General features: G+C 59.6%; 54 protein-coding genes and 1 pseudogene (2 of these 55 only partly in view). 34 read left to right on the top strand and 21 right to left on the bottom strand.

What is annotated here, in order from left to right; translation table 11 throughout:
* Together xdhA and L904_RS19270 are read right to left on the bottom strand one after the other, a co-directional pair.
* Window positions 1-1069, bottom strand: the 5' portion of a protein-coding gene (xdhA, locus tag L904_RS19275) for a xanthine dehydrogenase small subunit (protein WP_031234020.1). Its footprint begins 401 nt before the window's first position; the window shows 1069 of its 1470 coding nt (coding positions 1-1069); it begins with the start codon at window positions 1067-1069; the stop codon falls past the left edge of the window.
* 138 nt (window positions 1070-1207) lie between these two features.
* Window positions 1208-1984, bottom strand: a complete 777-nt coding sequence (locus L904_RS19270; protein ID WP_003524233.1) for a 3-hydroxybutyrate dehydrogenase — start codon at window positions 1982-1984, stop codon at window positions 1208-1210.
* Window positions 1985-2228: 244 nt separating this feature from the next.
* Between L904_RS19270 and L904_RS19260 the strand changes: the two genes are divergently transcribed.
* The 4 genes from L904_RS19260 to sbmA all read left to right on the top strand — a co-directional run bounded on the left by L904_RS19260 (window position 2229) and on the right by sbmA (window position 7060).
* The gene (locus L904_RS19260; protein ID WP_003524232.1) at window positions 2229-3290 is read left to right on the top strand and encodes an LLM class flavin-dependent oxidoreductase; all 1062 of its coding nucleotides are present in this window, start codon (window positions 2229-2231) and stop codon (window positions 3288-3290) included.
* Between the two features lie 54 nt (window positions 3291-3344).
* Window positions 3345-4097 (top strand): type I methionyl aminopeptidase, encoded by a 753-nt coding sequence (map, locus tag L904_RS19255; protein ID WP_003510360.1) that lies wholly within the window; start codon window positions 3345-3347, stop codon window positions 4095-4097.
* 318 nt (window positions 4098-4415) lie between these two features.
* Window positions 4416-5606 (top strand): MFS transporter, encoded by a 1191-nt coding sequence (locus L904_RS19250; RefSeq protein ID WP_031234164.1) that lies wholly within the window; start codon window positions 4416-4418, stop codon window positions 5604-5606.
* A gap of 185 nt (window positions 5607-5791) precedes the next feature.
* Window positions 5792-7060, top strand: a complete 1269-nt coding sequence (gene sbmA, locus L904_RS19245; protein WP_035261556.1) for a peptide antibiotic transporter SbmA — start codon at window positions 5792-5794, stop codon at window positions 7058-7060.
* Window positions 7061-7107: 47 nt separating this feature from the next.
* On the opposite strand, the gene L904_RS19240 is transcribed toward sbmA, so the two are convergent.
* Window positions 7108-8091 (bottom strand): polysaccharide deacetylase family protein, encoded by a 984-nt coding sequence (locus tag L904_RS19240; protein ID WP_035261554.1) that lies wholly within the window; start codon window positions 8089-8091, stop codon window positions 7108-7110.
* 149 nt (window positions 8092-8240) lie between these two features.
* Between L904_RS19240 and L904_RS19235 the strand changes: the two genes are divergently transcribed.
* The 5 genes and pseudogenes from L904_RS19235 to L904_RS19215 all read left to right on the top strand — a co-directional run bounded on the left by L904_RS19235 (window position 8241) and on the right by L904_RS19215 (window position 12759).
* The gene (locus L904_RS19235) at window positions 8241-8825 is read left to right on the top strand and encodes an NnrU family protein (protein WP_035261552.1); all 585 of its coding nucleotides are present in this window, start codon (window positions 8241-8243) and stop codon (window positions 8823-8825) included.
* Window positions 8826-8980: 155 nt separating this feature from the next.
* A complete protein-coding gene (locus L904_RS19230; RefSeq protein ID WP_035261549.1) occupies window positions 8981-9652 on the top strand; it encodes a tetratricopeptide repeat protein in 672 nt (223 codons plus the stop codon).
* 132 nt (window positions 9653-9784) lie between these two features.
* Window positions 9785-11214, top strand: a pseudogene (gene der / locus L904_RS19225) (ribosome biogenesis GTPase Der).
* A 203-nt stretch (window positions 11215-11417) separates the two neighbouring features.
* On the top strand, window positions 11418-12026 hold the full coding sequence (locus tag L904_RS19220; RefSeq protein ID WP_035259631.1) for a DUF2026 family protein: 609 nt from the start codon (window positions 11418-11420) through the stop codon (window positions 12024-12026).
* A 121-nt stretch (window positions 12027-12147) separates the two neighbouring features.
* Complete coding sequence (locus tag L904_RS19215) at window positions 12148-12759, top strand: hypothetical protein (protein ID WP_035259630.1); 612 nt, start codon at window positions 12148-12150, stop codon at window positions 12757-12759.
* Between the two features lie 187 nt (window positions 12760-12946).
* On the opposite strand, the gene L904_RS19210 is transcribed toward L904_RS19215, so the two are convergent.
* Both L904_RS19210 and L904_RS19205 read right to left on the bottom strand, forming a co-directional pair.
* The gene (locus L904_RS19210) at window positions 12947-13996 is read right to left on the bottom strand and encodes a bifunctional monoglucosyl/glucuronosyl diacylglycerol synthase (RefSeq protein ID WP_059762629.1); all 1050 of its coding nucleotides are present in this window, start codon (window positions 13994-13996) and stop codon (window positions 12947-12949) included.
* Between the two features lie 386 nt (window positions 13997-14382).
* Window positions 14383-15303 (bottom strand): sugar kinase, encoded by a 921-nt coding sequence (locus L904_RS19205; RefSeq protein WP_035259392.1) that lies wholly within the window; start codon window positions 15301-15303, stop codon window positions 14383-14385.
* 153 nt (window positions 15304-15456) lie between these two features.
* On the opposite strand from L904_RS19205, the gene L904_RS19200 reads away from it, so the two are divergent.
* The 3 genes from L904_RS19200 to L904_RS19190 all read left to right on the top strand — a co-directional run bounded on the left by L904_RS19200 (window position 15457) and on the right by L904_RS19190 (window position 18434).
* Window positions 15457-17121 (top strand): alpha-glucosidase family protein, encoded by a 1665-nt coding sequence (locus L904_RS19200; RefSeq protein ID WP_059762622.1) that lies wholly within the window; start codon window positions 15457-15459, stop codon window positions 17119-17121.
* A complete protein-coding gene (gene aac(6'), locus L904_RS19195; RefSeq protein WP_035262476.1) occupies window positions 17118-17576 on the top strand; it encodes an aminoglycoside 6'-N-acetyltransferase in 459 nt (152 codons plus the stop codon). The genes L904_RS19200 and aac(6') overlap by 4 nt, the downstream gene beginning before the upstream one ends.
* A 306-nt stretch (window positions 17577-17882) precedes the next feature.
* Window positions 17883-18434, top strand: coding sequence for a hypothetical protein (locus tag L904_RS19190; protein ID WP_035262479.1), 552 nt, complete (start codon window positions 17883-17885; stop codon window positions 18432-18434).
* Window positions 18435-18500: 66 nt separating this feature from the next.
* On the opposite strand, the gene ade is transcribed toward L904_RS19190, so the two are convergent.
* Window positions 18501-20195 carry an adenine deaminase gene (gene ade / locus L904_RS19185; RefSeq protein ID WP_035262480.1) on the bottom strand — a complete coding sequence of 565 codons (1695 nt, stop codon included), beginning with the start codon at window positions 20193-20195 and terminating at the stop codon, window positions 18501-18503.
* Window positions 20196-20473: 278 nt separating this feature from the next.
* Between ade and L904_RS19180 the strand changes: the two genes are divergently transcribed.
* Complete coding sequence (locus tag L904_RS19180; RefSeq protein WP_035262482.1) at window positions 20474-21418, top strand: HD-GYP domain-containing protein; 945 nt, start codon at window positions 20474-20476, stop codon at window positions 21416-21418.
* Here the strand turns inward: L904_RS19180 and L904_RS19175 are convergent.
* Both L904_RS19175 and L904_RS19170 read right to left on the bottom strand, forming a co-directional pair.
* Window positions 21415-21927 (bottom strand): GNAT family N-acetyltransferase, encoded by a 513-nt coding sequence (locus tag L904_RS19175; protein ID WP_035262484.1) that lies wholly within the window; start codon window positions 21925-21927, stop codon window positions 21415-21417. The two genes, L904_RS19180 and L904_RS19175, sit on opposite strands and share 4 nt — an antisense overlap.
* Window positions 21924-24113, bottom strand: coding sequence for an anthranilate synthase (locus L904_RS19170; protein WP_035262485.1), 2190 nt, complete (start codon window positions 24111-24113; stop codon window positions 21924-21926). Before L904_RS19170 ends, L904_RS19175 begins: the two co-directional genes overlap by 4 nt.
* A 336-nt stretch (window positions 24114-24449) precedes the next feature.
* On the opposite strand from L904_RS19170, the gene L904_RS19165 reads away from it, so the two are divergent.
* The gene (locus tag L904_RS19165; protein WP_035262487.1) at window positions 24450-25373 is read left to right on the top strand and encodes an extensin family protein; all 924 of its coding nucleotides are present in this window, start codon (window positions 24450-24452) and stop codon (window positions 25371-25373) included.
* 56 nt (window positions 25374-25429) lie between these two features.
* Here L904_RS19165 and L904_RS19160 read toward each other — a convergent pair whose 3' ends face one another.
* Window positions 25430-27697, bottom strand: coding sequence for a TonB-dependent hemoglobin/transferrin/lactoferrin family receptor (locus L904_RS19160; RefSeq protein WP_035262489.1), 2268 nt, complete (start codon window positions 27695-27697; stop codon window positions 25430-25432).
* A gap of 358 nt (window positions 27698-28055) precedes the next feature.
* Here L904_RS19160 and L904_RS19155 point away from each other — a divergent pair, with 358 nt between their 5' ends.
* The gene (locus L904_RS19155; RefSeq protein WP_051671881.1) at window positions 28056-28577 is read left to right on the top strand and encodes a TIGR00645 family protein; all 522 of its coding nucleotides are present in this window, start codon (window positions 28056-28058) and stop codon (window positions 28575-28577) included.
* A 100-nt stretch (window positions 28578-28677) separates the two neighbouring features.
* The gene (locus tag L904_RS19150; protein ID WP_035262491.1) at window positions 28678-29394 is read left to right on the top strand and encodes a LuxR C-terminal-related transcriptional regulator; all 717 of its coding nucleotides are present in this window, start codon (window positions 28678-28680) and stop codon (window positions 29392-29394) included.
* Between the two features lie 31 nt (window positions 29395-29425).
* Here L904_RS19150 and L904_RS19145 read toward each other — a convergent pair whose 3' ends face one another.
* The 4 genes from L904_RS19145 to L904_RS28200 form a co-directional block, all read right to left on the bottom strand.
* A complete protein-coding gene (locus L904_RS19145; protein ID WP_035262494.1) occupies window positions 29426-30577 on the bottom strand; it encodes a DUF2333 family protein in 1152 nt (383 codons plus the stop codon).
* Between the two features lie 238 nt (window positions 30578-30815).
* The gene (locus L904_RS19140) at window positions 30816-31268 is read right to left on the bottom strand and encodes a pseudoazurin (RefSeq protein WP_020812128.1); all 453 of its coding nucleotides are present in this window, start codon (window positions 31266-31268) and stop codon (window positions 30816-30818) included.
* A gap of 113 nt (window positions 31269-31381) precedes the next feature.
* Window positions 31382-31963, bottom strand: a complete 582-nt coding sequence (locus L904_RS19135; RefSeq protein WP_020812127.1) for a thymidine kinase — start codon at window positions 31961-31963, stop codon at window positions 31382-31384.
* A 98-nt stretch (window positions 31964-32061) separates the two neighbouring features.
* Window positions 32062-32352: a hypothetical protein gene (locus L904_RS28200; RefSeq protein ID WP_174056934.1), complete on the bottom strand. Its 291-nt coding sequence runs from the start codon at window positions 32350-32352 to the stop codon at window positions 32062-32064.
* Between L904_RS28200 and L904_RS19130 the strand changes: the two genes are divergently transcribed.
* The 4 genes from L904_RS19130 (at window position 32351) to L904_RS19115 (ending at window position 36294) form a co-directional block, all read left to right on the top strand.
* Complete coding sequence (locus L904_RS19130; RefSeq protein ID WP_371259437.1) at window positions 32351-33253, top strand: choline ABC transporter substrate-binding protein; 903 nt, start codon at window positions 32351-32353, stop codon at window positions 33251-33253. The two genes, L904_RS28200 and L904_RS19130, sit on opposite strands and share 2 nt — an antisense overlap.
* A gap of 285 nt (window positions 33254-33538) precedes the next feature.
* Window positions 33539-34390 (top strand): choline ABC transporter permease subunit, encoded by an 852-nt coding sequence (gene choW / locus L904_RS19125; protein WP_059754593.1) that lies wholly within the window; start codon window positions 33539-33541, stop codon window positions 34388-34390.
* On the top strand, window positions 34387-35433 hold the full coding sequence (gene choV, locus L904_RS19120) for a choline ABC transporter ATP-binding protein (RefSeq protein ID WP_035260963.1): 1047 nt from the start codon (window positions 34387-34389) through the stop codon (window positions 35431-35433). Before choW ends, choV begins: the two co-directional genes overlap by 4 nt.
* A 540-nt stretch (window positions 35434-35973) precedes the next feature.
* Window positions 35974-36294 (top strand): helix-turn-helix transcriptional regulator, encoded by a 321-nt coding sequence (locus tag L904_RS19115; RefSeq protein ID WP_003524068.1) that lies wholly within the window; start codon window positions 35974-35976, stop codon window positions 36292-36294.
* A gap of 131 nt (window positions 36295-36425) precedes the next feature.
* Here L904_RS19115 and L904_RS19110 read toward each other — a convergent pair whose 3' ends face one another.
* The gene (locus L904_RS19110) at window positions 36426-37601 is read right to left on the bottom strand and encodes a DUF3095 domain-containing protein (RefSeq protein WP_020812250.1); all 1176 of its coding nucleotides are present in this window, start codon (window positions 37599-37601) and stop codon (window positions 36426-36428) included.
* A 284-nt stretch (window positions 37602-37885) separates the two neighbouring features.
* Between L904_RS19110 and L904_RS19105 the strand changes: the two genes are divergently transcribed.
* The 4 genes from L904_RS19105 (at window position 37886) to queF (ending at window position 41001) form a co-directional block, all read left to right on the top strand.
* A complete protein-coding gene (locus L904_RS19105) occupies window positions 37886-38992 on the top strand; it encodes a branched-chain amino acid ABC transporter substrate-binding protein (protein ID WP_035260961.1) in 1107 nt (368 codons plus the stop codon).
* Window positions 38993-39060: 68 nt separating this feature from the next.
* Window positions 39061-39462 carry a glyoxalase superfamily protein gene (locus L904_RS19100; protein ID WP_020808492.1) on the top strand — a complete coding sequence of 134 codons (402 nt, stop codon included), beginning with the start codon at window positions 39061-39063 and terminating at the stop codon, window positions 39460-39462.
* Between the two features lie 155 nt (window positions 39463-39617).
* Window positions 39618-40520 carry a cation diffusion facilitator family transporter gene (locus L904_RS19095; protein WP_031233337.1) on the top strand — a complete coding sequence of 301 codons (903 nt, stop codon included), beginning with the start codon at window positions 39618-39620 and terminating at the stop codon, window positions 40518-40520.
* Window positions 40521-40536: 16 nt separating this feature from the next.
* Window positions 40537-41001 (top strand): preQ(1) synthase, encoded by a 465-nt coding sequence (gene queF, locus L904_RS19090; protein WP_020808490.1) that lies wholly within the window; start codon window positions 40537-40539, stop codon window positions 40999-41001.
* Between the two features lie 24 nt (window positions 41002-41025).
* Here queF and L904_RS19085 read toward each other — a convergent pair whose 3' ends face one another.
* On the bottom strand, window positions 41026-41769 hold the full coding sequence (locus L904_RS19085) for a DUF2076 domain-containing protein (RefSeq protein ID WP_020808489.1): 744 nt from the start codon (window positions 41767-41769) through the stop codon (window positions 41026-41028).
* 100 nt (window positions 41770-41869) lie between these two features.
* Window positions 41870-42460, bottom strand: a complete 591-nt coding sequence (locus tag L904_RS19080) for a HupE/UreJ family protein (RefSeq protein ID WP_020808488.1) — start codon at window positions 42458-42460, stop codon at window positions 41870-41872.
* Window positions 42461-42695: 235 nt separating this feature from the next.
* Here L904_RS19080 and L904_RS19075 point away from each other — a divergent pair, with 235 nt between their 5' ends.
* A complete protein-coding gene (locus L904_RS19075) occupies window positions 42696-43277 on the top strand; it encodes an ATP-dependent Clp protease proteolytic subunit (RefSeq protein WP_003523060.1) in 582 nt (193 codons plus the stop codon).
* 72 nt (window positions 43278-43349) lie between these two features.
* On the opposite strand, the gene L904_RS19070 is transcribed toward L904_RS19075, so the two are convergent.
* Entirely contained in the window at window positions 43350-43619 is a 270-nt protein-coding gene (locus tag L904_RS19070) for a pentapeptide MXKDX repeat protein (protein WP_020808486.1), read from the bottom strand.
* 217 nt (window positions 43620-43836) lie between these two features.
* Between L904_RS19070 and L904_RS19065 the strand changes: the two genes are divergently transcribed.
* Window positions 43837-44352 (top strand): sigma-70 family RNA polymerase sigma factor, encoded by a 516-nt coding sequence (locus L904_RS19065; RefSeq protein ID WP_003523063.1) that lies wholly within the window; start codon window positions 43837-43839, stop codon window positions 44350-44352.
* Window positions 44349-44993, top strand: coding sequence for an NrsF family protein (locus L904_RS19060; RefSeq protein ID WP_020808484.1), 645 nt, complete (start codon window positions 44349-44351; stop codon window positions 44991-44993). Before L904_RS19065 ends, L904_RS19060 begins: the two co-directional genes overlap by 4 nt.
* 63 nt (window positions 44994-45056) lie before the next feature.
* Here L904_RS19060 and L904_RS19055 read toward each other — a convergent pair whose 3' ends face one another.
* Window positions 45057-46139 carry an esterase-like activity of phytase family protein gene (locus L904_RS19055; protein WP_020808483.1) on the bottom strand — a complete coding sequence of 361 codons (1083 nt, stop codon included), beginning with the start codon at window positions 46137-46139 and terminating at the stop codon, window positions 45057-45059.
* Between the two features lie 277 nt (window positions 46140-46416).
* Between L904_RS19055 and L904_RS19050 the strand changes: the two genes are divergently transcribed.
* From L904_RS19050 to leuA, 4 genes are all read left to right on the top strand, one after another.
* Window positions 46417-47595, top strand: a complete 1179-nt coding sequence (locus L904_RS19050) for a benzoate/H(+) symporter BenE family transporter (RefSeq protein ID WP_020808482.1) — start codon at window positions 46417-46419, stop codon at window positions 47593-47595.
* Window positions 47596-47631: 36 nt separating this feature from the next.
* Window positions 47632-47925 carry a BrnT family toxin gene (locus L904_RS19045; protein WP_031233333.1) on the top strand — a complete coding sequence of 98 codons (294 nt, stop codon included), beginning with the start codon at window positions 47632-47634 and terminating at the stop codon, window positions 47923-47925.
* Window positions 47882-48124 carry a type II toxin-antitoxin system BrnA family antitoxin gene (gene brnA, locus L904_RS19040; RefSeq protein WP_020808480.1) on the top strand — a complete coding sequence of 81 codons (243 nt, stop codon included), beginning with the start codon at window positions 47882-47884 and terminating at the stop codon, window positions 48122-48124. Before L904_RS19045 ends, brnA begins: the two co-directional genes overlap by 44 nt.
* Before the next feature lie 317 nt (window positions 48125-48441).
* Window positions 48442-50151 (top strand): 2-isopropylmalate synthase, encoded by a 1710-nt coding sequence (gene leuA / locus L904_RS19035; protein WP_020808479.1) that lies wholly within the window; start codon window positions 48442-48444, stop codon window positions 50149-50151.
* 212 nt (window positions 50152-50363) lie between these two features.
* On the opposite strand, the gene L904_RS19030 is transcribed toward leuA, so the two are convergent.
* Window positions 50364-51314 carry a metallophosphoesterase gene (locus L904_RS19030; protein ID WP_020808478.1) on the bottom strand — a complete coding sequence of 317 codons (951 nt, stop codon included), beginning with the start codon at window positions 51312-51314 and terminating at the stop codon, window positions 50364-50366.
* Window positions 51315-51422: 108 nt separating this feature from the next.
* Here L904_RS19030 and L904_RS19025 point away from each other — a divergent pair, with 108 nt between their 5' ends.
* The gene (locus tag L904_RS19025; RefSeq protein WP_371259438.1) at window positions 51423-51872 is read left to right on the top strand and encodes an NUDIX domain-containing protein; all 450 of its coding nucleotides are present in this window, start codon (window positions 51423-51425) and stop codon (window positions 51870-51872) included.
* Between the two features lie 13 nt (window positions 51873-51885).
* Here the strand turns inward: L904_RS19025 and L904_RS19020 are convergent, their stop codons facing one another.
* The gene (locus L904_RS19020; protein WP_020808476.1) at window positions 51886-52878 is read right to left on the bottom strand and encodes a glutathione S-transferase family protein; all 993 of its coding nucleotides are present in this window, start codon (window positions 52876-52878) and stop codon (window positions 51886-51888) included.
* A 296-nt stretch (window positions 52879-53174) separates the two neighbouring features.
* On the opposite strand from L904_RS19020, the gene L904_RS19015 reads away from it, so the two are divergent.
* Together L904_RS19015 and L904_RS19010 are read left to right on the top strand one after the other, a co-directional pair.
* Entirely contained in the window at window positions 53175-53744 is a 570-nt protein-coding gene (locus L904_RS19015; RefSeq protein ID WP_020808475.1) for a GNAT family N-acetyltransferase, read from the top strand.
* A 336-nt stretch (window positions 53745-54080) separates the two neighbouring features.
* On the top strand, window positions 54081-55394 hold the full coding sequence (locus L904_RS19010) for an MFS transporter (protein WP_020808474.1): 1314 nt from the start codon (window positions 54081-54083) through the stop codon (window positions 55392-55394).
* A 59-nt stretch (window positions 55395-55453) separates the two neighbouring features.
* Here the strand turns inward: L904_RS19010 and L904_RS19005 are convergent, their stop codons facing one another.
* A protein-coding gene (locus L904_RS19005; RefSeq protein ID WP_020808473.1) for an MBL fold metallo-hydrolase crosses the window boundary here: on the bottom strand, window positions 55454-55765 show its final stretch. 654 nt of this gene lie beyond the right edge of the window; only the last 312 of its 966 coding nucleotides appear in the window; its start codon lies off the right edge, out of view — the gene reads right to left on this strand; it ends in the stop codon at window positions 55454-55456.

Below are 55765 nucleotides of genomic sequence, written 5' to 3'. Positions count from 1 at the left end.
CGAATTCGCCGCTCAGCCGGTCCTGTTTGCCGTAATCGATGAAATAGCTTTCCAGCGGCAGGCTGCGGTTACCGGAGGAAGATCGCAAGGTCAGCGTCGCGCCAAGCGCGATCAGCGCCGGCGGCGTATCGCCGATGGGCGAGCCGTTGGCGATATTGCCGCCAATGGTGCCCATATTGCGCACCTGCTCGCCGCCGAGGCGGTCGAACAGCCGGGCAAGAGGCGGGAAGTGTTCCGCAATGGTCTTGAAGGCCTGGCTGTAGGTGACGCCGGCGCCGAGTGTCACGCCCTCTTCATCCACGCTGATGGTTTGCAAATCCCCGAGATTGTTGATGAAGATGACCGGGTTCAGCGCCCGCATCTGCTTTGTCACCCACAGGCCGACATCGGTGGAGCCGGCCACGATGGTCGCTTTCGGTTCAGCAGCGTAAATCTCGGTCAGTTCGGCCAGTGTCGCTGGAATGATGGTGCGGTCCTCGCCGTGGGTGACGATGATCGTTTCATTGGCGCGGATCGCCCAGAGCCTGGCCATGATATCGGTGCGGTCCCGTTGCAGCGGATCGAAGAGGGCGCTCGGGCGCGCAGCGGCGATCTTTTCGGCGGCGCGGACTATCGGCTCATACCCCGTGCATCGACAGAGATTGCCTTGCAGCGCCTTTTCAATGTCGGCGCGGCCGGGGTTTTCACTGGAAAGCCAGAGGCCGTAAAGCGACATGATGAAGCCCGGCGTGCAGAAACCGCATTGCGAGCCGTGGAAATCCACCATCGCCTGCTGCACGGGGTGAAGCGTGCCATCGCGGGCGGCCAGATGCTCGACCGTCACGATATGGGTGCCGTGCAGCGAGCCTAAAAAGCGGATGCAGGCATTGACGCTCTCATAACGCAGCGAACCGTCCAGCAGCCGCCCGACCAGCACCGTGCAGGCGCCGCAATCGCCTTCGGCGCAGCCTTCCTTGGTCCCGGTCAACCGCTTGCTGATGCGGAGATAATCGAGAAGCGTGTCTGTCGGTCCGAAATCCTTCAGCGAGATGGTTTCGCTGTTGAGGATGAAGCTGATCGCGTCGTTCATACAATGCCCTGCTTTTTTGACCGGCTGCCGAGCCGGTTTCTTGTCATTGTCCCTGCGCATCATATGCACGCCCGCAGGCGTATATCGATTTCCGTTTTGGCAATTCATTGTTTCCAAAACGGAAAGAAAGTTCGGCAATTATTGCGCCGTCCAGCCGCCATCCACGGAAATATGGGTGCCGGTGATGTTGCTTGCGGCGTCGCTTGCCAGAAACAGCGCAGCGGCGGCCACATCGTCGACGGTGACGAACTGCTTGGTCGCCTGCAACTCCAGCATCACGTCGTTCTTCACCGCCTCTTCGCTGATGCCGCGCACCTTCGCCATTTCCGGTATCTGCTTTTCGACAAGCGGTGTGAGCACATAACCGGGACAGATGGCGTTGACGGTAACCCCGGTCTGCGCAAGCTCGAGCGCCGCCGTCTTTGTCAGGCCCATGATGCCGTGCTTGGCCGCCACATAGGCCGATTTGAACGGCGAGGCGACGAGACCGTGGGCGGATGCGATGTTGATGATACGGCCTTTACCGGCCTTCTTCATCAGCGGTATCGCAGCGCGCATGGTATGGAAGGAACTGGTCAGATTGATGGCGATGATCCAGTCCCATTTCTCCGGCGGAAATTCCTCGATGGGCGCGATATGCTGGATGCCGGCATTGTTGACGAGCACATCCACAGAGCCGAGTTTTTCGTGCGAGGATTGAATGAGATCGGCGATCTCATCCGGTTTCGTCATATCCGCCGGGTGGTAAAGCACACGCCCGCCGCTTTCCGCTTCCAGCAAAAGGCGCAATTTTTCGATCTCGTCCTCATCGCCGAAACCGTTCAGCACAATATTGGCGCCCTCCCGCGCAAATCGCTGCGCAATCGCAAGGCCGATACCGCTTGTAGAGCCCGTCACGATAACTGTCCGATGCATGCTTTCCCCTTTTTGCATTACTTCGCACATGTTTAAGCAAGGTATGCCCAAAGGGGGCGGGCTGGCAATCGCCATTTCGGGCGCCATTTCGGGCGCCATTTCGGGGGAGCTCGGTTGCGCAGTGAAACAGGCCGCGCCCATCCATTTTTTCGAAGCTAAGCATCCAGATTTTGCGCCAGATTCTGCATTTGCCTGCCGGGGCTTCCGTCCCTATCTCTGAGGCAAGCAAACAGAGGTATCATCTATGGAACTCGGTCTTTACACATTCGCGGATGTCAATCCCAACCCCGCCGATGGCCGTGGGCCGGAAGGCGCGCGCCGGCTGCGGGAGCTCATCGAAGAGATCGAACTTGCCGATCAGGTCGGGCTCGATGTCTTTGGCCTCGGGGAGCATCACCGTCCGGATTATGTCGTCTCCTCGCCCTCCACCGTTCTCGCGGCGGCGGCGGTGAAGACGAAGAATATCCGCCTGACGAGCGCCGTTTCGGTTTTGAGTTCGGACGATCCGGTGCGGGTGTTCCAGCAGTTTTCGACCGTCGATCTCCTGTCGAACGGCCGCGCCGAAATCATGGCCGGGCGCGGCTCCTTCATCGAATCCTACCCGCTGTTCGGTTACGATCTCGAGGATTACGACGTGCTCTTTGCCGAAAAGCTCGATCTGCTTTTGGCGCTGCGGGAGCAGGAAATCGTCACCTGGTCCGGCACCAAGCATCCCGCCATTAACGGGCGTGGCGTTTATCCGCGGCCGCTGCAGGAGCGTCTGCCGGTGTGGATCGCGGTTGGCGGCACGCCGCAATCGGTGGCGCGGGCAGGTGCCATGGGTCTGCCGGTGGCGCTTGCCATCATCGGCGGCGAATATCGCCGCTTTGCGCCGCTGTTCGATCTTTACCATGAGGCCGCGCGCCGCGCCGGGCAGGAAAAGACCAAGCTGCGCACCAGCATCAATGTGCATGGCTTCATTGCCGACACCACCGACAAGGCGGCGGACCAGTTTTACGGACCGCAGGCGGAGGTGATGAACCGCATCGGCCGCGAGCGTGGCTGGGGGCCGACGAACCGCGCGCATTTCGACGCCGCACGCGGGCCGGAGGGCAATCTCTTCCTCGGCGAGCCGGAGCTGGTGGCGGAAAAGATCATCAAGGCGCATGGCGTGTTCAGGAATGACCGCTTCCTGCTGCAGATGGCCATCGGCCTGATGCCGCACGATCAGATCATGCGCGGCATCGAGCTTTATGGTACGAAAGTCGCCCCGATCGTCAGAAAAGAATTGACGGGGAGCGCCGATCCGGTGAAAGCCACGGCCTGATGATTGCCAAGGCGGGCGCTTTCAGACCCGCCATACAGAACGACGGACAGAGACATGGTCATTTCCACCGAAGAAGAACTGGTTCTGCTGAAGGACATCGGCCGTTTGTGCGCCGTCGCGATGCAGACCATGGCGGACGCGCTGGAACCCGGCATCACCACGGCCGAACTCGACGCAATTGGCCGTAAGGTGCTGGAGGATAACGGTGCGCAATCGGCGCCGGAATTCTGCTACAAGTTTCCCGGCGCGACCTGCATCAGCGTCAATGAGGAAGTGGCTCACGGCATTCCGGGTCCCCGCATCATCAAGGCGGGCGATCTCGTCAATATCGATGTCTCGGCGGTGAAGAACGGCTTTTTCGGCGATACCGGTTCGTCTTTCGCCGTGCCGCCGGTGAAGAAGGAAATCGAGCGCCTTTGCCGCGATGGCAAGCGCGCCATGTGGACGGGCCTGCAGCAGGTGAAGACCGGCAGGCCTTTCGCCGATATCGGCAATGCCATCGGCGCCTTTGCCAAGAAGAACCGCTATACGCTGATCACCAATCTCGCCAGTCACGGTATCGGCCGCTCGCTGCATGAGGAGCCGAAGGAACTGGCGACCTGGCCGGACAAGGACGAGCGGCGCATCATGCAGGAAGGCATGGTATTTACCGTCGAGCCGTTTCTCTCGACGGGCGCTTATTGGGCCGAAGACGGCGATGACGATCCATGGACGCTCTATAGCGATCCGAGCGCGCCGACGGTGCAGTATGAGCATACCGTGGTTGCGACGAAGAACGGGCCGCTGGTGCTGACGCTCGCTGAGTGAGGAGAGCATTGCTGACCTTTGCGATGCCCAGGCGCATAGCCCGCCTAGCGGTGCGGACTTGCCGTATTCAAAACTCTTCCATCTCCTCATCCCTGTGCTTGTCACAGGGATCCAGCCAGCCCAAGTCCTTGGGCTGAAAGGAGTCTTTTCGCCGCGCGGCCGCGCGTCGGCTGGATTCCTGTGACAGGCACAGGAATGAGGGTTGGAGGGCGCGGCGCGGTATCCTTCACCTTAGGTCTTGCACCGATAACGACCGCTTATAACGCCGATCAAAATAACTCGCTTGTCCCTTATCCGCCCCGTTGCGATAAGCCATGCATGAGCATCGACAAGCCACTTTCCGCCAAACATCTGACCGCACTTGGATTTTCCGGGGCGCTGATGATGGCCTCCGCCATGGGTTTCGGCCGCTTTTCCTTCACCCCCATTCTGCCGGGCATGATGGCGGATGTTCCGCTTTCGGCGGGGGATGCGGGGATCGTGGCGGCGGGTAACTTCGCCGGTTATCTGGCCGGGGCGGTTCTGGCGGCCTATTCGTGGGGTTCGGGGCGGGAACGGCTGGTGGCGCTTTGCGGCCTGTTTTCCACCGGGGCATTGTTGCTTGCCATGGCGGCTTTCAATTCCGTCGCGGCCTTCACCGTCATCCGGTTTCTGGCCGGTGTCGCCAGCGCGCTGACCATGATCTTCACCTCGCAGATCGTTATTGGCCATGCCGTCAAAGCGGGCAGGGACAGCGTTCAGGCGCTGCATTATGGCGGTGTCGGTGCGGGCATCGCGATCTCCTCGCTTGCGGTCTATCTGATCGGCGTCGTTTTTGACGGCGGCGGTTCCTCATGGCGGGAGGAGTGGATCGCAGGTGCTGTCTTTTCCTTCATCACATTCATTCTCGTCTGGCGGGTGCTGCCCGCAGGTCCGCCGCGACATGCATCCTCTGTGGCGGAGCCGCCGCTCCACTGGACGCGGCCGCTCTTCCTGACGACGCTGGCCTATGGGCTTTTCGGTTTCGGTTACGTCATCACCGCCACCTTCATCGTGGCAATCGCCCGCATGGCCGCCGCCGGTGCTTTCGTGGAGTTTCTGGCCTGGTTCATCACCGGCTGCGCCGCCGCCATTTCGCTTTTCCTCTGGAAACCGGTCTTGAAATCGCAGGGGCTGAAACGCGCCTTCGTCATCGTTCTTGCCGTCGAAGCCGTCGGTGTTTTCGCTTCCGTCATGCTGCCGCCGGTGCCGGGTGTTCTCGCCGGAGGCCTGCTTCTCGGGCTGACCTTCATGGTCATCACCGCTTATGGCCTGCAGCTCGGCCGGGAATTTGCCGGGCCGAGCCCGCGTCGCGCCTTTGCGCTGATGACGGCCGCTTTCGGCACGGGCCAGATCGTTGGGCCGCTCGCCGCCGGCTGGATTGCCGAGGCGACGGGAAGTTTTACCGCGCCCAGCATTCTCGCTTCCGCCGTACTTGTCGTCAGTATTGTTCTGATGTTGCCGGTGCTTGCCACGGAGCAACGGCGTTAAGTCTTTGACGGCGTCCTGACCGGCCCGAATTCACGCTGTTTTGCGGGGATCGCGCCACTCTCTGCGCCTTACATCTTGTTAAGGTCAGCGCTTCTTCATTGCTGTGCACAAATTTCTGCCCTAGGTTCGGGCCATCTAGTGCTTCGCCAATAATGGCTGATTTCAAACGCGCGTGAGTTCGAAACGTGTTTCATTCCTTCTTTCCCAAACCGAAAATCTTCTTCACGTCGGCCATTATCTGGGCTTTTTTCGCCATTCTCGGATGGTACTTCATCGTTGAAGGGTTAGGTCGGTCTTGGGGCTATGTAATGCCTGAACAGGAACCCTACGATCTCAGCTACTTCCTGGTGCCGGCTAACCTGTTCTTTTACGCCTATCTGGCATTGTGTCTGGCGGCGTTCGGCGGTGTATGGACCGTTATCGCCAAGGATCATCCCTGGAAATTCTGGTCCATCTGGGGATCGTTGCTGATTATCGCGGTGACCTATTTCGGCGTTCAGATTTCCGTCGTCATCAACAATTTCCGGCGGCCTTTCGGCGACCTTTTGCAAAATGCCCTTTCGAAACAGCCGGGTATCGAAGTCTGGGATTTCTACAGCCTCCAGATCGTCTTCGCCAAAATCGCCTTTCTCAGCATGGCGGTCTCGATCCTGACGGATTTCTTCACCAGCCATTATATCTTCCGCTGGCGCACCGCGATGAACGACTTCTACATGTCCAAATGGGAAAAGCTGCGCCATATCGAAGGTGCCTCCCAGCGCGTTCAGGAAGATACGATGCGGTTCTCGTCAACGCTTGAGGGGTTGGGCATCACGCTCATCAATTCGGTAATGACGCTCGTCGTCTTCCTGCCGATCCTGTTTGCGCTGTCGTCCTATGTCTCCGAGTTGCCGATTTTGGGCGAAGTGCCGCATGCGTTGTTCTGGCTGGCAATCGTCTGGTCCATCTTCGGCACGGTCCTTCTGGCGACAGTCGGCATCAAACTGCCCGGCCTGAACTTCCGCAACCAGCGTGTGGAAGCCGCCTATCGCAAGGAACTCGTCTATGGCGAGGACCACGCCGACCGCGCCCAGCCGCCGACAGTCAAGGAACTCTACTCCAATGTGCGGAAAAACTATTTCCGCATGTACTGGCACTATCTCTATTTCAACGTCGCGCGGTATTTCTACATTCAGGCCGATGCGGTGTTCCTGCTTCTGATGCTCGTTCCGACCATCGTGGCGGGCAAGATCACCTATGGTATCTACCAGCAGATCGCCACGGCCTTCGGTCAGGTCAGCAATTCGTTCCAGTATCTGGTCAATTCCTGGACCACGATCATCGAGCTGCTTTCCATCCACAAACGTCTTGTGGCCTTCGAGGCCGCGATCGATGACAAGCCCCTGCCGGATATTGACGAGCGCTATCTTCAGCGGGAAGCGGAAGCCGGCGAGCTGGCGGCTAACAAGCCCTGACGAAAAAAGGCGGTCGATTGGCCGCCTTTTTCATAAGCTGAGAATATTCAGCCCTCGGTCTTCTGCTTCTTCCGCGCCTCGATCATCGGCATCGCCTCGGCATAACTCACACAGGCGACATCCTGCCTGCCGCAGACTTCGCGCAGCAGCCGCTCATAGGCGTTCCAATAGGCGCCGCCGTTCATCTTCACGAAGTGAAAGCCCATCTGTAGTGGAATGCGCTCGCCATTATATTGCCTGTCGAATGCATTGCGGAAGGCGGTATAGGCGCGCTCCTCGAATTCCTTTGAACGATCCGGCGTCTCGACGCCGATGGAGTGGCGGATGAAGAGATTGTAGTCCATGGCGATGATCGGGCGGTTGCCCGGACCTTCGGGAATGAGCGGCAGGCCGAAATGCTCTATGCCGTCGCGCTCCACCGGCCATTCCGGTCCCTTGGTGATGCTGGTGGCGTCATAAACGAAACGGTGCTTTTTCTGCGCTTCGGTCAGCGCCGGCCCCTGCGAGAGATAGGGCGCGCGAAAACCATTGATCTTTTTCACCATCGCGCGCCAGCCTTCGGGCTCCTCGCCCTTCTTGCCGATCATTTGCCAGGCATTTTCCAGCGTGCTGGTGAAGGTGGTGAATTCGCCGTCCCATTGTTCGGCGCTCCATTGCCCGCCATCGAAATGGCCGCAGGTGTGGTTGCCGATTTCGTGACCTTCGCGATAGGCCGCCCAGATGTTCCTCAGCCGGGCCTCCACCTCTTCGGGTGACTGGCCGAAACCGACATTGGAGCGACCCGCCTTCTGGCCGGGTCCCTGATAGGTCTTGGCGCTGGTCTTCCTGTCCATCACCAGCGTGCAGGCAAGGAAATAGGTAAAATGCGCGCCGACTTGCTTGCCCGTCGCCCGGCTTCTTTCCCACAGCGAATTGTCGCCCGCACCGTCGAAGGACACGATGACGAGCTGCTTCGGCTTCTCAGCCTCTTCGGCAAAAGCGGGAAGGGCGGCGAGAAGCGACAGGGAAAAGGCGGCAAGTGAGCGAAACATCAGTTATCCGTCATATGAAACACCGTGGCCTTTTGCGGGTGGAATAAGGCGAAGCTTTGAATAGTCTGGCGTTTTCGTGACTTTCGGCCTAATTCCTGTTGCAGCTTGCGGTGATAGGGCCGCTTCGTTCCACCGGGGGACCGTGTTCCATGCTTTTTCTCGCACTCTGTCTTGCCTTGTTCCTGCTGACGCATCTTTTGAAGGTGGTCGCACCGCAATTTCGCGCGCGGATGATCGCGACGATGGGGGAGGGGCCTTTCAAGGGCGTCTATTCGCTCGTCAGCCTCATCACGCTCGGCCTCGTCATCTATGCCTTCGGTGAAGCGCGGCAGGAAACCGGAATGTTGTGGTATCCTCCGGTCTGGATGAGCCACATTGCCGTGACCCTGATGCTGCCGGCGATGATCTGTCTTATCGCCAGCCTCATCCCGGCTGGCCACATCGCAGTGAAGACGAAACATCCGCTCATCCTCTCGGTCAAGATCTGGGCGCTTGCGCATCTTCTGGCCAATGGTGAGACGTCTTCGATCCTTCTTTTCGCATCGTTCCTTGCCTGGGGCGTGGTGATGCGGATTTCGCTGAAGCGCCGGGAACGAGCGGGCGAAAAAGTGGTCCGGGACTTCGTTTCAGGCCGCTACGATCTGGTGGCCATTGTCGGTGGCATCGTTCTGTGGGGTGCATTCATCCTGAAACTGCACGAATGGTTGATCGGCGTTCAGCCCATCGTCCTGTAGGAAATCAACGTTTCCCCCTTACATATCAGGCAAAATAGGCTAGAAGGCCGACCATGACCCGGTCGGTCTGACTTTTGCTGACCCGGGTAAGCGGCTTGGTATGTCCGCGAACGGATGGATCGGAAGCGATCTCCGCGCGGGTAACGGAGAATTTGATGGCAAACGAAAATGATACCTTTATCCGCGAAGTGAACGAGCAGATCCGCTCCGAGCAGTTGTCGCGCTTCTGGGGCCGTTACGGTATCGTGGTCGTGGGTGCGGCCGTTCTCGTGGTTCTCGGCGCTGCCGGTGCCGGCATCTACGAATACTGGAACACCAGCCGCGCTTCCAATTCCGGCGACCAGTTCCTTGCGGCGCTGAAGCTTGCTTCGGACAACAAGACGGATGAGGCGCTGAAGGCCTTCGCCGATCTCGAAACCTCCGGCCATGGCAATTATCCGGTTCTGGCGAAGTTCCGCTCGGCCACGCTGCTGTCGCAGAAGGGTGATGCGGCCGGCGCGATCGCCGCCTTCACCGCCATCGGCAACGACACATCTGCACCGCAGGTCTTCCGCGATACCGCCAAGGTGCGCGCGGCGTGGCTGCTGGTGGATAACGGCACCTATGATCAGGTCGTCGCACTGGCCGAGCCGCTCAGCACTGAGGGCCAGACCATGCGCGCTTCCGCCCGTGAGGCGCTGGGTCTTGCCGCCTACAAGGCCGGCGATTTCGCCAAGGCTAAACAATGGTTCGAGCAGATCGTCAGCGACGCGCAGGCGCCGCGCAACGTGACGAACCGCGCGCAGATCATGCTCGACAATATCACCGCTTCGGGCAAGGCTGCTTAACGCCGCTGCGCCACGCAGGATCGCGCCGGTATTCTCCGCATTGCCAAAGCGATCCAACTCATTATTTTACGCATGTCCTTTGCCCAAAACAGGTAACGTTTTGGGCAGACGTGCTTTAAGGAACCAGGATCAATGAGCTTCACCGTCGCCATAGTCGGGCGCCCCAATGTCGGCAAGTCCACGCTTTTCAACCGTCTCGTCGGAAAGAAGCTGGCGCTGGTGGACGATACGCCGGGTGTGACCCGCGACCGCCGCCCCGGCGAGGCGAAGCTGGTCGACCTGCGTTTCACCATCATCGATACCGCCGGTCTGGAGCAATCCGGGCCGGAAACGCTTCAGGGCCGCATGTGGGCGCAGACCGAAGCGGCAATCGACGAAGCCGATGTGACGCTGTTCGTCGTCGACGCCAAGGCCGGCCTGACGCCCGCCGATGAAACGCTGGGCGAAATGCTGCGCCGTCGCGGCAAGCCGGTTGTGCTGGTGGCCAACAAGTCCGAGGCGCGCGGCTCGGACGCCGGTTTCTACGACGCCTTCACGCTCGGCCTCGGTGACCCCTGCCCGATCTCGGCCGAACACGGTCAGGGCATGATCGACCTGCGCGACGCCATTGTCGAGGCAATCGGCGAAGACGTCGCTTTCCCGCCGGAAGTGGATGAGGCAGAGACGGATATCGTTCTGCCGCGCAGCGAACCGGGCAGCGAGGACGAGGAAGACGAAGAGCCGGTTTATGACGAGACCAAGCCGCTGCGCGTCGCCATTATCGGCCGGCCGAATGCGGGCAAGTCCACGCTCATCAACCGTTTCCTCGGTGAAGACCGCCTGTTGACCGGTCCGGAAGCGGGCATTACTCGCGACAGTATTTCGGTCGAATGGGACTGGCGCGGCCGCACCATCAAGATGTTCGATACGGCCGGCATGCGCCGCAAGGCCAAGGTGACGGAGAAGCTGGAAAAGCTCTCGGTGGCGGATTCGCTGCGCTCCATCCGCTTTGCGGAAACGGTCGTCATCGTGTTCGACAGCACCATTCCCTTCGAAAAGCAGGATTTGCAGCTGGTCGATCTCGTCATCCGCGAAGGCCGCGCCGCCGTGCTCGCCTTCAACAAATGGGATCTGGTGGAAGACCCGCAGGCCTATCTGGCTGATCTGCGTGAAAAGACCGAGCGTCTGCTGCCGCAGGCGCGCGGCATCCGCGCCGTGCCGATTTCCGGCCAGACGGGTTATGGTCTCGACCGGCTGATGCAGAACATCATCGATACCGACAAGATCTGGAACCGCCGCATCTCCACGGCCAAGCTGAACCGCTGGCTGGATTCGCAGACGACGCAGCATCCGCCGCCGGCCGTTTCCGGCCGTCGTCTCAAGCTGAAATATATGACGCAGGTGAAGGCCCGCCCGCCGGCATTCTGATTTCCTGCACGCGGCCGGAAGCTATTCCGGAAAGCTATACGCGTTATCTGGTGAACGGTCTGCGCAAGGATTTCGACATGCCGGGCGTGCCGATCCGTGTGCACTATCGGGGTTCGGATAATCCGTTCGAAAGCAAGGCGAAGAAGAGGCGGTGATCTGACGCAGGGCGTCGCGGCCTGTTTCTTCTCCCCGCCGGGGAGAAGATGGCCCGAAGGGTCAGATGAGGGGGCAAGCTCTCCGCATATCGCTGGCCTCGCCCCCTCATCCCGCTGCCGCGGACTTCTCCCCGACGGGGAGAAGAAACAAGCGGCATCCGCTCGTTCCAATTTCACTGTCCGGTTTTGAAGAGTAAAAGACCATGCTGATCAAGCAGACCGACTATCACCGGATTTACCGCGTCATCAACAGCCTGCTCATCAGCCAGAATGCCGATCCCGCATCGGCCTCGATGTATTTCAGTACCTTCGGCGCCTTTATCCTGCAGCAGCATTACAAGGTGAAGGCCGTGCCGAAGGGCGGGCTTGCGGCCTATAATCTCGGTGGAACGGTCCTGCTATTCGCCGATCACCGTGAAGACGGTTATGTGACGGGCGCGGGTGAGAATTTCCATTGCTGGATCGAGGCGGATGGCTGGGCGATCGATTTCATGGCACCGGCATTTTCGGAAGGTGCCGATGGGCTTTCGGTGCCGGCGAAAATGTTCCAGCGGCCGCTTGTCGCCATGGCGGCGTCCATCAACGATCTCGGGCAATCCGGCGATTTCTTCTATCGCTCCGAGCCTGAAGCCACGGCCAAGCGCTTCGCCGACTGGCGCAGGCAGGCGATGATCGGCGATATGGCGAGCGTTGCCGCCAACTGGTTCCGCAAGTCGCCGAAACAGATGGCCGCTTCGCTTTCGGTAACGGATCGCGACGGCAAGGCGCGGACCGTGCCGCTTTCCGGCCAGATGCTCACCGGAGCGTGGTGAAGGCAGATTACGCCGCGCAGTGTCGATTCCGAAGGTTTTGTCAGCAAAAGGTCTTTTGATTTATAAGGGCAATGTTGCTACGCAGACTGGGCTTCAACAGCGACGGGATTGACGTGTTCCTATGGCCGATGACACCATTTCAATAAGCTTCACGCCCGATCCGAAACATGTGCCTGACTATGTCCACGGCTATCAAAATCAGGCCTATGAAAATTACAGCATGATTTGCGACAAGTCCTGGAAGCGCCATTTTGCCTCGGCCAGAGCGCATCTATCCTCGTTTGCGGGACTTGCTGCCGGTTTCATCTATTCCTTAAGCCTGCCGTGGTTTCCGGGCGTCTGGCCGGTGGTCGGTTATTGGGTGTTTGCACCCGCACCGTTTGTGGCCCTCGCCATATGGTTCATTATCGCGCGGGGCTCGAGAAAGGAGATGAAATCCTATTACGAGGTCCTGGCACATTGGAATATTGCCAATGATCGGATGTATTCGCCTCACACAGAGGTCGAGATAGGACCCGAGGGTTACAAGCAGGTCACAAGACTGGACACCGTGCAGCTGAGCTGGGCGTGCTACCATCTCGCACTCACGCCGCCGGACAGCCTGGTGCTGGTTTTCCACGGGACGGTGGCTGTCATACCCAACAGCGCCCTGCCGATTGCTGCAAAGGACATCATCGAGAAAATCAATCAATGGTGCGCAGCCCAGCAGAAAGAGCTTCTGCCCTTATCCTGAAGCGGCATCTGAAAATGGCGGTATCATCCGGAAACAGAGGACGGCCAGCGTGTTCTCGCGGCAGCCGCCTGACGTCAATCAGCAGCCCGACCCCGTTCTAAAGATAACGGCAGTCGCGTCCTGATTGCCTTGTGGCATTCCCGCTTCGTTTCGTCCACCGTTCCCGAACAGAATTTCGGGGATCGCCTCATGCAAGTTTAGAACGCGACAGCAGCGGCAGGGATTTTCCCGCCGCGTGAATGACATTGTCGAGGAATTGCCGCGAGGCTTTTTCCCAGCTGTAGCTTCTGGAAAGCGCCAGCGCCTCCTGCGGCGAACAATTAAGGGCCGCGAGACAGGCATCGCGCAGATTATCATCCAGCGCACCGGCGGCAGGGTTGTCGCCGAGGATGTCGATCGGCCCGGTGACGGGGAAGGCTGCCACGGGCACGCCGCTTGCCAGCGCTTCCAGAATGGTGTTGCCGAACGTATCGGTCTTCGAGGGGAAAACGAAGACATCGGCCTGCGCATAGGCATCGGCCAGCTCCTCACCGGTCTTGACGCCGGTGAACAGCACATCAGGATATTTCTCCTGCAATTCATGGCGGGCGGGACCGTCGCCGATAACGACCTTCGAACCCGGCAGGTCCAGTTCCAGAAATTCCGGCAGGTTCTTCTCCACCGCCACACGTCCCACCGTCATGAAGATCGGGCGCGGCAGGTCGAAAGGCAGTTTTGCTTTCGGGCGGGGGTGGAAAAGCTCGGCGTCGATGCCGCGGCTCCAGCGCTTCAGGTTGCGCACGCCGCGCGCTTCCAGTTCGGTCTCAAGGCTCGGTGTCGCCACCATGCAGGTATTGCCGCCATTGTGGAACCAGCGCACGAAGGCGTAGAGCCAGCTTTCCGGCACAGGGAAGCGCGCCGCCACATATTCGGGAAAGCGGGTGTGATAGCTGGTGGAAAAACGCATGCGGTTCTTCACGCACCAGCGCCGCGCCATGAAACCCAGCGGCCCCTCCGTCGCAATATGCACGAAGGAAGGCTGGCTTTTTTCGATCTCCGCCGCCACACGGCGATAACCGGCAACCGAAAGGCGGATTTCCGGGTAGGTAGGGCAGGGGATGCTGTAAAAACTCTGCGGCGCGACCATGCGCACATCGACGCCGAGCCGCGCGAGTTCGGTATTGGTGTTTTCTATGGAGCGAACCACGCCGTTGACCTGCGGGTGCCAGGCATCTGTGACAATCGTGATTCTCGTCATGAAACACTGATCCTGCTCATCTGCGCGCGGGCGAATCCCCATTGCCCGGCTTCTGCCCGTATATGCGGCGTGCGTGTTACAGGATCATGTCAGGGTGTGTGACGGCGGGGAAGCGGCCTCTGTGTGTAGCTTCAAGGCACATGGCGGGTGACGTAATTATTGGTATCAGCGCGGTACATTTGAAGTTTGCGGTTGTCCGCAATGTTTTCTTCTATCCTCATCCCTGTGCCTGTCACAGGGATCCAGCCAGCCCAAGTCCTTGGGCTGAAAGGACTCTTCCCGCCGCGCAGACGCGCGTCGGCTGGATTCCTGTGACAAGCACAGGAATGAGGGCGGGCGGGGTAGCCTACCCGCGAAAATCCGCGATCGCCCAGTTTGGCTGAACGTTATCCCACCAGCGGCAGCAGCTCGGGGCTGATCAGCGCGCCGTGGTGACCGATGACGGTTGCCGCCGCCCTTGCGGCGAAGGTGGCCGCTTCTTCCGGCGAACTCCCGGTCACATAACGGGCGAGGAAAGCGCCGTTGAAGCTGTCGCCGGCGCTTGTCGTGTCCACCACGTCCACGGCCTTCACTGCCGGGGCATGACTACGGCTGCCGCCGAAATCGAGCGTCGCGCCCTTGGCTCCGTCCTTCACGACGATGTTTTCGACGCCAAGCGAAAGGTAGCGGTCGATGGTCGCTTCCACGGAGACATCGCCGAAATGGCCCGCCTCGTCATCGAAGCTCGGCATGACAAGCGTTGCGGCGCGCGCACCGTTGGAGATGGTCTCGAGCATCGTATCCCTGTCGGCCCACAGGCGCGGTCGGATGTTGGGGTCGAAGACCACCAGCTTGCCCGCCGCCTTAGCGCGGCGAAGTTCGGCGAGGAACGTATCGACATCATGGGCGGAGGCGAGAATGGCGAGCGTGATGCCAGAGAAATAGACCACATCGGCGCTTTCCACCGTCCTGCGCAGATGATCCGCATCGGCGGCGAGCTGCCTTGCGGCGGCGGCGTTGCGCCAGTAGCTGAAGGTGCGCTCGCCGTCCTTCAGGTTGATGAGGTAAAGGCCGGGCGTGCCGCCCTTGATGCGGCGGATTTTTTCGGTGCCGATGCCGGCATCGGCGATGAAGGTGAGCATGTCTTCAGAGAGAGGATCGTCGCCAAGCGCGGTGAAATAATCGACCGACCAGTCGCCTGGCAGGCAGGCCCGGGCATACCATGCGGTATTGAACGTATCGCCGGCAAAACCCTTGCGCAGCAGCCCGTTGCCGGCCTGCGACAGTTCCACCATGCATTCGCCAATCGACAGAAACCGTCCGCCCACGCCGTCATCCTCCCGTTTTTTCTAGCCATGCGGCTTACGACGAGTGCGCGCCGCTGACAAGGGCGGTTGTGGCCGTTTGTGCATGTGCGAAGTTCCGGTTTACGCGGCCGCGACAGCTTTATATTCTCCGCTCAAACCATCAGGAGATCGCCCATGTTGCTAACCCATGCCCCGGTCCACAAACCCCAAGCGCAATCGGACTGGTGGAAGGGAGCGGTGATCTATCAGGTCTATCCGCGTTCGTTTCAGGATACGACCGGCGACGGTTACGGCGATCTTGCCGGGGTGACGAAACGCCTGCCCTATATCGCCTCGCTCGGTGTCGACGGCATCTGGCTCTCGCCCTTCTTCACCTCGCCCATGGCCGATATGGGGTATGACGTTTCCGATTATTGCAATGTCGATCCGATGTTCGGCACGCTTGCCGATTTCGACGCGCTGATGGCAGAGGCGCACCGGCTGGGGCTGAAGGTCATCATCGATCAGGTCATCTCGCACACGTCGGACCAGCATCCCTGGTTCGTGGACAGCCGGGCGAGCCGCACCAACAGCAAGGCCGACTGGTATGTCTGGGCCAATCCCAAGCCGGATGGCACGGCACCCACCAACTGGCTTTCCGTGTTCGGCGGCCCGGCCTGGGAATGGGACGGCGTGCGCAAGCAATATTACATGCACAGCTTCCTCGCCTCGCAGCCGGATCTCAATTTCCACAATCGCGAGGTTCAGGATGCGCTTCTCGAAACCGTGCGTTTCTGGCTGGATCGCGGCGTGGACGGTTTCCGGCTCGATACCGTCAACCATTATTTCCATGACAAGCTTTTGCGCGACAACCCGCCGCTTTTCGACGAGGAAAGTTTCGGTCTCGATGCCTCCGACGTCAATCCCTATGGCATGCAGGACCATCTCTACGACAAGACGCGGCCGGAAAACGTGGCCTTCCTGAAGCGTTTTCGCGCGCTGCTCGACGACTATGAGGGCCGCGCCACGGTGGGCGAGGTGGGAGACGGGGCGCGGTCGCTGAAGACGGTGGCGGCCTATACGTCCGGCAATGACAAGCTCAACATGTGCTACACTTTCGACCTGCTGGGGCCGGATTTCAGCGCGAAGCATCTGCGCGCCTCGGTCGAGACCTTCGGCAAGGTGGTGACGGATGGCTGGGTGTGCTGGGCCTTTTCCAACCACGATGTGGTGCGCCACCTCAGCCGTTTTTCCGAAAGTGCGGAGGAGCAGGTGCGGGTGGCGAAGCTTGCCATCTGCGTTCTCGCCAGCCTGCGGGGTTCCATATGTCTCTATCAGGGCGAGGAACTGGGTCTGACCGAGGCGGAACTTGCCTTCGAGGATCTGCGCGATCCCTACGGCATCCGCTTCTGGCCCGCCTTCAAGGGGCGGGACGGATGCCGCACGCCGATGGTGTGGGAAACCGGCAAGCTGAATGCCGGTTTTTCCAGCGCTGAAAAGCCGTGGCTGCCGGTGCCCTATGTTCATGCCATGCAGGCTGTGGATGCGCAGGAGCGCAAGCCGGACTCGGTTCTGAACCATTACCGCGCCGTCTTGTCGTTCCGAAAAGGTCACGGCGCGCTGCGCGATGGTGATATGCATTTTATCAAGACCAATCTCGATGTGCTGTCCTTCACGCGCCAGAAGGGCGATGAAAAACTGCTCTTCGTTTTCAACCTCACCCGCGAACCGGTGGAATTCCCGATACCGAAGGCCATGCGGGTCACCGATATACTGCCGATGCCGGGTTTCGCACCGCTATTCGATGCGGGGATCGTGAAGCTCGAGGGGCTGGATGTGTTTTGTGGGGTCGTTGCATGAGCGGGCAATTTGTCATCGAGACGGCTGGTGAAGCATCGCTCGGTGAGTGGTCCCTCCTGCGGCACCGCTTGTGGCCGGATGCTTCACCCGCCGAACACCGGGCGGAATTGCAGGACGTCTCCGACAATGAGGTTGGATTTATTGCCTATGATCCGGCGGGCATGGCCATCGGTTTCGCCGAAGCCAGCCTGCGGCATGATTATGTCAACGGATGCGACACCTCGCCCGTGGCGTTTCTCGAAGGCGTTTATGTGGAGGAGGCCTTTCGCAAACAGGGCGTTGCGGCTGCATTGATTGCCGAAGTAACCCGTTGGGCGACCAGCAAGGGTGTGAGCGAACTTGCTTCCGATGCCGATATTTCCAATGTCGATTCACACCGCATGCATGCGGCGCTGGGATTTGAGGAAACGCAGCGGGTGGTTTATTTTCGCAAGTCTCTGCCTTTGGGTTCATGACCTCCCGGCACTGTTCGGCCATGGAATAATATCAGACATTGCGGGTGCGTTCTGACGATCAAATGCGGCGCCATGATCGCGCCTTGGATGTTGAATAGTGCTATTTAAGTATTGGTGAATTTTATGATGTCTACAATTTGAATTAATTCACGATTAAAAATTACATATATTCTTACTAATAAATATTGCTCAGTAATTTTTTCATATTTACTTCGTTGTTGGCGAGCTTTGGACAAGCTTCCAGTATTAATCATTGAAACCTACAGATTTTTCGGTCTCCACCCATAAAGTGAAGCAGGGATTGTCATGTCCGTTTCAATCAAGAATTTCAATCAGTCCAATACCGCGAATTCCACCTCGCCACGCGCCAAAGCTAAGGCCACCCTTCCATCCATCCGAGAGGTCTTCCTTTCCGGACAATCGGCGGCCCGCGCATCAACACCGAAACCAGCCCCCAAAACCTCGTCAGCCGATTATATCGCATCGCCCGCCTTCATGCGGAATCTGAGGGCCAAGCTTTCCCTGGCGGGGGACGATCCGGCGCAATATCTGCGCGCCCGGTCGATAATGAGTGCTCTCGAGCGTGGGGCCTTGCAGGTTTCGAACCCCACCCAGGGCAAAACGATCAATGCGTGGGATCCGAACCAGAAAAACGCCAAGCCGACGACAGCCACCGACATTGCCAAGACCAACTGGGTGGATTTCCTCAACACGCAGCTGAAGCGCAGCGAAGACGGCGAGCTTTCCAAGGATGGAAGCGGCAGCTATGTCGACAAGGCGACGGGAAAACACGCCTATTTTGGCAGGGTCGCGGGCAAATATTACTACGTCACCTGGCCTTCGGAGACGAAAGCATGAGGCCGCTCTCGCGGCCTCAAAACGCGGATTGAGTGTTTTCCACTGCCTCCGGTCGGCAAACTACCGTCAGATCAGCGCAAACCGGTCCACATCCACCATGCCCATATCGGAAATCTTCAGATGCGGGATGACGGGCAGGGGCAGGAAGGCGACCTGCAGGAAGGGTTCCTCCAGCGTCGTGCCGAGCGCATAGGCTGCTTTTCTGAGCGTGTGCAGCGTATCGCGAACGGTCTCATAGGGTTCGAGGCTCATCAGCCCGGCGACGGGCAAAGCGATCTCGCCCGTCACCCTGCCGTCTTCCACCACCACGAAGCCGCCCTTGATTTCGCCGAGCCGGTTGGCGGCCAGCGCCATATCGTCTTCGCTCACGCCGACAACGCAGATATTGTGGCTGTCATGGCCGACGGTGGAGGCGATGGCGCCCTTTTTCAGGCCGAAGCCCTGAACGAAACCATTGGCATGGTTGCCGTTCTTGCCGTGGCGTTCGATGACGGCGACCTTGATGATGTCGTTCACGAGATCGACGGTGGTCTGGTTGCCATCCGTCGGCAGCCTGTAGCGGCGGTGCTCGGTAATGATCTTGCCGGGAAGTACGCCCATGACGGGGCTTTCGCCTTCCGTAACCGGCACGCCGAAATGGGAAGCGAGCACGGGTCTTGCCTTGACGCTGTCGAGGCCGACGGGTGCGACCGGTTTACGCGTGGCAAAAAGGGCGTCATCGACGATCCGGCCGCCGGAAAGCACCATGCTGGCCTTGCAGTTCTGCAGGCTGTCGACCACCACGAGATCGGCGCGCCAGCCCGGTGCGACAAGGCCGCGGTCGCGCAGGCCAAAGGCTTTTGCGGCGGAAATCGAGGCGGCGCGGTAGATGGCGAGCGGTTCCACACCGCTGGCGATCGCCGTGCGGATCATATAGTCGAGATGGCCCTGTTCGGCGATGTCGAGCGGGTTGCGGTCATCCGTGCAGAGGGCCAGATAGGGCGACAGGCGCTCGGTGATGATCGGCATCAGGGCGTGCAGGTCCTTCGAGACCGAGCCTTCACGCACCAGAATATGCATGCCCTTGCGGATTTTCTCCAGCGCCTCAGTCGCGCTCGTGCATTCATGTTCGGTGCGGATGCCGGCGGCGAGATAGCCGTTCAGCGCCGTGCCGGAGAGAAGCGGTGCATGCCCGTCGATATGCTGGCCCTGAAACGCCTCGAGCTTCGCCATGCACACCGGATCCTTGTGGATGACGCCCGGAAAATTCATGAATTCGGCAAGCCCGATGACCTTTGGATGATTGCGAAACGGCAACAGCTTTTCGATGGGCAGATCGGCGCCGGCGGTTTCCAGATGGGTGGCGGGCACGCAGGAGGAGAGCTGCACCCGGATGTCCATGATGGTTTCCATGGCGCTGTCGAGGAAGAACTGAAGTCCCTCCACGCCCAGAACATTGGCGATCTCATGCGGGTCGCAAATGGCGGTGGTAACGCCATAGGGCAAAACGCAGCGGTCGAATTCGTGCGGTGTCACCAGCGACGATTCGATATGGAGATGCGTATCGATGAAGCCCGGAACGACGATCTTTCCGGAAATGTCGATTTCCTGTCGCCCCTTATAGTTCTCGCAGGTGCCGACGATGGTGTCGCCACAGATGGCGATATCCGAAGCGACGAGTTCGCCGCTGACGAGGTCGAAGAAGCGTCCGCCCTTGAGAACCATATCCGCCGGTTCACGGCCCGTACCCTGATCGATGCGCGTTTCAAGTCTGGAATTCATGCGGGTCTCTTCGGCTCCTGATTTACGTCGTATGCGAGAATTTTCACTATTTACATTCTATGGTTGTTTCTTGGTCTATTCGGATTGATTCTTTGAGTTTTAAATATATCCAGAGTAAAAAATTTTCATATTTGTGTTATCTAATCTTTCGAGGTGCAAGTTTAGGCAGCGTTGGGAAGGCTTGACTTCACCTTTATAGTTTAGCCGGTTGCGTGCCGACATTTTTACGAATTACGGTTTCAGGTTATCATTCCCGGGAAGGAAAATAAAAGCATCTGATGCTCAAACGAATTTCCACCCAGCAACTGACGATTGGCATGTTTATCGAAGCGGTCGAAGGAACGCTTTCGAACCAGGGATTTTTAAAACGGCACCGCTTTCTTTTGCGGCACGAGGAATTAATGCGTCAATTGAAATCAAGCGGCGCCGAAAGCATCGTCATCAACACGGCCAAGGGATACGATACCGAAGGCAGCGCGCGTTCCGCGGCCGTTTCGCCGCAACCGGGCAATTGCCCGGAAACCGTCGCCGCCGTCACCCATGCCGTACGCTCGGCCGCCGATACGATTGCCGAGACCTTTGCTTCTGCAGAGGCCGGCGGCATTGTTTCGCTGAAGGGCATGGCTGCGGCGGCGGGCAAGATTTCCGATGCCGTGCAGTCGAACCCGGCGATTTTCATCGGGGTTACCCGCCTGAAATCGAAAGACGAAACGACCTTCGTGCACTCGGTCTCCGTCAGCGGGCTGATGATCCTCTTCGGTAATTATCTCGGGCTCGACAGGGGAACGGTCAATCTGCTCGGCATCAGCGGGTTGCTGCATGATATCGGCAAGGTGGAAATCCCCTCATCGATCCTCAACAAGGCGGAAGGGTTGAGCGCCAGCGAGCGGGAAATCATCAATCTCCATCCCGCATTCGGCCGGGATATATTGTCGCGCAACGCGCAGATGCCGGAGATGGTGCTCGATGTCTGCTTCAATCATCACGAGCGGATGGATGGCGGCGGTTATCCGAGCGGCCGTGCGGGCAGCCAGATCAGCCTCTATGCGCGTATCGCGGCGATTTGCGACGTCTATGACGCCATCACCTCGGTCAGGCCCTACAAGAAGCCGTGGACGGCGAATGACGCGCTGACCTGGATGCTGCGGCGGGAAGGGCATTTCGACATGCAGTTGCTGAAGAAATTCGCGCTGTGTATTTCCGCCTCGCTGCCGAGGGGTTAGTTGCCGAAGATGATCGCCATGTTCAGGCTGTCGATGTAACGCCCGTCGATCAGAACGGTGTCACGGCCCCGGCCTTCATGCACAAAACCGATCTTTTCATAAAGCGCGATTGCTCTCGTATTGTCCGCATGCACGCTCAGCTCCACGCGGTGCAGCCCGCATTGACGCGCGGCATCGAGCGTCTGCCGCATCAGCCGTCCGCCCAGCCCCTTGTCGCGATAGGCGGGCAGGATGCCCATGCCGAGCGTGCCGCGATGGGCATGGGTGGGTCTGCTCTCGCGGCGAATATCGCACCAGCCGACCACCTTGCCATCCGCAATCGCCACGAATTGCGGATGGTCGTTTTCGATCATGTCGAGAACGAAGGCGCGGACCGAATCGAGCGGCGGCGCCTCCAGGAAGCTCAGATATTTCCGCTCGCGCGACACCGCATCGAGAGCACGGTGAAAGCTCTCAACGTGCTCCGCCCGGATGGGTTCGATGCTGATGGCGTCGGCAGCGGCCATCATGCCGCCTTCGTCTTCGCCTTGCGGGTCAGATGCACCACGACGTTTTCGATCATGCGCATGCCGGCGTCCTGGCCGAGTGTCATGATCGATTCCGGGTGGAACTGAACGGCGGCCACCGGTTCCTTGGCGTGTTCGATGCCCATGATCGTGCCGTCCTCGCTTTCCGCCGTGATGATGAAATCACGCGGAAGGGTGGAGGGGTCGGCGAAGATCGAGTGGTAACGGCCGACGGTTACTTCCTTGCCGAGACCGGAGAAGACGAGACCCGGTTCCAGCACGCGGATGCGTGAGGGCTTGCCGTGCATCGGAACTGCAAGCTGGCGAAGCTCGCCGCCATAGGCTTCCGCCAGTGCCTGAAGGCCGAGGCAGACACCGAAGATCGGCAGTTCGCGGGCGCGGGCGGCCTTGATCGTCGCCTTGCAGTCGAAATCCGTCGGGCTGCCCGGTCCGGGAGAGAGCACGACGAGATCGGGCTGGAAGCGATCGAACACCTCTGCCGCAACCGGCGTTCTGACGGTGGAGACGGTCGCGCCCGTCTGGCGGAAATAATTCGCCAGCGTGTGCACGAAGCTGTCTTCATGGTCGACGAGCAGGATTTTCACACCGGTGCCCACCTTGGCGGCGTCGCGCTTGGTGGCGGCGGCGTTGGTGCCTTTGGCATCGCGAATGGCGGCGATCATGGCGGAGGCCTTCAGTTCGGTTTCGGCTTCTTCTTCCTGCGGATTGGAATCGTTGAGCAGCGTCGCACCCGCACGCACCTCGGCAATGCCATCCTTGATGCGGATGGTGCGCAGCGTGAGGCCCGTATTCATGTCGCCGTTGAAACCGACCATGCCGATTGCGCCGCCATACCAGGCGCGCGGGCTCTTTTCATGACCCTCGATGAAGCGCATGGCCCAGAGTTTCGGCGCACCGGTGACGGTGACGGCCCAGGCGTGGCTGAGGAAGCCGTCAAAGGCGTCCATGTCATCGCGCAGGCGGCCTTCAATGTGGTCCACCGTGTGGATGAGGCGCGAATACATCTCGATCTGGCGGCGGCCGATGACCTTTACCGAACCCGGCTCGCAGACGCGGCTCTTGTCGTTACGGTCCACATCCGAGCACATGGTGAGTTCGGATTCGTCCTTCTTCGAATTGAGCAGTTTCAGGATCTGCTCGCTATCGGCAATCGGATCGTCGCCGCGCTTGATGGTGCCGGAAATCGGGCAGGTCTCGATGCGGCGGCCGGAGACGCGCACGAACATTTCCGGCGAAGCGCCGACCAGATATTCCTGATGGCCGAGATTGATGAAGAAGGAATAGGGCGAGGGATTGATCGCCTTCAGGCGGCGGGAGATCGCCGACGGATTGCTTTCGCAACGCTCCATGAATTTCTGGCCGGGAACGACCTCGAACAGATCGCCGCGGCGGAAGCTTTCCTTGGCCTTGACCACCAGTTCGGAATATTCGCCGGGACGGTGATCGCCCTTGGGCGGGATCGTATCGGTGGTCTTGAAGGGATCGGGCGCGATGTCGGAGGACTTGCCGTCCGTCGTCACGCCGCCCTTTTCGAAATCGTAGCGGTCGATCCAGGCCTTGGCGGAATAGTGGTCGACGACTAAGATTTCGTCGGGCAGGAACAGCACCATGTCGCGCTGGTCTTCCGGGCGCGCCAGCGACAGCTTGATCGCGTCGAACTGGAAGGCGAGATCGTAACCGAAGGCGCCGAACAGGCCTATGGCCGAATCCGCATTCGAATAAAAGAGGTCGACGATGGCGCGCAGCGCCGTGAAGACGGTCGGGATTTTCGAACGTTCTTCTTCGGTGAAAACGCGGTCCGGTTCGTTGACGGTCAGATCGAGACGGCGCGTGGTGGACGCGCCAAGCGTGAGATCTGGCGTCGCCTTCAGCTTTTCGGTGATGAAGGAAAGCAGCACTTCGCCGCGGCCATTATAGGCCTCGATCCACATCTTGCGGCCGAAACAGGAAATGCCGAGCGGCGGATCGACGATGGCCGTATCCCAGCGGGTGTAACGGCCCGGATATTCATAGTTGGACGAAAAAACCGCGCCGCGATGGGAATCGAGCTTTTCGATATAATTATCGATGGCGCTGGTGTAATCGGCGGGCCGACGCTTTCGGCTGACCTTGATGCCGCCTTTCGTCTCGTAGGTTTCCGCGCCGTCATCCTGAATGATCGTTACCATTTCTTTCGTACTCGTTTTTTCGCATGTCGTTATCGCAAAACCGTCAAGCACTTTTGCGCGCATGCTTTCTGTTGTTCAAGCCCGATGACAGGCGGCAAAATAACAAAAAAGCCGCCTGAAAATTCGGGCGGCTTGGACTTTGTCTGAAGACATGACTGGTCAAGGCCGCGAAAAGCTGCCCCACCACCAGTTAGCAATGTTCTTAGACACGATGTTCATGGGAAAATTGTTAGCGTGCACGATCCGCCTTGGCAAGCGGATTTCGGTGAGGGAATGAACCTTACGGGCCGTCGCGGCGTTGCACTCCTGCCGAAACGGTCAGGAGTGCCCCGAAAAATGCTTCATCGCCTGTGTCTTCTGGTAACCACCCTCGCATTGATTTCCGCCTCTGAACCGCCGGCACAGGTGCCGGTGCCGCAACCGAAACCGGGCGAGGGGCAATCCGCCACCCCCGCGGAAAAGCCATCGGACGAGCCGCCGCAAAGCCCGACGGAAGCGCCGAAACCGGCCCCGAAACCGCAGGTCCCGGAAGAGGGGAAACCGGATGACGGCAAGACGCCGGCAGACAAGGGGTCCGATGACAGCAAGAAAGGCGTCGAAGGCAAGGCGGGGGAGGGCAAAGAGGAGGGCGAACAACGGAAACCGGACGTTGACGCCGCAAAACCGGAAGAGAAGCCGCCGGAACCGGTGAGGCCGGAAGACCCGGCCGCGCTTCAGGCATGCCTTGGCGCATTGAAGGAGATTGGCGCCGAGTTCAAGCAGCTTGAACCTATCCGCGATGCGGAGCAGGGCTGCGGCATCGAAGCGCCTGTCGAGCTTTCCGTGGTTCTGCCCGGCATCAAGCTGGAACCATCGGGCACCATGCGTTGCGAAACCGCGCTCGCGCTTTCCCGCTGGACAAAGGAGATGATGCTGCCGGCGGCGGCCCTTGCGCTGCCGGAAAAGAAGGTGACGGCCATCGCCAATGCCTCGACCTATATCTGCCGCAACCGCAACAGCGCGGAAAACGGCAAGATTTCCGAACATGCCAAGGGCAATGCCGTCGATATTTCCACGATCGCCTTCGATAAGGGCGAGCCGCTGGTAATGAAGCCGCGCGGTGAGGACGGAACGCCGGAAGGCGCTTTCCAGCGCACGATCACCGCCGCCGCCTGCCTGTTCTTCCGCACGGTTCTTTCGCCCGGCAGCGACGCCACTCATCAGGATCACCTGCATCTCGACGTGCTGGAGCGAAAAGGCGGCTATCTCTATTGCCGCTGATAAAAAAGGGGCGACCCGAAGGCCGCCCCGACTGGAGATGATGTTTCTGCCCGGTTTTAGAATTTCTGGGTCAGAGAGATTTTGAAGGTGCGTCCGGGTTCGGAATAGAAGGCGACCGGCTGGTTCGTCGAGGAGGTCGCGGTGGTGCTGATATCGCGAACGCCGACTGCATTCCAATAGGTCTTGTCGAAGACGTTGTAGATGCCCGCCTGAATGCGCAGGCCCTTGGTTTGTTCCGGCTCCCACCAGCCGGTGAGGTTGACGATACCGTATCCCGGTGCATCGAAGGTCTGATACGAGGAGCCGGTTATGCTTGTCGCCGTTCCATCTTCGCGCATGCCGGCGGAGATGATGGTCGACAGATCGACGCCCCATTGCTCCTGTTCGTAGCCGACGCCCAGAATGGACTTGAAAGGTGCGACGCTGCGGATGAATTCGCCGGTGTTCTTGTCCTTGCCATAGGCATAGGCAAGCGAGCCGTGCAGGAAGACGCCGTTGGCGAAGTCCTTGCGGGCCTTGGCTTCCACGCCGGAAATTTCGACTTCGGCGCGGTTGCGCCAGGTAATCAGCATGCCGGGCGTGCCGACGCCCGGTGTCGTCACCGCTGTCGTCGTGGTGCGATAGACGTCGATGAAGTTCTTGTACTGGTTATGGAACAGGGTAAGGCTGCCGGTCAGATCGTCGGCGGCGTAGTTCGCGCCGATTTCAAAACCGTTTCCGGTTTCCGGCTTCAGGTTGGGATTGCCGACATTGGCATATCCGCCGTTGGCATTGGTGAAGTTTATATAGGCTTCGTTGATGGTCGGCGGACGGTAGGCCATTGACCATTGGCCGAACAGTTCCACTTCCGGTGTCAGCTGATAGGTTGCCAGAAGCTTCGGCGAAATGCGGGAATCGCTCTGTCCGTCGGGGAAGGCAAACCGGGTGGAGCCGGTGTTGCGGCTGAAATCGCTGGTCTGCTTCGGATCGTAATCGTACCAGTCGAAACGCACACCGGGAGTCAGTGCAAAGCCGCTATCACCGAAACCGATCCGATCATCAATGTAAAGGCCGAGCCTTCTGCCGTCAACTTTCGGGATATCGGCCTGCGAGGCGGTGACGGGAATAGCGTTGATGAACTGTTCCGTATCGGAAAACTGCAGATTGCCTCCGAATCGGATCTGATGGTTGAAATTACCTGTCGTGAACTCAGACAACGTATCGCCCGCAAGGCCGAAAGAGCTTTCGTCCATCTCGTTGTGACGCTCGTAGCGGGTATTGTTCGACAGTGCGCCGAACGAGCCGGCATCCTTGATCAGCCGCTGCCAATAAAGGGTGAGATTGGCAGCATCGATCAGCGCGTCGGTGGACGGCGCCTCGTAGCTATAGTCGAGGGAGAGGCGTTCGCGGCGGGTGTCGTCGTAACCCCAATAATTGTCGCGAGCGTAGGTATTGGCGCCGCCGGCGCTGACACCGTGCAACGTTTTCAGGTTGGAATCGCTGTCGAGGTTGAAGCGCTCGGCGGTGAACCCGATGCGGTGTCCGCCTTCGAGGTCCTGGCGGATTTTGAACAGCAGATTGTACTGGTCGTAGTCGAGGGGATTGGCCTTGGTACGGTTCACGCCGATAATATCGGCCGTGCCCTGGCTGTCGCGCTCATGGCCCTTCCTGTAACCGCCCTGGAACAGGATGGAGGTGTTCTGGATTTTCTTGGCGACGGCGACGGAGCCGCCGAAGCTCTTGTCTTCGCTATCATATGTCAGCTTGGCAACGCCGCCCCAATCCTTGTCCGGTCCGATCAGGTCTTCCGGCTCAAGCGTGCGCAGCACCAGCGCGCCGCCGAGAGCGCCGGCCCCGATACGGCTCGAATCCGCGCCACGCACCACATCGACGGTGGAGAGGGACGAGAAATCATAGCTGTTGTTGGTGTCGCTTGTGCTGGTCGTTGCGGTGGTGCCGCGTGCATAGTTTTCGAAGAAGGGAACGGGGATATTGTCGATCAGCGTCGTGACGCGCGCACCGCCCAGACCGCGGATGAACAGGCCGCCCGGCTTGCCGGGCTTGGATTCGATGAAATCGACGCCCGGCTCGGTGGTATTGCCCAGATCGCGGACATTGTTGATCTCCTTCTTGCGGATGTCTTCCGCCGTGGTCTGGCTCGCCAGCGGCGTGTCGGCGGCGGCATTGGCGCTTTTGACGCGCTTGCCCTTGACGACGATCCTTTCAAGCGTGGTGGCGCCGTCCGCCTGCGACGCGGCATCCTGTGCCAGCGCGGGGCCGGCAAGCGGCAGAAGAGAGATGGCAGTGCACAGAAGCAGCGCGGAATGCGTGCGCGAAATGGACATTAAGTACCCCCAGGTAGGCGCGCGAATGGGCCACGGCGTGCGAAGGCACGCCGCGCTTGCCGCCGCGGCTGAAACTGTTTTGATTGTTACGGGCGAGCCGATAAGCGAGGACTAAAAAACATGACGATAACTGTCAACATATTATATATGACTTTTTACATCATGTTTTAAAGCATAACAGTATGTTGCAAAAATATGACGCTTATCCGCTCTCGAAACTCACTGGTGGATGGGGTGCGAAAACGCCACGGTACGGTCAAAGTCCCGACATTGCCGCTTGCTAGGATATTCGCAGCCAGTTTACATGGCGAAACAAACCATGCCCCAACAATAAACAGATTATTAATCGGATACGGAAATGAAGTCTCTTGAACTGCTCGTCGAGCGGATCATCCTCTCCAGCCGCTGGCTGCTCGTCGTTTTTTATCTCGGGCTCGTCGCGGCACTGGCGGTTTATGCGTTTTCCTTCGCGCTCAAGTTTCTGAAAGTTGCGAAGAACGTTTTCACCTACGACGAAGCGGACATGATCCTCGCCATGCTGGGTCTGATCGATGCGGCGCTGGTCGCCAGCCTGATCGTCATGGTGATGATCTCCGGTTACGAGAACTTCGTCAGCCGCTTCGACGAGTCGGATGCCGAGGTTTCGTTTCTGGGCAAGCTCGACTCGGGCAGCCTGAAAATCAAGGTCGCGTCGTCGATCGTGGCGATTTCATCGATCCACCTGCTGCAGATATTCCTCAACGCCAGCCAGTATACGGACAGCCAGCTGATGTGGTTCACCATCATTCATCTGGCTTTTGTCGTCTCGGCGGTCATGCTCGGTTTCCTCGAAAAACTGATGGCAAAGCCGAAGGACAAATCCGAAAAGCCGGTGCTTTGATCAGGATGGTCCAGCCGATATGAAGGTCGCAACCCCGTTCTGGCCATGCCGCATGTTTTACGCTCCGGGCGCTGCGTCCCGGCGTGTCGAGGGTGCGTGAATGGTGAAGACGGAGCGTCAGGCCAGACTTTGCGACGATCTGTCGGCTGCTGCCGACAAATCCCAATGGCTGGAGGCGCTGCGGGAAGTGATGCGCGCCTTCGGTTACGCCTATGTGACCCTTTTGCGGTTGCCCGGCGGACAGAATGCCTATGCCTTGCCAACGGTTGTCGAAAGCAGCCTGCCGATCTGGGTCGTGAATGCGATGACCAGGGACGGCGCGCTTGGGGACTGTCCCGTCATCAAGCGCGGCGCGTCGTCGATGATGCCGCAATATTGGTCGCTGCAGGATCCGGATATTGCCTGCGGACCGCTGGTGGATGCGGCGGCCTCGCTGAGCAGCATGGGCATTACGGCTGGTCTGATGGTGCCGGTGCACGGCATGTACGGCAACCGGCATCTGATGAATTTCGCAGGCGATCGCGATGTCCTGCCGCAAGCCTCGCTGAACGAGCTGAGCATGATCGTGCTGCATGCGCTGGAGGTTTATGACCGCCTTTGTCGCGCCAATTCCAGGGGTCCCTCGCCACTGACGAAACGGGAACTCGACGTCGTGCGCTGGACGGCGCAGGGAAAGACCTCCGTGGAGATCGCCGAGCTTCTCTCCATCTCGGAACATACCGTCAATGCCTATATGAACAACGCCATCCGCAAGCTCGACTGCGTCAACCGCACCCAGCTCGTGGCCAAGGCTATACGCCTTGGCCTGATAGACTGATCGAACCTGTCGTCCGGGGGAGGCCTCTGCCTTACCGGTCGAGAACCGAGCGAAGCTCGACGAGATTCGAGCGCACTCGCAAAACGTAAAATCCCATGGTGGCGAGGTGCGACGGCATGATCCAGCCGCTTTCCTCACCATTGGAAATGATCGCCGGCTGGATGCGCAGCGCCGCGCGGGTTTGCAACAGCGTGTCGTTCCACAGGTTTGTCAGGTTACGCTCGCGGATGACCTGCGCGAAGTCCGATCCTGCGGCGGAAAGCACGCCATAATAACCGTAGAGCTGGCCATAAGCGAACCAGAAGCGGTCATCGGCGCGGGTGTCGAACCAGCCGCCATTATAGTTTTCCGAACGCTCGCGAAGGATCGCCGAAGTCGAACCGATGTCGCCGGCGATACGATCGATGAACTGGATCAGGTTGTCGGCGCGGGTATCGAAGACCGCCTTGCAGGCCGTGAGTTCGCCGTTGAAGGCCTGGAAGCTGCGGATGGCGGCGCGGTAATAGCTGGGGGTCGGCGTCTTCGGGCCGAAGGGATCGAGACCGAAATACCAGGAATATTCGCTGAACTGCATGTTGCCGCGCGCTTCCTGGAGATTGTTATTGATGCCGGAGGTTCCGCGCACGCGGCCGAGCGTATCCACCAGTTCAACAGAGGTGCGGCGCACGGCCTGGTTTACACCGCGCTGGAACGAGGCCTTGTTGTCCAGAAACGGCGTGCTGTCCCAGTTCATGCCGAAGAGGCCGAGACGATAGAGCAGCATGGAGGAAATCCAGGCGTTCTGGTTGACGTTGAAATCGGTGAGATCGGCGGCTGCGTCGACGATGGCCGAACGCTGGCAGACCGGCGCCGATGTGTTTGCGGCGGCACCCGTTGCGCCACCCGCCGGGGCGGCGGCGGGCAATTCCTGCCCGGCAGGCACGGTGCGCTCTTCAAGCTTGTAGCGCGCGACGTAATCCGGGTCGAAATTCGTCCAGACCTGGGTTTGCCAGATGAAATATCCGTAAAAGCCGGCAAGAAGAATGACGATGAGGGCGATCGGACCCTTGATGAGCCAGTTGCGGCCGCTGTACCAGCCGTGGGCGGCCATGAAGGGCCACAAAAGCCAGGCGACGAGAAGACCGGCGGCCCTGCCGATGGCGCTGAAGGCTGCCTGAATCAAAGCGGTGATCCGGTCGATCATGTCGTCATAGTCTCCTCTGCCCGTGGGGCTGGACGCCGGAAGAAAAACACGCGGCCCGCCCGCGCCCTTCGGCGCTTCGTATAAACCGCGGTCATTTACTGTCTTCCAGATATGTCCCGGTCAACCGGGATACAACATGATTGCGAAACTTTTCTCAACCTGCGGTCCGCGCCGGCCGTTATGGCTTTCCACACCGATTGTGGAGCAATAGCCGCCGCGGAACCGAAGGGATATGCGCCTAGAGGCCGAGCTTGGCGATCTCGTCGTTCAGCCGGTCGCGTGCCTTTTTCGGCAGTTTGCCGTTCTTGACGGCGTCGAGATTGGCCGGCGCGGCATCGCCGACGACAACGAGCGCGATCATGCCCATGCCGAGATGCGGTGTGCATTTGACGACGTAGGCGCCTTCCTTCTCGACCGTCAACTTCACCGTCTCGTTCATTTTGCCCTTGAAGTCTGCGACACCCTCGGGGATCATGTCCTTCACGGCTGCCGCATCATGGCCCTTGTCGACCGGGACGAAGGTGATGACGTCGCCGACGGCGGCCTTGACGGTTGCGGGCTCGAAGACCATCGCCTGACCGTCGCTGCCCTTGTTGAGCATCTTCACTTCGATTTCGGCAGCAAGGACGGGAAAGGCGAAAAGACCTGCGAGAATGGCGAGGCCGGCGAATTTGGCAGTTCTGTTCTGCATAGTTTTGCTCCTGAGAGAAAGCACATCCACGCGAATGTGTCGCCGTCGTCTTAGCCCAGGAGCGGGGGAGCCATCTTTGCGGAAAATCAAATGCGGCAACCGGACGCAGATGTTCACTCGCCCTTGAACGTCTCCACCCAGTGGCGGCGGCAGAAGGAAACATATTTCTCGTTGCCGCCGACATCGATCTGCGCGCCTTCCGTCACGACCTTTCCTTCATTGTCGAAGCGGGCGACCATCGTCGCCTTGCGGCCGCAATGGCAGATGGTGCGGATTTCGCGAAGCTCGTCGGCAATGGCGAGCAGTTCTTTCGAGGCGGGGAAAAGCTTTCCCTGAAAATCCGTGCGCAGGCCATAGGTCATGACCGGGATGTTCAGCCTGTCGACAATGTCGGCAAGCTGCCAGACATGGTGTTCGGAGAGAAAGTTGGCTTCATCGATGAAAACGCAGGCGACCGGCGCTTCGGCTGTGAGGGCCGATACCTCGGCGAACAGGTTGGTATTGTCATCGAAGGTCAGGGCGTCGGAGGAGAGGCCGATGCGCGAGGCGACACGGCCGACGCCGGCCCGGTCGTCAAAGGCAGCCGTGAAGATCAGTGTGCGCATGCCGCGCTCCTGATAATTATAGGATGCCTGCAGCAGCATGGTCGATTTGCCGGCGTTCATCGTCGAATAATTGAAATAGAGTTTTGCCATTATCCACTCCCGGAGCGCCCTTGCGTCCTTCGGACGCTTCTCAACAATGCTCCAACCTGTTGAATCGGCACATCGCGACTCACAGAGCCGATTGTCGTTTATGCCGATGCTGCAGCCAGCGTCTTTTGACGGCGAAGAAGCGGATTGAAAAGTGCCGCAGTGGGAAAAACACAGATTTCCGCAACCGGACTGTTTGTCGCATTCGGGCGTTGAAAGCCGGTGATTTTCACGATTTTGTCGCAAACGGTGCGCCAAAGCACGCAAATGCGCGCGAGTTGATTGTGTCCGGCAGATATTGATAATGGCAAGGGAACGAAAAAACAGGGAGCAAGCCATATGTTTGCAAATAGAAGCCGCTGTCTGGCCTTGGCCGCAGCAATCTCCTCCATGACGTTCAGTGCGGCCGGTGCTGCGGAACCGGCAAGCTGTGGCACAGTGCGCTTTTCCGATGTGGGCTGGACCGACATCACCGCCACGACGGCCACCGCCACCGTGCTTCTGAAAAGCCTTGGCTATGAAACCGACGTCAAGCTTCTCTCCGTACCCGTTACCTACACATCCCTGAAAAACAAGGACATCGACGTCTTCCTCGGCAACTGGATGCCGACCATGGAAGGCGATATTGCGCCTTATCGCGAAGACAAGTCTGTCGAGACGCTTCGGGAAAACCTGACCGGCGCCAAATACACGCTGGCGACCAACGCCAAGGGCGCCGAACTCGGCATCAAGGATTTCAAGGACATCGCCGCCCACAGTGCTGATCTTGGCGGCAAGATCTATGGCATCGAACCCGGCAATGACGGCAACCGCCTGATTCTCGACATGGTGACCAAGGACAGTTTCGGACTGAAATCATTCGAGGTGGTCGAATCGTCCGAGCAGGGCATGCTCTCCCAGGTGGCCCGCGCGGAAAAATCCGGCGAGCCGATCGTCTTTCTCGGCTGGGAACCGCATCCGATGAATGCGAATTTCAAGCTGACCTATCTGACCGGCGGCGACGAGGTCTTCGGCCCCAACCTCGGCGGCGCGACGATCCATACCAATGTCCGCAAGGGTTACGTCGAGGAATGCCCGAATGTCGGCGCTTTCCTCAAGAACCTGCAATTTTCCCTGCCCATGGAAAACGAGATCATGGGCAAGATCCTGAATGACGGCCTTGAGGGCGAGGCGGCTGCAACCGCCTGGCTGAAGGCCAACCCGGCGGCGATCGAACCCTGGCTCGCCAACGTCAAGACCAAGGACGGTAGCGCCGACGCCCTGCCTGCCGCCAAGAAGGCTCTCGGCCTCTAAGCCGCAAGACGATGCATGACTGCATCCGGCCTGCGCGGCAGGCCGGATCAGCGGGAAATAACGATGCCCATGCATGACCTTGCCTGTGAATTTTCAGACATTGAGGGTCATGCGCCAGCACCGCGTCCGGCAGTTCCGCTGCCGGCCGTCATTTCTGCATTGGAGCAATCCCGGTGAAACGGGATGACGATGCTCTATTTCTTTGTTGTCTGCGCAATTCCGGACGCAAAACCGCTCTGCACTTTTGCCGGAATTGTTTTAGTTCACGAAAGGTCTTTTCTTACCGTGGAATGGCTCAGCGCTCCTGAAAACCGCCTGCCCGTCGGCCGATATGCCAAGGAGGCCATTGACTGGCTGACCGGCAATCTCGCTTTTTTCTTCGATTGGCTTTCCTTCATTTTCCAAAGCGTCATCAACGCCCTGCTTTATGTGCTGCAGGCGCCGCATCCGCTCATCATCGTGGCGATCCTGACGGCGCTTTCCGCCTGGACGCGCCGCTCCGTCGGCATGCCGGTCTTCACCGCGCTCGGCCTGCTGCTTATCATCAATCTGGGCTACTGGAAGGCGACGACAGAAACGCTGGCGCTCGTCATCGCCGCCAGCGCCGTCTGCATGATCATCGGCATACCGCTCGGCATATTGGCGGCGCGGCGCAAATGGATTTATGCCGGCATGCGCCCGGTGCTGGACCTGATGCAGACCATCCCCACCTTCGTTTATCTCATCCCGGCGCTGGTGCTGTTCGGTCTCGGCATGGTTCCGGGGCTCATCGCCACCGTCATCTTCGCCATTCCGGCTCCCGTGCGGCTCACCCGCCTCGGCATCGTTTCGACGCCGCCGGCGCTGGTGGAGGCGGCCGTCGCCTTTGGCGCGACGCCGTCGCAGGTTCTGCGCAAGGTGGAGCTTCCCTTCGCCGCGCCGCAGATCATGGCCGGCCTTACCCAGACGATCATGCTGTCGCTGTCGATGGTGGTCATTTCCGCCCTCGTCGGCGCCAATGGTCTCGGCGTACCCGTGGTGCGCGCCCTGAACACCGTCAACATCGCTATGGGCTTCGAAGCGGGACTGTGCATCGTCATACTGGCGATCGTTCTCGACCGACTTTTCCGCCTTCCCGGCGCGGAGGATGATCTATGAGTGACGCCATCATCTTTGGAAATGTCGATATCGTTTTCGGCGACCGGCCCGATGCGGCGCTGCCGCTGATCGACAAGGGCAGCACGCGTGACGAGATCAATGCCGAAACCGGACTGGTTCTCGGCGTCGCCAATGCCTCGCTCTCGGTCAGCGAGGGCGAGATACTCGTGCTCATGGGGCTTTCCGGTTCGGGCAAGTCGACCCTGCTCAGGGCCGTCAACGGGCTTGCGCCCGTGGTGCGCGGCAATGTCGGCGTGAAGACCAAGTCAGGCTATGTCGATCCCTATCGCTCGACGGCGAAAGCGCTGCGCGACCTGCGCATGCACACGGTCTCCATGGTCTTCCAGCAATTCGGCCTTCTGCCCTGGCGCAATGTGGCCGACAATGTCGGCTTCGGGCTTGAGCTTTCCGGCGTGCCGGAAGCCGAGCGCAAGCGCATGGTGGCCGAGCAGCTGGAACTGGTCAATCTCTCCGCCTGGGCCGACCGCAAGGTGGGAGAGCTTTCCGGCGGCATGCAGCAGCGTGTGGGGCTGGCGAGAGCCTTTGCCACGGGCGCGCCGATCCTGTTGATGGACGAGCCGTTCTCGGCGCTCGACCCTCTTATCAGAAGCCGCCTGCAGGACGAGCTTCTGGAATTCCAGAGCCGGCTGAAGAAAACGATTCTCTTCGTCAGCCACGATCTGGACGAGGCCTTCCGCATCGGCAACCGGATCGCCATGATGGAGGGCGGACGCATCATCCAGTGCGGAACGCCGCAGCAGATCGTCAAGCAGCCGGCCACGCCCTATGTCGCGGATTTCGTGCAGAACATGAACCCGATCTCCATGCTGACCGCCGCCGATGTGATGAAGCGTGGGGTGGACGAACGCAACGGGCAGATGACAGTCGCCGCCACCGCCCGCCCGTCATCGCCGCTGATCGATATTCTCGATGCGCTGTCAAAACACTCCGGCGCGATCGGCGTTGTCGACAACGGTGCGATCGTCGGCACGATTTCCGCCGATGAAGTCGTGGCGGGTCTGACGCGTCACCGCAAAAAATAGTGATTCGCCTGTCTGAAAAAGAAAGGGCCTTCCATGGAGGGCCCTTTTTCTGTTTCCAGATGATCTTCGCGGCGCAAGTTATACCTTCCCACGGTAGCAAAGAATATTTTTGATATCACAAGTTATGCATGAAAATAATTACTAATAAAAATCATATTGCAAACTTAGAGAAAATTGCGCAAAGTTAATCTAGATTCTTTAGCTCGCTGCTAAATTTAAGGTGGTAATAGATTGCAGCCTCAAAATCCGGCATTGGGTAACAAGATTTCGGCGCTCAATTTTTGATCGTTTATTGCTTATAAATACTGCCGCTAATACATGTGTTTATCATCAAATTGACAAAAAACAGGCAAAAAGCTGATAATTTGGTCACAATATTTTAAGTAAATAACCGGTGAAGAATAGTCTTTGAAAGGGACACGATATAAGCAAGATTTAGGTATATACAACGTATCGACTGAATTATAAAAACACCTTTTGGAACACCTATAATAGCCACCATGACCGTCTTTTTCGACTGTCATCAGGAGACTTGAGCGTATGGATAACCAATCTCTGTCGGAACATAGCATCGCCGCTGCAGACTTGCTCTCAGCCATGGCGAATCCCAAGCGCCTGATGATCTTGTGCACGCTGGTGGATACGGAAGTGCCGGTTGGTGTTCTCGCTTCACAGGTTGGTCTCAGCCAGTCCGCTCTCTCGCAGCATCTTTCGAAATTGCGTGCCCAGCGGCTGGTGAAGACACGACGGGATGCGCAGACCATCTACTATTCCAGCAATTCCGAATCCGTGAAAAAGATCCTCGCCTCCCTCGAGGAAATTTACTGCCAGGCGCAGAAGAGCAGCAAGACCGCTGCGTGATCCCACGGCCCTGTTAAGGCCCGGCAGCATCACTCGATTGAAACCGGCGCACGACGCCGGTTTTTCTTTTCAGCGGCCTTCCTGCGGGTGCATCCGGCACAGGAATCGGGGGCTGCGTATTGGCACGGTTTTCAGGCCGGCGCGGCAACCTGCATCTGCTGTTTGAGACGGCTTGCCGCAGCCGCATATCCGCCGTCGGCACCATCCACGAAATGCATATGGTCTCTCGAAAGCGGAGAGGGGACGATACAGGTCATCAATGCCGCATCCTGTTCGTGCAGGCCGTAATAACAGCTTCCCGAGAGGCGGCCCTGTTCCAGCCGCGCGCGGATTTTTTCGAGCCGTGCGGCGTCGATATCCACCGTCATCTTCAGGCCGTCATCGAATTTCCTGAAATCCGTATTGCTCGCGACCGAACGCCGGTAGCGTATCGCATTGAACGGTCCGAACGAGAGCCCCGTCACGCTCAAGAGATTGACGAGCAGGGATTCGCCGAGAATGCGAAACGAGCGGCGCATCTTGCCCCAGACATCGTGATAGGCAGCGCCGGCCCGGGCTTCGAGGCCGAGACCCTCGCGCACGAAACCGAGTTTCGGCCCGTCCTCCGGCACGGGGTGGCCGTGTCTCGCGTCCTGTTCGGCCAGATCGACAAGATCGACGACCAGTTGGCGAAATGCCGGCATGTCCCGCGACGGCCCCGGCACGGCGATGATCGACACCACCTTGCCATGGGTGGCCGGAATGGGGTTCCAGCGGCATGAAAGACCGGTGAGATCGGGGCGCTCGCCCGTTTCGGCTGCGGGCAGGGCATATTGCCCCTCCTTCATCCGCGCTTCCGCCCAACTGTTGCCGCCGCCCGAAAACATGGCGTAGGAAACATCCTCGCTCGCCTGAAAGCGTGCGACACGAATATCGAAGCCATTTTCACGAATATCCTCGACGGGAACCAGCGCCACGCGCATGGCAAGATCGAGATCGTCCTTCACCCAGCGCTGCACATTCGAAAGCGCGGTGCGTGCGACAGACAGCCCCTGTGGTGGCACCGCGACGGCGGCGCCATCGCCGCCGAAAACGAAGGGTAGGTCGTGACGGCCGAGACTGTTCGATACGCCCGATATGACCGCCGCACCGGCCATGTTGACGGCCTTGTAGCGACCGGTGCCGATTGCCGAGGTCGAATCAACGATATCGGCGATGGCCAGCCCCCATCCCGGCGGCAGGGCGCGATAAAGCGCCGGGTCGGCCACGTCTTCAAAATGCCGGAAGACGGGCAGGCCCGTCAGAAATTCTTCATCTGCTGCGATCATGGCGTATTATCCTCCAGCGGCGGCCAAACGCCAAGCGTTTACGGAAGGTCGATGCGTCCATTCAGGCGGCGCAATCACGGCCGATCCGGCGATTGATTTACCGCGAATAGAGCTAATCCAGCAAAGTGACTTGCATAAATCATCAAACCTTCCGTATGAGTTGAGTGGAAGGCTCGGAATTCAAAAATGGAACGAGTTTTCGCCGGGAGGCGTCCGATAGTTTCATTCGGTCGGCGCCCATGGCGCTCACCGGGTCCCGCGACCCCCTTTAAGGAGACACCAGGATGAAACTGAAGACATTGACCAGCGTGACGCTTGCAGCGTCCTTCGCATTCGCACCCCTTGCTCATGCCGAAATCGTCATCGGCCTGATTGCGCCGCTCACCGGTCCTGTCGCCGCCTATGGCGACCAGGTGAAGAACGGCGCCCAGACGGCAGTCAATGAAATCAACAAGAAGGGCGGCATCCTCGGCGAACAGGTCGTGCTGAAGCTTGCCGATGACGGCGGTGAGCCGAAGCAGGGCGTTTCCGCGGCCAACCAGCTGGTTGCCGAAGGCATCCACTTCGTCGTCGGTCCGGTGACGTCCGGCGTCGCCATTCCGGCATCGGATGTCTTTGCCGAAAACGGCGTGCTGATGGTGACGCCGACGGCGACCGCGCCGGGCCTGACCAACCGTGGCCTTTCCAACGTCTTCCGCACCTGCGGTCGTGACGACCAGCAGGCCGAGGTTGCAGCGAAATATGTTCTCGCCAACCTCAAGGACAAGAAGGTCGCCATCATTCACGACAAGGGCGCCTACGGCAAAGGTCTGGCGGACGCCTTCAAGGCCACGCTGAATGCCGGCGGCGTTACCGAAGTTCTCTACGATGCGCTGACGCCCGGCGAAAAGGATCTCGGCGCGCTGACGGCCCGTCTGAAGTCCGACAATGCCGACATCGTCTATTTCGGCGGTTACCATCCGGAAGCGGGTCTTCTGGTGCGCCAGCTGAAGGATATCGGCTCCAAGGCTGCCGTCATCGGCGGTGACGGCCTGTCGAACAGCGAGTTCTGGAACATCGGTTCGCAGGCTGGCGAAGGCACGATCTTCACCAATGCTTCGGACGCGCTGAAGAACGACGATTCCAAGGCCGCTGCCGAAGCGCTGAAGGCCGCCAACATTCCGGCGGAAGCCTTCACGCTCAATGCTTACGCTGCCGTCGAAGTGCTGAAGGCCGGCATCGAGAAGGCCGGAAGCGCCAAGGATTCCGAAGCGGTCGCCACGGCCTTGAAAAGCGGTGACGCTTTCCCGACCGCAATCGGCAAGGTGACCTATGGCGAAAACGGCGACCTGACCTCGCAGGCCTTCTCGCTGTTCAAGTGGCAGGACGGCAAGATCGTCGCAGCCGAATAAGCTGATCCTACCGGCCGCACCTCGTGCGGCCGGTATCGTTTTACGGACGGAAAAGGGGTTGGGGCAGTATGGGCGATGCCGGGAAACAGACTGTTGGAGACATCGGCTTCGGGCGGATATTCCCGATCGTCAGAATCTTCGACGAGACCAAGGCGCGGGAGTTCTATGTCGATTTTCTCGGTTTCGAGGTCGACTGGGAACACCGCTTCGGCGATGATTTCCCGCTTTACATGCAGGTTTCACGGGCCGGAATGGGGCTTCACCTCAGCGGCCATCACGGCGATGCGACGCCGGGCTCCAACATCTTCGCCACCATGCACGGCGTTCACGCCTATCAACAGGAACTGGCGGCGAAAGATTATCGCTTCATGAAGCCGGGCGTCGAAGAACTGCCATGGGGCGATGTGATGGAAGTGACCGATCCGTTCGGCAACCGCATTCGTTTCTGCGAGCAGAAAAGCGAAGAGTGATGTTTTACGCGTGAGCGCAAGGCCCTTGACCTTGTTCTCCGTTTGAACGATAGAACGCGCAAATAGCGAACCGCGCGCACGGAGACCCCGTGCGCGCGGTTCGTGCGTTTTGGCAATCGGTCATGCAATTCGTTCGCATCCGCACGGGGGCAAAAATGAACAGTGAAGGCAATATGCTGGTCCGGAAGCTGGCATTCTGGAGCATTCCGCTTTCTTTCGGCGTGCTGGGCCTCAAGCTCGTGGCCTGGTGGGTCACGGGCTCGGTCGCGCTTTTATCGGACGGTCTGGAATCGACCGTCAACGTGGTCGCGGCCTTCATCGCCTATTTTGTCATTCGCTATGCGCAGAAGCCCGCCGATGACGACCACCAGTTCGGCCACCACAAGGCGGAATATATTTCCGCCGTCGTGGAGGGTGTGCTGATCGTCGTTGCCGCGCTCCTGATCGTGCAGGAGGCCTGGGGCGGTCTTTTCAACCCGAGGCTGCCGGAAGCGCCGGCCCTTGGTCTTGCCATCAATGCGGCGGCGGGCGTCATCAACGCCATCTGGGCGACGATCCTGATCCGTGTCGGCAAAAGACATGCCTCACCGGCGCTGGCCGCCGACGGCCATCACATCATGTCCGACGTCGTGACCTCGGCAGGCGTTCTCGTCGGCCTCGTTCTGGCGCTGCTGACGGGTTATGCCATTCTCGATCCGCTGCTCGCCATCCTGGTGGCCATCAACATCCTGTTCCAGGGATCCAAGGTCATTCTGCATTCGCTTGGCGGGCTGATGGACCGGGCCGTGGAGCCGGAAGAGGACGAGGCGATCAAGAAGGCCATCGCCGAACATTCCGGCGGTGTGATTGGCGTCCATGATCTGAGGACACGCCGCGCCGGCTCGGCCGCCTTCATCGATTTTCACGTCGTTGTTCCTGCTGTCATGACGGTGCGCGAGGCGCATGATATTTGCGACCGCCTTGAAGATGCCATAAGGGACGTCATACCGGGCGCCAGCCTTGCCATTCACGTCGAGCCGGAAGGCGAAAAGGCGCATGGCGTCAAAGTGATTGTTTGAAAAACAGGAGTTTTCCATGTCAGTGACGGATGTTTCCGGCCTGTCGCAGCTGGGCACGAAGGTCGATACGCCAGAGAGCCCGGAAAAGGCCGTTCTTGAAAAGGTGCCGAACGGCAATGCCGGCACCGATTACGTGGTGCGCTTCACCGCACCCGAATTCACCTCGCTTTGCCCGATGACCGGCCAGCCGGATTTCGCCCATATCGTCATCGACTATATTGCGGGCGATTTTCTGGTGGAATCCAAGTCGCTGAAGCTGTTTTTGCAGTCCTTCCGCAACCACGGCGCATTCCACGAGGATTGCTCGGTCTATATTGCCAAGCGGCTGGTGGAGTTGCTGCAGCCGAAGTGGCTGAGAATCGGCGCTTACTGGTATCCGCGCGGCGGCATTCCGATCGACGTCTTCTGGCAGACCGGACCGGTGCCCGAGGGCGTGTGGCTGCCGGATCAGGGCGTTCCCACCTATCGCGGTCGCGGCTGATCCGGCTTCCACGAGATTAAAGGTTCAGGCGAACGAACCGTCGTCGCCTGAATCGAAATCCGCGTCGTCGGCGCTGTCGTCATCGGCCTGCCGGATATCGTCGTCGTCGTTGTTCTGGGGGCTGGCGTTGTCGCCGTAATAATTATTGATGACGGTTTCCTCGACAGGCGCGTTACCGGCAGCATTGCCGCCGCCGAAGGGCGAGCCAAGGCCGAGCGATGACATGTGGCTGCCGAAAATGCCGCTCAGCGAATTGGCGAGCAGCATGCCGCCGGCGACACCCGCAGCGGTCCCAAGCGCACCCTGCAGAAAACCACCGCCGGAAGAACGCCCGAATGCGCCGGGCTGCTGGCTCCAGGGGCCGCCGGATTGCTGACCGGCGGGCGATCCCCAGGGACCGGCCGTCTGGCCGGCGGTATCGTTGCGCCATGAGGTTTGCGGGGCAGGGGCGGGTGTCGGCGCTGGCGGCTGTGACTGGCCGGTTCCGAAGATGGAACTCAGAAAACCGCCCTGCGCTGCGGCCTGCGGGGCGCTGTTGCCGCTTTCCAGCGCGTGGATACGGTCTTCGAGCTGCTTGATATGGGCTGCCGCCGCCTCCAGACCCTTTTCCTGAACGATGACCGCCTGGGCGAGATAATAGGGGGCTGCGGGCTGATCGCGCACGGCGTCTGCGATCAGTGTTTCCGCCTCGCGGTCACGCGGGGTGGCGGATGCGGTTCTGGTCCTGTCGAACAGGGCCTTGAGAAGCTGGCTTTCTTCCGGTGACATATGATGCCTCCTTACCGTGAAGCGAAAATCCACGATAAGGAGGTAGGCCTCAATTCCGGCTTTTCAAAGCGGTCCGAATTTTAAATTTCGGTAATGATTGTCAGCCGCCGAAGGCGAGCGAGAGACCCGCAATCGCCGTCAACGCGCCAACCGTGCGGCTGGCTGCCGAACCGAAACGGGCAATGCCGAAGCCGAGCGCGATGCCGGCCGCATGCAGGATGGCGGTGGCGATCATGAAGCCGATGCCGAATTGAAGCGCGCCGGCGCTGCCGAGTTCACCGCCATGGGCGTGGCCGTGGAAAAGCGCGAAAGCGCCGACCACGGCAGCGGCGGCTGCCGTCGGAAGCCTTGCCGCCATGGCAACCAGCAGGCCGAGACCGATGACGGAGGCGAGAATTGCCGGTTCGACGAAGGGAAGCCCGATGCCATAAACCGCCATCAGGAAGCCGGCGGCCATGGTGCCGACGAAGGCGGAAGGCACGATCCACAACGCCTTGCGGTCGCCCTGCGCCACGGCGATCTGCGAGGCCCAGATGCCGACGGCCACCATCGCCAGAATGTGGTCCGCACCGAAGAAGGGGTGGGAGACGCCGGCCATGAAGGAGCCGTGTTCTTCCGGGTTCAAATGGGCGAAAGCGGGCAGGGCGGTAACGCCCAGTGCGGCGGCAGTGAGGCTTAGTCTTTTCAGCATGGTTCCCTCTTGAATTATGGCTGTCCGCAACGGAATCTTGGGGCTTCCCGCGGCAGGCGGCGCTGCAATGAGGCGTCAACGATATCGCGAAGGCAGACAGGCTGTCCATGCGTCATCTGCCGGGGGTGCTGTTTATTGTTGGCGGGCAAACCTTGCCTTTTTCTCTCATTGCCTTACGTAACAAGTCGCACTATGTCCGAAGGGCATGCACGAATTTTGCTGGAGAGAGCCGTTGATGAACGAAGACGAAGACGACAAGAGCAAGGAACTGCCGATCGGCAAGGAAACGGAAGCGAATCTTTTCAAGTCGCGTTCGATCTTCATCTATGGTGGCATCACGCAGGAGCTGGCGCAGAAGGTCTGCACGCAGCTCGTGGCTCTCGCCGCCGCCAGCGACGACGACATTCGCGTTTACGTCAATTCGCCGGGCGGCCATGTCGAATCGGGTGATTCCATCCATGACATGATCAAGTTCATCAAGCCGAAGGTCTATATCATCGGCACGGGCTGGGTCGCTTCCGCCGGCGCGCTGATTTACGTTTCGGTGCCGAAGGAACGTCGCCTCTGCCTGCCGAACACCCGCTTCCTGCTGCACCAACCCTCCGGCGGCACGCGCGGCATGGCGTCCGACATCGAAATCCAGGCCCGCGAAATCATCAAGATGAACCAGCGCCTGATCAAGATCTTCTCCAAGGCCACCGGCCAGAGCGAAGAAAAGATCGCCAAGGATATCGATCGCGATTACTGGCTCGGTGCGGAAGAGGCCAAGGACTACGGCCTCGTCGGCAAGATCGTCGAGAGCCAGTCGGAACTCTGAGTTTTCGATTTTTCAGTTGAGAAAGCCCGTATCGGTGAAAACCGGTGCGGGCTTTTTCCTTTCAGGCCGGTGTTATTTCATCATGTCGCAGGCCTTCATCATGTCGGCCTTTTTCATCTTGTCCATTTCCATGCCGGCCTTGTGCATGCAGTCCTTCTTGCTGGCCTTCTTGCCGGCCATGGACATGCCATCCTTTTTCATCGTCTCCGTCTTCATGGCGTCGCTATGCATGGTATCCTTCTTCATCGTATCGGTTTTCATGCTGTCGGCATGGGCGATGCCTGCGAAGGAAAGAGCGGACAGAAGGGAAGCGGCGGCGATGGCGGTGAAAATGCGGGTCATGAAGGGTCTCCTCTGGACGTCGTTGAATGTCCGCCGGCATCGTGCCGGGGCTCACGATTGTCCATTCGTCCGGGAACGGCCGGCCGTTACATCTTCACGCGCTTGTGACGACAAGTTCGGGCGAGATTTTTTTAAAGCCACTATGTAACAATATCCTGCCGATTGCGAATAACCCGATAGTGACGATGACAGGCAGCCTTCGGAAGAAACACTGAAAATGCTGATGCTGCGTTCCCTCGATGGGGACGAAGGCGCCTACAGGCATTTGCTTCATGCCCTGAGACGGCTGCTGATCGCCTATTACGGCCGGCGCATGGCTGCTGCCGCCAGAGGCGATGTCGAAGATCTTGTACAGGAAACGCTGTTGTCGCTTCACGCCAAGCGGGAGACCTATGACCGTGCGCGACCCTTCACGGCCTGGTTCTTTTCGATAGCGCGCTACAAGCTCATCGATCACTATCGGGGCCGGGGTGCGCGCCTGCTGGCGGAAGTGGAACTCGATGAAACGCTGGAGGCGGAACCGTCCGTCGATGCGGTCACGGCCCGCATGGATGTGGAGCGGCTGCTTGATGAGTTGCCGGAACGGCAACGGGATCTCATTCGAAGGGTGAAGCTCGAAGGTCACTCAATTGCCGAAGCGGCGCAAAAATCCGGCCAGACCGAGCTTGCGGCGAGGGTCGGTATTCACAGAACGCTGAAAGTCCTGGCGGCAAAGTTGCGGGGGGACACGTGAGGAAGACGGAAGACATCATCGATCAACTGGCGGGCGATCTGAAACCCGTACGAGCTTTTGCGCTGGAGCGGAGGCTGGCGTTCGTGGCCTTGCCTGCGCTCGGCGTTTCGCTGCTGCTGATGGTCGTCATTCTGGGGCTTCGCAGCGATATGAATGACGCTATGACCGAACCGGGTTTCTGGGTCAAATCCGCCTATAATGCCCTGCTGGCCGTGGCCGCATTTTTCGCCCTCATGCGTCTTGCGCGGCCGGAGGGCGACAGGGGTGGCCTGTTCGCGTGGCTTGCGGTGATTTTTGTGGCCATGGCGGTCATCGCGCTCGTCCAGCTTGGATTTGCCGTGCCCGGCACCTACAGGACCCTCATTATCGGATCGTCGGCGCTGCATTGCCCGTTTTTGATCGTTGCTTTCGCGCTACCGCTGTTTCTGGCGAATTTCGCGGCTCTCAAGCGTTCGGCTCCCGCTGATCCCACGCTTGCGGGCTTTGCCGCAGGCGTCGCCGCGGGTGCGGCCGGGGCGTGGGTCTATTCGTGGTTCTGCACCGAAAACGGCATGGCTTTCGTGTTGATCTGGTATTCGCTGGGCATCTTGTTGACCGGCATCATCGGCGCTTTTGCCGGTTCACGTCTGCTCCGCTGGTGAAGGCAAGATTGCCGATGCCGGCCCGGACATGGTCCAGAGCCGGCATTCTGCTTCATGCGGATTTCACTGACCCAGATTGGCGGGAATTGCGAATGCCGCAAACTGGGTGAACTGCTTGCCGGTGTTGAAATTGTCATCGGAGGCGATGACGAAGAGTTGCTTGCCATCCACCACCGGGCCGAAAGCGAAGCTTTCGATATTGTCGATATCGAGGCCGAAATCGCCTTCGTTGATTTCGAACCAGGCCGATTTGGATACGGCGGCCACGGATGCCGGATCGATCTTGTCCTTGCCGAGAATATTGTCGGCGCGGGACATGTCGGCGATGAAGAAGCGGATGTGATTGCCGACGCCGGAGGCGAAATTGCGCTCGACAGCGACGAAACGGCCATCCGGCAGAGCCGCAATGGCGGAAAGGCCGTTGTCGTTATATTTCGGCTCGGCGGCGGTCGGGGTCTTCGAGATAGGCTCGGTGACATAGACATGCTCGGCGACCGGTTTCAGCGTCGCCGTGTCGATGACGAGGATGCGGGCCGGGCTGCCCGCCTGCGGCGTCGCCTTGGGGCCGTCCTGGGTGAGCGCATTTTCGGTGGCGGCGATCAGCCGGCCGGGCATCAGCGTCAGGCCTTCGAAAGCGAGGTTGTTCTGAACGCCCCTGGTCTTGGCGTCATCGACGAGATAGGCGTTTGGCAGTTCCAGCCGCTTCACATTGCTGCCGTCGAGGTCCGACACGTAAAGCGCCGGCTGGTTCTTCAGGTCGCGTTCGGAGGACCAGTAGAGCTTGCCGCCCTTGCGGTCGAGCGCGATGCCTTCCGCATCGATGCCCTTCGGCGCAAAAGCAGCGCCGGTCTCGTCCTTCAATTCGCGCGTGGCGGCGATGTTGAGCGTGGCGGCGCCTTCCGTCACGGCCAGCTCCAGCTCGTAATAACGGGCCGGCCCTTTTTCCACACGGTCATCGGAAATTGCGAGATAACGACCGGTTTCGCTGTCAAAGGCGAGATCGGAAATGCCGCCGAAGGTGACGCCATCGATGGAGAGGCCCGATGGAACGACAATCTGGCCGAGAAAGGCCGGTGGCGGCGGGGTCTGGGCCGCGGCGGGCAAAGCCGCAAAACAGCAGGCGACGGTGGTGACGATGCGGAGCATGGCGAGGGTCCCTCTTGTGGCGGATGACCGGTTGCGATGCAGGGAGGATTAGCGCCGTGCCGCTAAACTTTGATGACGTTTTCCCTGTTGCCGTACCTGAAGTCTGGCGGCTCATCTTGCCAAGCCGCGTCTTTTTTGATCCTGAATATAATCACGCTTCATCCAAAGCGTGTCGCCATCCCCGGATTCCCGCGTCACGCTTCAGTTTTGTTTCTGCCTGTCGCCAATGCGGACCGCTGCGGTTGTTTGCGACAGGCAGCAGGCCGCAGAGTGCTTCATGCTGAAAGATTTTTCCGTCCAGAGCCTGTTCATGGGCTGCCTCACCGCCTTTGTCGGTTTCGCCAGCTCCTTCGCCGTCGTGCTGCAGGGCCTGAAAGCTGTCGGTGCGACGGATTTCGAGGCGGCGTCGGGACTGATGGCGCTTTCGGTGGCGATGGGGCTTTGCGCCATTATTCTCTCCGCCGCCACCCGGCTTCCCATCAGCATCGCCTGGTCGACGCCGGGTGCGGCACTGCTTGCGACCACCGGCGTCATTGAGGGCGGCTTTCCGGCGGCCGTCGGCGGTTTCATCATCTGCGCCATCCTGATCATCATCGCAGGCCTGTTCCGGCCGCTTGGAAAGGCGGTCGCCTCCATTCCAGCGCCGCTTGCCAATGCCATGCTCTCCGGCGTCATCATCGGCCTGTGTTTTGCACCGATCAAGGCGATCGGCTTCAACCCGGCGCTCGGATTGCCGATCATCCTCGCCTGGATCGTGGTGGGAGCTTTTAAACGGCTGTTCGCTGTGCCCGCCGCCCTTGCGGCCTTCGTGCTGGTGATGATTTTCGGTGTCGAAATTCCGGCGGGTGCATTTGATAGCGTGGCGCAATCGCTGACGCCGCCGATGGAGTGGGTAACGCCCGTCTTCAGTCTCCACGCGGTTGTTTCCATCGCTCTGCCGCTCTTCATCGTCACCATGGCCTCGCAGAATATTCCCGGTATCGCGGTGCTGAAGGTCAATCATTACGATCCGCAGCCCGGACCGCTTTTCGCCTCGACCGGCTTTTTCTCGCTGCTTTCCGCACCCTTTGGCGGCCATGCCGTCAATCTAGCGGCGATTACGGCGGCGATGTGCGCTGGCGAGGACGCCCATCCTGATCCGAAGCGGCGTTACTGGGCGGCGATCATCGGCGGTGTCGGCTATATTATTTTCGGTCTTTTGGCGGGCGTGGTCACGGCCTTCGTGGCGCTGGCGCCGCCCATTCTCATTCAGGCTGTGGCGGGGCTGGCACTGGTCGGCGCCTTTTCCGGCTCCGCTGTCGCAGCCTTCAGGGAGCCGGAAACCCGCGAGGCGGCGGCCATTACTTTCCTCATCACGGCTTCCGGCCTTTCCTTCGGCGGTATTTCCGGGGCCTTCTGGGGTTTGATCGGTGGGGGACTGATGATGGCGTTGCAGCGGGTGGTGAAGCGTGGTTAGATAGTGGAAATGGTATAGTTTTTATATTATATTCTCATGGTATTCGAATTTGATCCGATAAAGAGCGCTGGCAATAAAGACAAACACGGCATCGATTTTGTCGATGCACAGGCATTGTGGCACGATAAATACGGTTTGACGGTTACAGCGCACAATATTGGAGAAGAGCGGTTCGCCCTCATCGCACTTCTCGGGGAGAAGTTGTGGTTGGCTGTCCATACAGTGCGGGGTGGCCGTATTCGCATCATTTCCGTGCGCCGTGTCCGAAAATTAGAGAGGTATCATTATGAAGACAATAAGCGCAGAAGAATTCGACAGGATGGCCGATGATGGCGAAGACATCAGCGAATATCTCGACTGGTCGACGGCGCGCCATCTGAACATCGAACCCAAGCGCGTGAACATCGATTTTCCGACGTGGGTCGTCAACGATCTCGACAACGAAGCACGTCGTCTCGGTGTGACCCGGCAATCGCTAGTCAAATTGTGGATCGCTGAAAGGCTGGAGACTGGCCGTCAAGCAAAATAAGCCTGCGCATCACAAGATCACTTGTCAGACCGCCAGCCGCTGTTTATACACATCGCCATGAGCAACAGCATCGCAACCATTTTCGGCATGAGCGCGCAGATTTCTGCGAAGGCCTCGCCGTGCGGTGCACTCTCGCTTCTTAGCCTCGACCTTACACGCGGTTGCCGGGTCCAGTGAGGAGCGCCCGGCGGCCGAAAGCCCGCTGGTGCAAACGCTCCTCATCTCGAAATCTCATTTTATACTGGATTTAGGCCCTCAAGGGTCGCGCATCCGCCGATGGCGAAAGACGCCCGCGGACTGCGCAAGGAGGAAGCGAAATGGACGGCAAGATCACCAATATTTCCAAGGGCATGGCTGACGCGAGCGTGAAGTATCGCCCTTACCCGACCATCAATATCCCCGACCGTACATGGCCGGGCAAGACCATCGACAAGGCGCCGATCTGGTGTTCGGTGGACCTGCGCGACGGCAACCAGTCGCTGGTCAACCCCATGGGCCACGACCGCAAGGCCCGCATGTTCAAGCTGCTGCTCGAAATGGGTTTCAAGGAAATCGAGATCGGTTTTCCTTCCGCCTCGCAGACGGATTTCGATTTCGCCCGCTGGTGCGTGGAAGAGGGCAATGTGCCTGACGATGTCTCCCTGCAGGTGCTGGTGCAGTGCCGCCCGGAGCTGATTACCCGCACCTTCGAGGCGCTGGAAGGCGCCAACAAGCCGATCATCCACTTCTACAATTCCACCTCGGAATTGCAGCGCCGCGTGGTGTTCGGCAAGGATGTGCACGGCATCAAGCAGATCGCCGTCGATGCGGCCAAGATGATCACCGACATGGCGGCGAAGGCCGGCGGCGGTTATCGCTTCGAATATTCGCCCGAGAGCTTTACCGGCACCGAGCTGGAAGTGGCGCTGGAAATCTGCAACGCCGTGGTCGAGGTTGTGAAGCCGACGGCCGACAACAAGCTGATCCTGAACCTGCCGTCGACGGTGGAAATGGCGACGCCGAACATCTATGCCGACCAGATCGAATGGATGTGCCGCAATATCGACAATCGCGAAAACGTCATCATCTCGCTGCATCCGCATAATGACCGCGGCACGGGCATTGCCGCGACCGAACTGGGCCTGATGGCCGGTGCTGACCGCGTGGAAGGCACGCTGTTCGGCAATGGCGAACGCACGGGTAACGTCGACGTCGTGACGCTGGCGCTGAACATGTATACGCAGGGTGTGGACCCTGAGCTGGATTGCCGCGATATCGAGCGCATCAAGGATGTCTACGAATATTCCAACGAGATGACGATCCCCGAGCGCCATCCCTATGTCGGCGAACTGGTCTACACCGCCTTCTCCGGCTCGCATCAGGATGCGATCAACAAGGGCATGAAGGCGATCAAGGTCGCCAATCATCCCGTCTGGGAAGTGCCCTATCTGCCGATCGACCCGAAGGATGTCGGCCGTTCCTACGAGGCGATCATCCGCATCAACTCGCAATCCGGCAAAGGCGGCATTGCCTATATTCTGCAGCAGGATTACGGCATCAACCTGCCGCGCAACCTGCAGGTGGAATTCCGCGAGGACATTCAGCGCATCACCGATGAAGAGGGCGTGGAGCTGCCGGCCAAGCGCATCTACGAGCGCTTTATCGAGCGTTACGTGACGCAGCCGAATGCACGCATCAAGTTCGTCGATCACCACACCTATCCGGCCGGCGATTTCAAGGGCGTGCGCATCGTGGCTGCCGAAATCACCGATAATGGCGAGGTGAAGCGTATCGAGGGCAAGGGAACCGGCCCGATCGACGGGTTCATCAATGCGCTGTCGGTCTATCTCGGTATCGATCTGTCGGTGAATGACTATTCCGAGCATTCGCTGCAGCATGGCTCGAACGCTTCGGCCATCGCTTATGTCGAGATGGAGCATCCGGGCGGCAAGCTGTTCGGGGCAGGCGTCAATACGAATATCGTGGCGGCGTCGCTGGAGGCGATTGTTTCGGCGGCCAATCGGGTGCTGGAAGAGCGGGCGAAGTGAGTTTGCCTTGAGGGTGGGGCTTTACCCCCCTCTGCCCTGCCGGGCATCTCCCCCTCAAGGGGGGAGATCGATCCGAGGCTAGCCCTCAGCCATCTCAACGTTTGCGAATGGAGCGGTGGTAGCGCCTCCTGCCGATCTCCCCCCTTGAGGGGGAGATGCCCGGCAGGGCAGAGGGGGGTGAAGCCACACGCTCCAACCTCACCGTAGCGAACCTACTGCCCCAGCAGCGAAAACCCCAGCGGCCGCCCGTTTTCATAAAACACCCGCACATCCTCCAGCGCCACACCCGTCCCCGTCTCATTGAGGCTGTGCCGCTCACAGGCGACATTCCATGTGCCGGGGCCACCGGAGATATGGAAGAGATTATAGGCCGCGCGCGGTTTTTCACCGCCCGGTCCCTGGCTGGCGGAGGAAATGCCGACGACCGGGATATGGTCTTCCCCGTGGTGGGTGTTCAGCCAGTAGACCGTGTTGAGATGGGTATGGCCATGCAGCACGAGTTCCGCGCCACCGACACCGAGAGCGGCGGCAAAGCGACGAACGCCGAACATGCGTTTGTGGGCGGCAGTGGCACCCCGGATCGGCGGGTGATGGATCATCACCACGCGGAATAGCCCCTGCTCCCCGGCTTTTTTCAGGAGCTCCGCCGTGGCGCGCGCCTGCCGATTGCCGAAGTAGCCGGTTGCCGAAAAAGGCGGCGTCGCAATCGAGGTGGAGCAGCCGATCAGTGCGACGGGACCGCGCACGCGCATATAGGGAAAAATCTTGCGGTCGTCGTCCCATTCCAGCGGGTCGCCATCGCCGCGCACATAAGGGTACCAGGCCTGCATGGCCTTGTCGTGCGCGCCGGAAACATAGGCGTCGTGATTGCCGGGAACGACGGAGGTTTTTTCGGGATCGCCCACTTCCTCCAGCCAGTCGGCGGCGGCGCGGATTTCAATGCCTGTCGCAAGATTGACGAGATCGCCGGTAATAGCCAGATGATCCGGTGACTTTGTCTCCAGATCGTCGAGCAGCTTTTCCAGCGTATCGGTGAAGAGATGCTTGCGGCGGTTGCGGTGCCAGTTGACAAAACCGGTGATACGCTTGGATGCAAGTTCGCGGAAAGTGAGTTTTGGCAGTGGCCCCAAATGGACGTCTGAAATATGGGCAAGTTTGAACATGGCGGCAGAGATAACCTATGATATGCCGCGCGTCCAATAAAAGCCGGCAGGCGGGGAGAAACCAGGGTGAATGAAGAGACAACCGGGCAGAAGACCCGTCCGTTCCATATGCGTGTCTTCATCCGCTTTCTGCATTTCGTTTTTCTGTTCACGCGCGGCGCAACTCTTGGTGTGCGTGCGGCCTGTTTCGATGAAAAAGGCAGGATTTTTCTGGTGCGGCACACCTATCTGCCGGGCTGGTATCTGCCGGGCGGCGGTGTGGAGCGTGGCGAGACACTGCTGATGGCGCTGCACAAGGAAATCCGCGAAGAAGGCAATCTCGAAGCGGCCTCCAAACCGGAGCTGATCCATGTCTATCTCAATCTGGAAGGCAGCAATCGCGATCATGTGGCGCTCTACCGGCTTGACGTCTCCCAGACCAAACCGAAAAAGCCCGATCATGAAATTGCCGAAAGCGGCTTTTTCGACCTGTCGGAGCTGCCGGAAGGGATGACGGCCGCAACCCGCCGCCGCCTTGCCGAGCTTGCCGGCGAAGCGGCGATCGCCGACCACTGGTAGTAACGGCTTTCCGCTAGGAGAGCGCCTCGCGGCCATGGGCCATGGTCAGGTCCAGTTCCGGGCCGACGGGCACGATGCCGGTCGGGTTGATGGTGCGGTGACTGCGGTAATAATGTTCCTTGATGTGGCGCATATCGACCGTGTCAGGCACGCCGGGCGTCTGGTAAAGATCGCGCAGGTAATCCGTCAGGTGCGGATAGTCGTGGATGCGGCGGATATTGCATTTGAAATGGCCGACATAGACGGGGTCGAACCGTACCATCGTGGTGAACAGGCGCCAGTCCGCTTCCGTCTGTTCTGAACCGAACAGGAAACGCCGGTCCTTCAGGTGGTCTTCCAGCATATCCAGCGTTTCGAACACCTTCACGGCATTCTGCTGATAGGCGTCTTGCGTGGTGGCGAATCCGGCCTTGTAGACGCCGTTATTGACGGTGTCGTAGATCACGTCGTTCAGCGCATCGATCTCGGCGCGCAGCGCTTCGGGATAATAATCGGCCTGCGAGCCGGTGAGATCGTTGAAGGCGGAATTGAACATGCGGATGATTTCCGCCGATTCATTGGAGACGATGGTGCCGCGTTTTTTATCCCACAGCACTGGCACGGTGACACGCCCCGAATATTTGGGGTCTGCTTTGGTGTAGACCTGCCAGAGCGTCGAGGAGCCGAAGAGGTGATCCTCGGTCGCGCTCGGCGTGCGCTCGCCCTCAGGCTTAAATTCCCAGCCGTTTTCGAGCATCAGCGGATCGACGACGGAAACGGAAATCAGGTTCTCCAGCTTTTTCAGCTTGCGGAAGATCAGGGTGCGGTGCGCCCAGGGGCAGGCGAAGGAGACATAGAGGTGGTAACGGTCCTTCTCCGCTTCGAACCCGCCTTCTCCGGAAGGGCCGGCTGCGCCATCCGCTGTGATCCAGTTGCGGAATTGCGAGGCGCTACGCTTGAAGTGCCCCTTGGTTTCCTTGGTGTCATACCAGACGTCTTTCCATACGCCTTCCACCAGCATGCCCATGATGATCTCCTTGATTGTTTCCTTTTGAGCGATCCTAACCGTTCTGCACTCTCCCGCGAACCCGCAAGGCGCTGAACAATGCGTTTCCGGTCCTGTGGAAACTGAATGGGATAGTGCAGAGATTTGTTCTGGACGGGTGGGAATTTTCCTGATAACTGCAATTTTCACAAATCTGAGGAAATTGCTGACTATGATCGAACCACGGATGCTCCGACGACGCTGACGCTCCTGAACGCCCTTACCGGCGCAGCCGTCACCTATTGTCGCATCCGCATTCTGGAAGTTTCGGTCTCTTCATGTCCAAGCACGATCTTGTCTACCTCACCGAGGACGCGTCGCACGACGCCATCATCGACGTCATCAACGAAGAAGCATTCGGTCCCGGCCGGCATACCCGTGCCGCAGCGCGCATCCGTGAGCAGGGGCCGCATGACCGGTCGCTGTCCTTCGTTTGTGCCGACGATGGCGAAACCATTGCTTCGGTGCGCATGACGCCGGTTCTGGCGGGTGGGGTGAACGGCCATATGCTCGGGCCCCTTGCGGTTCGGCCCTCGCACAAGAACAAGGGCATCGGCCGGGAACTCGTCCGGATCGCCATTGCCGCCGCCCGGCGGAAGGGCTCGGAAGCGGTAATCCTGATCGGCGATCCGCCCTATTACATGCCGCTCGGTTTCGAGAAGGTCGCTTATGCGGCGCTCGATTTTCCCGGCCCGGTCGACCCGAACCGGGTGCTCGTCGTGCCGATTGGCGACGACGTGCACCAGCGGCTGAAGGGCAAGATCGGCTGGCGCAAATGCGAGGCCGTGATGCCGGCCGCCTCGGCGGAAGATGAGGGTTTTGAGGAGCCGCTCAGGGTTTACGGCTGAGGGGTTATCCGAAGGGGCTTTGTGCTTCTTAGCGCAACATAAAACCCGTCATTCCGGCCTTGAGCCGGAATCCAGCCAGCCCAAGTCTTTGGGCTGAGAGGACTCTTCCCACGGCGCAGACGCGCCGTGACTGGATGCCGGATCAAGTCCGGCATGACGGAAGGGGCGTTGCGCGCTATGGCAAACATCGAGACTGCCGTGCACATCTCCTTGTGTGGTAAAATCTTCTTCCGGTAGCCTGTTTCGAAACAACGCGCCTCCCTCCACAGAATTCAATTCCGTTTCCTCCCCCTATACGATAGCAAGTCAAAGTCGATTTCTGCAAAGGGGCGGGGCATGACGGCTATCACCATGAACGATGCGCTGGAGCGCGCGGGCGCAGGCGCCTATCAGCGGCGGCTGATGGGCATATTTGGCCTCGTCTGGGCCGCGGATGCCATGCAGGTTCTGGCCGTTGGCTTCACCGCCGCCTCGATTGCCGCAACCTTCGGGCTGACGGTGCCGCAGGCGCTGCAGACCGGCACGGCGTTCTTTTTCGGCATGTTGCTCGGTGCTGCCGGTTTTGGGCGGCTGGCGGATCGCTACGGGCGTCGCCGTGTGCTGATCGTCACCGTGGCCTGCGATGCGCTGTTCGGCGTGCTTTCGGTGTTCGCGCCCGATTTCACCATCCTGCTTGTTCTGCGCTTTCTCACCGGTGCTGCCGTGGGCGGCACGCTGCCGGTGGATTATGCGATGATGGCCGAGTTCCTGCCCGCGAAGTACCGGGGACGCTGGCTGGTCTTTCTGGAGGGTTTCTGGGCTGTCGGCACGCTGATCGTGGCACTGGCGGCCTGGGGCGCCAGCCTTGCCGGCGTTGCCGATGCGTGGCGGTATATATTCGCGGTGACGGCTTTTCCGGCGGTTCTCGGCCTCGGCCTGCGCTTTCTGGTGCCGGAATCGCCGCTTTACCTGCTGCGCAGCGGGCGGTTGGAGGAAGCCAAGGCCGTCGTCAACCGCATGCTGGTGACGAATGGGCGTGCGCCGCTCGATGCCGGGACCGGGCTTTTCCAGCCTGACGTGGTCAAGGGGCAGGGGATATTTTCGCCGGCGCTCAGGCAGCGCAGCATCATGATCCTCGCCATTTGGTTCCTCGTTTCCGTTTCTTATTACGGTGTCTTCACCTGGATGCCGGCGAAACTGGCCGGAGACGGGTTCGGTTTCGTGCGCGGTTACGGGTTTCTCGTGCTGGTGGCATTGGCACAGATCCCCGGTTATGCGCTTGCCGCCTATGGCGTCGAAAAATGGGGCCGCAAGCCGACGCTGATCGGCTTCTGCCTGCTCTCCGCGCTCGGTTGCCTGCTCTTCACGCTGGCTTCGGCGGGCGCGATGATCGCCGCCTCGCTTCTTATCATGAGCTTTGCACTGCTCGGCACCTGGGGAGCGCTTTATGCCTATACGCCGGAACTCTACCCGACGGAATCGCGGGCGACCGGTATGGGGGCCGCAGGCGCCATGGCAAGGCTCGGCGGCCTGCTGGCGCCGTCTCTGCTTGGTTATGCCATAGCGCAGGGTTTTGGCGTTGCAATCGGCATTTTCGCCGGCCTGCTGGTGCTTGCCGCCATTGCAGCGACGATGATCAATGCGGAAACGCGGCAGGTGGCGCTGAGCTGACGCGTCGTTTTCGCGCAATGGCCTGACCCGTTGAGGATCAGGCCAGGCTGTTTCGCACCTTACAGCGCCGTGTAGTTGACCGGCAGCCAATCGTAATTGGTGCTGTCGGTGCGCACATGGCCGATGCCGGGGAAGGCGATATGCGCGCCGGCCACCAGATATTTGCCCTCTACTGCCTGCCGAAATGCCAGATCGCGCGCCACGACGGCGGCCTTCTGGTCGACGTCGAATTCGATGGCCACGTCAGGCTCATCGAACTGGAGGATATCGCCATGGGTGATATCGCCCCAGAAGACGATTTTCTGGCCGTCGCTTTCGAGAACGACAGCGCTGTGGCCGGGCGTGTGGCCGGCGTAAAGGATAGAGCCGAG

It is taken from the genome of Agrobacterium sp. LY4, assembly GCF_001526585.1.
GTDB classification, from domain to species: Bacteria; Pseudomonadota; Alphaproteobacteria; order Rhizobiales; family Rhizobiaceae; genus Agrobacterium; species Agrobacterium leguminum.
The sequence above is the reverse complement of the archived record's forward strand: the minus strand, read 5'-3'. Positions and strand labels throughout refer to the sequence as shown.

What these genes read in the sequence shown, in the direction of transcription:
- L904_RS19270 (WP_003524233.1), bottom strand. Translation starts at nt 1,984, where the DNA reads ATGCATCGGACAGTTATCGTGACGGGCTCTACAAGCGGTATCGGCCTT.
- L904_RS19260 (WP_003524232.1), top strand. Translation starts at nt 2,229, where the DNA reads ATGGAACTCGGTCTTTACACATTCGCGGATGTCAATCCCAACCCCGCC.
- map (WP_003510360.1), top strand. Translation starts at nt 3,345, where the DNA reads ATGGTCATTTCCACCGAAGAAGAACTGGTTCTGCTGAAGGACATCGGC.
- L904_RS19250 (WP_031234164.1), top strand. Translation starts at nt 4,416, where the DNA reads ATGAGCATCGACAAGCCACTTTCCGCCAAACATCTGACCGCACTTGGA.
- L904_RS19240 (WP_035261554.1), bottom strand. Translation starts at nt 8,091, where the DNA reads ATGTTTCGCTCACTTGCCGCCTTTTCCCTGTCGCTTCTCGCCGCCCTT.
- L904_RS19235 (WP_035261552.1), top strand. Translation starts at nt 8,241, where the DNA reads ATGCTTTTTCTCGCACTCTGTCTTGCCTTGTTCCTGCTGACGCATCTT.
- L904_RS19230 (WP_035261549.1), top strand. Translation starts at nt 8,981, where the DNA reads ATGGCAAACGAAAATGATACCTTTATCCGCGAAGTGAACGAGCAGATC.
- L904_RS19220 (WP_035259631.1), top strand. Translation starts at nt 11,418, where the DNA reads ATGCTGATCAAGCAGACCGACTATCACCGGATTTACCGCGTCATCAAC.
- L904_RS19215 (WP_035259630.1), top strand. Translation starts at nt 12,148, where the DNA reads ATGGCCGATGACACCATTTCAATAAGCTTCACGCCCGATCCGAAACAT.
- L904_RS19210 (WP_059762629.1), bottom strand. Translation starts at nt 13,996, where the DNA reads ATGACGAGAATCACGATTGTCACAGATGCCTGGCACCCGCAGGTCAAC.
- L904_RS19200 (WP_059762622.1), top strand. Translation starts at nt 15,457, where the DNA reads ATGTTGCTAACCCATGCCCCGGTCCACAAACCCCAAGCGCAATCGGAC.
- L904_RS19190 (WP_035262479.1), top strand. Translation starts at nt 17,883, where the DNA reads ATGTCCGTTTCAATCAAGAATTTCAATCAGTCCAATACCGCGAATTCC.
- ade (WP_035262480.1), bottom strand. Translation starts at nt 20,195, where the DNA reads ATGAATTCCAGACTTGAAACGCGCATCGATCAGGGTACGGGCCGTGAA.
- L904_RS19180 (WP_035262482.1), top strand. Translation starts at nt 20,474, where the DNA reads ATGCTCAAACGAATTTCCACCCAGCAACTGACGATTGGCATGTTTATC.
- L904_RS19175 (WP_035262484.1), bottom strand. Translation starts at nt 21,927, where the DNA reads ATGATGGCCGCTGCCGACGCCATCAGCATCGAACCCATCCGGGCGGAG.
- L904_RS19170 (WP_035262485.1), bottom strand. Translation starts at nt 24,113, where the DNA reads ATGGTAACGATCATTCAGGATGACGGCGCGGAAACCTACGAGACGAAA.
- L904_RS19165 (WP_035262487.1), top strand. Translation starts at nt 24,450, where the DNA reads ATGCTTCATCGCCTGTGTCTTCTGGTAACCACCCTCGCATTGATTTCC.
- L904_RS19160 (WP_035262489.1), bottom strand. Translation starts at nt 27,697, where the DNA reads ATGTCCATTTCGCGCACGCATTCCGCGCTGCTTCTGTGCACTGCCATC.
- L904_RS19155 (WP_051671881.1), top strand. Translation starts at nt 28,056, where the DNA reads ATGAAGTCTCTTGAACTGCTCGTCGAGCGGATCATCCTCTCCAGCCGC.
- L904_RS19150 (WP_035262491.1), top strand. Translation starts at nt 28,678, where the DNA reads ATGGTGAAGACGGAGCGTCAGGCCAGACTTTGCGACGATCTGTCGGCT.
- L904_RS19145 (WP_035262494.1), bottom strand. Translation starts at nt 30,577, where the DNA reads ATGATCGACCGGATCACCGCTTTGATTCAGGCAGCCTTCAGCGCCATC.
- L904_RS19140 (WP_020812128.1), bottom strand. Translation starts at nt 31,268, where the DNA reads ATGCAGAACAGAACTGCCAAATTCGCCGGCCTCGCCATTCTCGCAGGT.
- L904_RS19135 (WP_020812127.1), bottom strand. Translation starts at nt 31,963, where the DNA reads ATGGCAAAACTCTATTTCAATTATTCGACGATGAACGCCGGCAAATCG.
- L904_RS19130 (WP_371259437.1), top strand. Translation starts at nt 32,351, where the DNA reads ATGACGTTCAGTGCGGCCGGTGCTGCGGAACCGGCAAGCTGTGGCACA.
- L904_RS28200 (WP_174056934.1), bottom strand. Translation starts at nt 32,352, where the DNA reads ATGGAGGAGATTGCTGCGGCCAAGGCCAGACAGCGGCTTCTATTTGCA.
- choV (WP_035260963.1), top strand. Translation starts at nt 34,387, where the DNA reads ATGAGTGACGCCATCATCTTTGGAAATGTCGATATCGTTTTCGGCGAC.
- L904_RS19115 (WP_003524068.1), top strand. Translation starts at nt 35,974, where the DNA reads ATGGATAACCAATCTCTGTCGGAACATAGCATCGCCGCTGCAGACTTG.
- L904_RS19110 (WP_020812250.1), bottom strand. Translation starts at nt 37,601, where the DNA reads ATGATCGCAGCAGATGAAGAATTTCTGACGGGCCTGCCCGTCTTCCGG.
- L904_RS19105 (WP_035260961.1), top strand. Translation starts at nt 37,886, where the DNA reads ATGAAACTGAAGACATTGACCAGCGTGACGCTTGCAGCGTCCTTCGCA.
- L904_RS19100 (WP_020808492.1), top strand. Translation starts at nt 39,061, where the DNA reads ATGGGCGATGCCGGGAAACAGACTGTTGGAGACATCGGCTTCGGGCGG.
- L904_RS19095 (WP_031233337.1), top strand. Translation starts at nt 39,618, where the DNA reads ATGAACAGTGAAGGCAATATGCTGGTCCGGAAGCTGGCATTCTGGAGC.
- queF (WP_020808490.1), top strand. Translation starts at nt 40,537, where the DNA reads ATGTCAGTGACGGATGTTTCCGGCCTGTCGCAGCTGGGCACGAAGGTC.
- L904_RS19085 (WP_020808489.1), bottom strand. Translation starts at nt 41,769, where the DNA reads ATGTCACCGGAAGAAAGCCAGCTTCTCAAGGCCCTGTTCGACAGGACC.
- L904_RS19080 (WP_020808488.1), bottom strand. Translation starts at nt 42,460, where the DNA reads ATGCTGAAAAGACTAAGCCTCACTGCCGCCGCACTGGGCGTTACCGCC.
- L904_RS19075 (WP_003523060.1), top strand. Translation starts at nt 42,696, where the DNA reads ATGAACGAAGACGAAGACGACAAGAGCAAGGAACTGCCGATCGGCAAG.
- L904_RS19070 (WP_020808486.1), bottom strand. Translation starts at nt 43,619, where the DNA reads ATGACCCGCATTTTCACCGCCATCGCCGCCGCTTCCCTTCTGTCCGCT.
- L904_RS19065 (WP_003523063.1), top strand. Translation starts at nt 43,837, where the DNA reads ATGCTGATGCTGCGTTCCCTCGATGGGGACGAAGGCGCCTACAGGCAT.
- L904_RS19055 (WP_020808483.1), bottom strand. Translation starts at nt 46,139, where the DNA reads ATGCTCCGCATCGTCACCACCGTCGCCTGCTGTTTTGCGGCTTTGCCC.
- L904_RS19050 (WP_020808482.1), top strand. Translation starts at nt 46,417, where the DNA reads ATGCTGAAAGATTTTTCCGTCCAGAGCCTGTTCATGGGCTGCCTCACC.
- L904_RS19045 (WP_031233333.1), top strand. Translation starts at nt 47,632, where the DNA reads ATGGTATTCGAATTTGATCCGATAAAGAGCGCTGGCAATAAAGACAAA.
- brnA (WP_020808480.1), top strand. Translation starts at nt 47,882, where the DNA reads ATGAAGACAATAAGCGCAGAAGAATTCGACAGGATGGCCGATGATGGC.
- leuA (WP_020808479.1), top strand. Translation starts at nt 48,442, where the DNA reads ATGGACGGCAAGATCACCAATATTTCCAAGGGCATGGCTGACGCGAGC.
- L904_RS19030 (WP_020808478.1), bottom strand. Translation starts at nt 51,314, where the DNA reads ATGTTCAAACTTGCCCATATTTCAGACGTCCATTTGGGGCCACTGCCA.
- L904_RS19025 (WP_371259438.1), top strand. Translation starts at nt 51,423, where the DNA reads ATGCGTGTCTTCATCCGCTTTCTGCATTTCGTTTTTCTGTTCACGCGC.
- L904_RS19020 (WP_020808476.1), bottom strand. Translation starts at nt 52,878, where the DNA reads ATGGGCATGCTGGTGGAAGGCGTATGGAAAGACGTCTGGTATGACACC.
- L904_RS19015 (WP_020808475.1), top strand. Translation starts at nt 53,175, where the DNA reads ATGTCCAAGCACGATCTTGTCTACCTCACCGAGGACGCGTCGCACGAC.
- L904_RS19010 (WP_020808474.1), top strand. Translation starts at nt 54,081, where the DNA reads ATGACGGCTATCACCATGAACGATGCGCTGGAGCGCGCGGGCGCAGGC.